Below are 57,671 nucleotides of genomic sequence, written 5' to 3'. Positions count from 1 at the left end.
ATTCAGTCTGAAGAAGCCCGGAAAACGATGAAAAACAATCCCGACATTGCTAACATGTTGGAAAAACTTCATCAACCTCATACAAATCTCCATACCTCAGCAAGGGCAATAAACAGACTTTTGCAAAACGGAGAAGCCCAAAAAGCAAAAGATGTTTTTAACAGACAAACATCCGTTTACGCGCGCCAAACATTAACAAATCTTGACTCGGTAATTCAATGGAATTTTGAACGAATGCAGGCAATGGCCAAAGCTGACAGCATCTATTCCACTGCTACGATTCCGGCAATAGACCAACTAAGCGAACTGTTTGACGAGTTAATCAAAGAAACCGAAACTGTAATAACGACCAACAATGAAGAAATACTGATTAAAGAGCTGGCTACACGGACAACCAACCTTGTAATCAGCATTTTAATAATCCTTTTTACCATATTTGCGGGAATTTTCTTTACCCGGTTCATACTCAGGTCAATTCGCAAAGAAGTTCAGAATGCACAAATTATAGCCTCAGGAGATCTCAACAACACCATTACAGTTCTTCACAAGGATGAACTGGGCGATTTGGCCCGGGCACTGGAAAGCATGCGCCAAAAACTAAATGAAATTATTGGTGGTATTTCCACGGGAGCCGAAACCATAAGCCAGGCAGGCAGTCACCTCAGTACAGGTTCTCAATCCATTGCTCAGGGAGCTAACGAACAGGCTTCTTCCATCGAAGAAATTTCATCTACCATGCAGCAAACGAATGCCAATGTTCAGCAGACCCACCAAAATGCTGAAAAAACAAGAGGTGTTTTGTCCAAATTGTCTGATCAGATAGGACTGAGTACATCAAAAGGAACTGCCACTCAGGAAGCCATGGAAGAGATTACGCAAAAAATTTCCGTAATCAATGATATCGCGCATCAAACCAACATTCTTGCGCTGAATGCCGCTGTGGAGGCCGCCAGGGCAGGACAGGAAGGAAAAGGCTTTGCTGTGGTTGCCGGAGAAATCAGAAAACTGGCAGAACGAAGCAGGGATGCCTCCAATGAAATCAACAAGCTTTCGACCAAAGGACTGAACACATCTCACGAAACCAGCGAGTTGCTTTCGGAGCTGGTACCATTAATCAAAGATACCATCAACAGAATGGATGAAGTAGTTGCCGCGAGTGCCGAACAAAGCAGTGGCGTAGAACAGATAAATTCCGCCATCAACGAACTAAACCAGATAACTCAGGAAAACGCAGCGAGTGCTGAAGAGATGTCTGCCAGTGCTGAAGAACTTGACAGTCAATCCTCAAGTCTGAAAGAATTAACAGCATATTTCAAAGCTAATTAAACCTATTTTAATCCGGAGATCCGTTTTATCTCGTTCAATTTATTCAGGGCATCCATAGGGGTCAGATTGTTAATATCCAGATTGACAATCTGATCTCTGATTTGCTGAAGAATGGGATCATCCAGCTGAAAAAAACTAAGCTGAAAACCTTCCCTGTGTTGAGCCAGGTCACCAACAGGTTTAGAGATACCTCCCTGCCGGTTGTTGGTTTCCAGTTCGCCCAGAATTTCATTGGCACGCTTCACCACACTGGGAGGCATCCCTGCCATGCGCGCCACGTGAATACCAAAACTGTGCTCACTGCCACCGGAGACCAGTTTTCGAAGGAAAATCACTTTATTATCGACCTCTTTCACCGACACATTAAAGTTTTTGCAGCGGGGAAAAGATTTTTCCATCTCGTTGAGCTCATGATAATGGGTAGCAAAAAGTGTTTTGGCTCTGGCCCGCGTATTTTCATGAATATACTCAACGATGGACCAGGCAATGGAAATTCCATCGTATGTACTGGTACCTCTTCCCAACTCATCAAACAGTACAAGGCTTCGTGGTGTGAGGTTATTCAAGATACTGGAAGCCTCATTCATCTCCACCATGAAGGTAGATTCTCCCAAAGATATGTTATCGGAAGCCCCGACACGGGTAAAAATCTTATCAACCACCCCTATACTGGCACTTTCGGCTGGGACAAAACTTCCAATCTGAGCCATCAGGACGATAAGGGCAGTCTGCCGGAGCAATGCTGACTTACCAGCCATGTTGGGACCCGTAATAATAATGATTTGTTGTTTGTCATTATCGAGATAAACATCATTGGGGACATACTCCTCACCAGCCGGAAGCTGTTTTTCAATTACCGGATGACGACCGGCCTTAATATCCAGACTATCTTCCTCAGTGATAACCGGCCGGACATAATTATTCTGAGCTGCCATTGACGCAAAGCCGACCAGGCAGTCGATCCGTGCCAGCAAATTTGAATTAAGCTGGATGGCCGGAATGAAATCGGCCAGTGCTACTGTGAGTGCATTAAACAATTCCGTCTCAAGCACAAGCATCCGCTCCTCGGCGCCCAAAATCTTTGCTTCATACTCTTTCAGTTCCTCGGTAATATACCTTTCTGCATTCACCAGTGTCTGTTTCCTGATCCAGTCGTCAGGAACCTTATCTTTATGCGTATTTCTGACCTCAATGTAATATCCGAAAACATTATTGAAGCTGATTTTCAAACTTGTAATGCCGGTACGCTCCGTTTCTCTTTTCAGGAGTTCATTCAAATAATCTTTACCTGAAAAAGCAATATGACGAAGTTCATCCAGTTCTTTGGAGACCCCTTCCCGAATCACATTCCCCTTGTTTAGCTGATTGGGCGGATCGGGCATAATCTCTTTTTCAATCCGCTCTTTGATGGTTGCACAAGGATTGAGTTGATCTCCTATATGATTCAACACTTCATTATCGGCCTGAAGACACAACTCCCGGACAGGTTCAATACTGCTTAAGGCATTGCGCATCTGAATCATCTCACGAGGTGTAATACGCCCTGATGCAACCTTCGACACCAGACGTTCCAGATCACCCACCGGCCGAAGCTGGCTCTCCAGATCCATTTTTAGTTGCGGATCCTTAAAAAAATGTTCTACTACCGACTGTCTGTCTTTGATGGGCTGCACATCTTTAAGCGGAAGGGCGATCCAACGTTTCAGCAGCCGGCTCCCCATGGGAGTAACCGAATGATCAATGATATCTGTAAGGGAGCGTCCCCCTTCATTGACCGAAGAAAAAATCTCCAGGTTCCGGATGGTAAACCGATCGAGCCAGACATATTTATCTTCATCGATGCGCGAAAGGTTGGAAATATGCTTAATCTGATGATGTTGTGTCAGATCCAGGTAATGCAAAACAGCTCCGGCCGCAATGGTTCCGAGCTTCAACCGTTCCACTCCAAACCCTTTCAGAGATTTGGTTTCAAAATGTTTCAACAAACGATCGCGACCGGACTCTTCTGTGAAGACCCAGTCATCAAGCCCGAAAGTATAATAGCCTGATCCGAAAAGTTCGGTAAACTGACCTTTTCTTTGCTTCTCAAACAGGACTTCCTTCGGTTTAAAACCCGACACCAGTTTCTGAACATGATCGAATGGTCCTTCAGCGGTCAGAAACTCACCTGTAGAGATATCCAGAAATGCCACTCCTGCAGCTTTGTTCTCCAGGTGTACGGCAGCCAGGAAATTATTCTCGCGATGCTCCAGGATATTATCATTAATGGCAACACCGGGGGTTACCAATTCGGTCACCCCTCTTTTTACTATCTTTTTTGTCAGTTTCGGATCTTCCAGCTGATCACAAACAGCCACCCGCTGTCCGGCTCTGACAAGCTTGGGCAGATAAGTATCAAGCGCATGATGCGGAAAACCTGCCAGTTCGATGGACGAAGCAGAACCATTGGCGCGCTTGGTTAGCGTAATCCCCAATATTTCTGCTGCCGTTACCGCATCATCAGAAAAAGTTTCATAAAAGTCACCCACACGAAACAACAGGATGGCATCGGGATATTTTCCCTTAATGCTGTAGTACTGCTTCATAAGTGGGGTCTGAACAATATTTTTTTTATCTGTAGCCAAGAAACTATGATTTTCGGAGTTTTACCTAAATTGTATATATCTCACAAAGATAAAAAGAGAATCAGAACCAAGGCGAATGCAAAATAGTTTTTTGTCTGCCCGTGATTTGTAATTCTTTAATTTTGAAATCCCCGATTCAATTAATATTTTTATATTCGCATTCAAAATAAGAAAAGGTAATCAAAATTACATGTTATGAAATATCTTCTGAAAAACCTGGGAATTCTGATGATTATTGCCGCAGTAGTGGTTCTGGCAATTTATGCGGTGAATAATTACATCGACAACATCTATTTGATTGTATCTCTTCTGTTGATTATCGCAGGCATTGCTGCCCACATCATTTTCAACAAAAAGGTTGAGGAGTGAATTGATTGAAGAAAAGATTTATGAAGCCCGGTTCGGAAATTCCAAACCGGGCTTTTTGCAAAAAAATCATTCAAATTTTTACAATCGCTCCCTCTTTCTGCTGACACACCACGGGAAACTTATCTTTTAGAAAACAAAACTGAAGATCAGCATTCTTTCCCTTCTTTTTCAAAATATTGTAATGTCTGCCTTCGGTGGTAATTCCCGGGAAATGCGCCATATTACTTTCATATAAATTGAGCGCAGCAATTGCCGCATCCGAAAGATGGAAGTTTTGATTCATTTGCTTCAACAGAGAAATCAGATACCCGGCGCACAAAACATCCTCAACGGAATAGAGACCGTCTGTTCCGGAGGCAATCAAAACCAACTCCTTTGTACTCCCCAGCACATCAGCGGTAGCTTTTGCATTCAGAAACGATGCCACATAAAGCTCCGAAGCCGTATCTGCTTTACGGATGGTTCTGGTTCCATTGGTAGTTGTCATTACCAATGTAGCACTATCTATCTTCCCGGGGATCAACTCCACGGGACTATTTCCCATATCAAATCCCTCAATAGGGTCTGCATTTCTTTCACCAGCCAGAATGACCAATTCTTCGGGGTGATTGTTTCGATAGGAAAACGCCTCCTCTTTTGAAAGAACCGGAATCACCTTTTTTGCTCCGTACGAGAGTGCCGTTACCATGACCGAGGTGGCACGAAGCACATCAATAATCACCGCTGTTTTGCCGGTTACACGTGTATCAGACAATTCGGTTACTGAATTGATTACATCAAGCGTCTGCATATTTTTTACTTGTCAAAACTTTCTGAAAGATGCATATTCCGGGTCAGCCACCTGAAACGTAACAAAAGAAACATCGAGATGGAAAAGAGACCAAGCAAATAGCCATACCAGATACCACTCGGACCAACGTTAAGCGTAAATGCGAAAAAATATCCCACGGGAAGGGCAAGCACAAAATAGGCCACTATCAACATTCCAAAGGGAAGGTTCACATCTTCAAGGCCCCTCAAGGCCCCCAGCATAGTAACCTGTAGGCCATCGAAAAGCTGAAACGCCGCAGCGACAATCATCAGCCCGGCAGCAATGGCAATCACTTCACCACTATCAATAAAAAGACCGGGAATGAAGTTGCGACCAAATATAAAAAGAATTGCTCCGCTTCCCATTAAAGCCATCACCAAATGCAGGGAAGCAAAGACCGTTGCCCGCAAGGCATTAAAACGCTTCTGCCCAACAAACTGACTCACTTTAACAGTGGTCGCTGCAGAAATTCCCTGAGCCACCATAAAGGTAAAGCTGGCAAAACTCAGCACAATCTGGTGAGCTGCCAGAGCCGCAGCCCCCAGCCATCCCATCATAATACTACCGAGACTGAATGACAAAACCTCAATAAAATGCTGACCTCCGATAGGAAGGCCGAGCCGCATCAGATACAGACTTTTATTCCACGAAAATTTGGTTTCACCAATATGACGCCGATAATATCTGAAAAAATCGAATTTAAAATAGACCCACATAAAGAGCAGTGGCATCACAATGCGGGCGGTAAGGGTTGCATACCCGGCCCCCATCACTCCATAAGCCGGAAAACCCAACTTTCCGAATATCCAGATATAATTCAGGAAAATATTCAGAAGGTTGGCCGACACAGTAATAACCATGGCAATGCGGGTATTCCCCAGCCCTTCAGCAAATTGCTTAAAAGTAAAAAACAGCACAAAAGGAATCATCGAAACCACAAGGACACGGTAATAGGGCAAGGCCACCTCCACCACATCAGCCGGCTGTCCCATAAACGGCATCAGATATCCAACCAGCCAAAGCAACAATGTAAGTACAAATCCGGCAGCCTGAAATGCATACAAGCCCTGCTTAAACCATGAAGCCGCCAGTTGTTTGTTTCCCCCGCCATAGGCTTTTCCCACCAGCGGCGTCAGTCCGTTGACCATACCCAAACCAAAGACCATTCCCACCACAAAAACTGTGTTGGCAAAGGAGACAGCAGCCAGTGGCACCGTACCCAGCTGCCCCACCATCAGGTTGTCGGCAAGCACCACCACCATCTGCCCGGCCTGAGCAAGCATTACCGGCATGGCCAAAATAAGATTTGGCCCGTAGTGCCGGGAATAGGTTTCTTTAATTATATTGTTTTGATTCATGATTTCAAAAATGACCTGCAAAGATATTCGTTTTTGACCCAACCAGCGAATTCTGAGCCCTGACAATAAATAAATTTAAAATGCCAGGTAAAAACCGGAAACAATATTCTTAAAACCAGGAGTATATTTATGTCTCAATTCCTCAATGTCTATCCTTTCAATATTTGGAGCACTCACAGCAGCCCTGATCCATTCTGAAATCACTCTCTTCACAGGCTTTCCCGGATTGGGGCTTACCTCCAGCCGTTGACTCTCAAACAACCCTGAACGAGCAGCTTTGAACCGAAATACATTATAATCCTCCAAAGGTAGAATAACGGAAAACCGCCCCTGCTTTGAAAGTAATTTAAGAACACCCGAAACCAGATCCTCGTGACTTAAGCCCCCATTATGACGCGCAACAGCCTTACGTTGATTCGGGTTCTTCATACTTCCGCTAAAAAACGGGGGATTGCTGACAATCAGATCATAAGAAGAGGGGTTGCTTTCAGCAAAATCCTGAAGAGATGTATGATGAAGGTACAGTCGATCACTCCAGGGTGATGCTTCAAAATTAGCGTCGGCGTCGAGGCAGGCCGCATCGTCAATTTCCACGGCATCAATCATTGCATTTTGGGTACGCTGGGCCAACATCAATGCAACCAGCCCTGTTCCTGTACCTACATCCAGTATTTTTACAGGCTGATGATCAACGGGAGTCCAGGCACCAAGCAACACGCCATCGGTACCTACCTTCATGGCAGCATTTTCCTGTAATACTGTAAACTGTTGAAATCTAAACATACTCTCAATACATCAGAATTTCTCGTAAACTCCCAGACCAAAAAGGGCGTAATCATAAAACACCGGATCTTCAGGCCGAAACTGAGCCAACTTTTCGGTAAGTTCCAAAACCGCTTTAAAATCCTGTTGTTTTCTGCTCAGCAACCCAAGCTGCTGCGCAACCCTTCCCACATGAACGTCCAGTGGAATCAGAAGATCAGCCATGGAAATATCCTTCCATAATCCGAAATCAACGGGCGAGTCTCTCCTCACCATCCACCTCAGATACATATTTAAGCGCTTGGCAGAGGCATTCTTCAGAATATTCGCAACATGCTTATTGGTTCGGTCGGGAGGATCGAGAGACATAAAAACCTTTCTGAAATATATAATTGCCTTGTCTATTCCTCCCTGGCCATATCCATCAATAAACACCTGCTGAAGGCCACCTTTCTCACGATAAATATGCGCAAGGGTTTTCAGAAAGTAATTGGCATCAATATTCTTAAATGTCCGGTAAACAAAGTCATCACTTACCTTAAGCTCATCATCGGTGGCATTCATTAAAAAATCATAAGGCGCCATATCCATCCGTTCCATCAGTTGCCTGCAGGCTTTGAGAATCATTCGCCGTTGCCCCCAGGCCAGCGTAGCCGTCAAAAAACCGGAAATTTCGATATCCTCTTTTTGGGTAAACAAATGAGGAATTTGGACAGGATCTTCGTCAATAAACCAACGAGCCTCATAATAAGAAGCCTTTTCATTCAGAAAATCAACAATTTCACCAGAATTGGTCATAAAGAAAAACCCGTAAATAAAAAAGAAGAATTAATCGACAATCACACCATCCACGATATGAACTGTGCGGTCGGCTTTATCAGCCAGGTGTTGATCGTGTGTAACAATAACGAAAGTCTGATTAAACTGTTTACGTAAATCCACAAACAGATCCATCAATTCATCCTGATTTCTGGAATCCAGGTTTCCGGAGGGCTCATCAGCAAATACCACTAAAGGATCGTTTACGAGTGCCCGGGCAACGGCCACACGCTGTTTTTCCCCTCCGCTGAGCTCCGCCGGTTTATGTTCCAAACGGTCGGATAGCCCGAGGTAATTCAGCAGTTTCAGAGCACGTTCTTTAGAATCCTTCTCGGACTTCCGGGCAATTAATCCCGGCAACATACAGTTTTCGATGGCTGTAAACTCAGGAAGAAGCTGATGAAACTGAAAAACAAAACCAATATGCTCATTCCGGAACCTGGCAAGCTGATTTCCTCTCAAAGTACTTACATTGGTGTCATTGATAAAGACATCTCCCCCGGTGGGTTTATCCAGGGAGCCTAAAATCTGGAGTAAAGTAGTTTTTCCTGCGCCGCTTGAGCCCAAAATGGTAACAATTTCCCCACGGTCAATTTTTAAATCAATGCCTTTTAAAACCTTAAGGTCGCCATATTGCTTTTGAATATTCCTGCCTTCTACCATAATTAGTGTTGGTCTATAAATTAAGCAAAAATTGTTTCTGGTCATGTGTTTGTCACGAAAGTGCCAGTTACAAGGTTTGAGAAGCCCGAAAACACCCAGTTTACTTGAGTAAATGAGGGATTTTGGGGCGAGCGTAACGCAGTAAATGGTACTTTATGGACAAACACTAATTACGAAACAAATAAAACCCAAATATAAACAATATAAAAGAGTAAAAGGAGCGCCCCCTTCCATCGGGAAATAACCCCGTTGCGCAAAGGAAGCATAAAAAGAAGCAACAAAACAGCTACCACAGTCATCCAGATCATATCGGACGATATTACTCTGGGAGAAACCTGAAGCGGCTTCAGAATGGCTGTGACACCCAATATAGAGAATACATTAAAAATATTGGAGCCAATAATGTTCCCAATGGAAATATCCATCTCCTTCTTCAAAGCCGCCGCAAGAGAGGTTGCCAACTCAGGAACACTGGTACCGAAAGCAACAATGGAAATACCCACAACCCGCTCACTCACACCCCAGCCAATGGCCAGGTCACTGGCTCCTTTTACCAGCCAATCAGCGCCAAAATATAGTCCCAAAACTGCAACAATCACAAATCCAACAGCCGGGAGAATCTTCATCGTGGGGTCCGGAAAAACCTCCACAGATTTTGCAGAGTGCTTTCTGGAAGACCAAACGGACAAGACAATATATCCGGCAATAAGAAACACAAAAATAAGTCCCTCATAAAATTCAAGAACCTCATTGATCAAAAATAAAAACAACAAGGCATACGAAAGGATCATTACCAGCCAATCGTTAAGAATGGACGGTTTCCTTACTGCCAGTGGGAATATAATAGCCACTGCCCCCAATATAAGACCAATATTGGCAATATTGGAACCCACCACATTACCAATGGAAATATCGGGCGATTCGGTAAAAACAGCCTTAACACTTACAAAAAGCTCAGGAGCTGAAGTACCGAACGCAACAACAGTGAGTCCTGCAACCAACGGACTAACATGAAAATGACGGGACAACTCCACCCCTCCACGAACAAGCCAGTTTCCGCAAAGAAACAACAACACAAAACCAACAAGCACTAATAAATAGGAGTTAACATCCATAAAAAGAAGGTAATTAATATTTGATTAATAGTTTCTGTCCATAAAGTACCACTTGCGTCCCGGAATGGTCGGGGCAGGCTGTTACGCTTGCCGCCAAAATACTCATTTACGATTATTGATGGATCAAAATTCCATACTCGTTTCACTCTTTATTTTTTTCAGACTCATTGTTTTCTTCCGGTATATCATCGACAGAGCCGGATTCATCTCTTTTCCCCTCATCTGTCACTCCATAAACATCACGGGCAGTCTCATCAATTCCCCCGACAAGATCTTCCGTCTCTTCATGAACGCGCGATTCCATATCTTTTCGTCCCTCTTCAAAGTCCTCCTTTACCTCATCGCCGGCACGCCGGATATCACTTCTGATCTCCTCTCCCTGTTCATGAATATACTTTTTTGCCTCCTCAAGGTCTTCCTTCAGATCATTGGTGCTTTCATTAAACTCACGCTTCAGATCTTCAGTAGCCTTGCGAAATTCATTCATTCCCTTTCCCAGCATTTTTGCAAACTCGGGAATTTTATTGGCCCCGAAAAGCAAAAGTATCACCAGGAATACAATGATTATCTCACCCATGGAAATTCCAAAAAGAAATACTGCCATATCATTAATGTTTGGCTCAAAGATATAAAAAAAAATCCCCGGTATGGATACTCCAAACCGGGGATAAAATAACTATCATTCAAAGAATTTTAACAAACTCTCATCAAATGCTTATTTCTTCTTTTTTGCTTTGTTGGCAATACGCTTCTCGATAAAATTAAAGGCAATGGGCGAAGCAATAAAGAGCGATGAGTAGGTACCTACAACAACCCCAACAATCAAAGCAAAAACAAATCCCTGAATCACCTCACTACCGAAAATAAATATTACCAGCAATACAACCAGCGTGGTCAATGATGTATTCAAAGTACGACTGATGGTAGAGTTCATCGCAAGGTTAAATACCTCTTTCAAATCACGCTTTGGATACAATCCGCGGTATTCACGAATACGGTCAAATACCACCACGGTATCGTTAATGGAATAACCGATTACCGTAAGGATCGCTGCAATAAAAGACTGGTCAATCTCCATAGAGAAAGGCATAATTGAGTATAGCAGTGAGAACACACCCAACACAATCAATACGTCGTGGGCAACAGCACCCAAAGCACCCAGACCAAATTCCCAGTTCCGGAAACGAATCAGGATGTAAAGGAATATTACAGCAAACGAGAAGAAAATAGCATATCCCGCTTTATTTCTGATGTCTGCGGCGATGGTCGGTCCCACCTTCTGAGAACTCATGCGATGCTCAGCAAGGAATGTGTCGCGATCCACATCAGCTCCGACATATTGCTTCAAACCTTCATAAAGCTTGGTTTCAGCCTCCTGGTCTGCCGACTCTGAATCACTATCAACCAAATAGTTAGTGGTGATTCTTATCTGATTGTCTCCTCCAAAAGTTTTGGCTTCTACGGTTGCGCCTTCAAAAGTTTCTGTCAATACCGATTGAACCTCTGTTGCTGGAACAGGATCATCAAATCGAACTACAAAAGAACGGCCTCCTGTGAAATCGATGCCCTGTTGAAGACCTCTCACACCCAGAGATGCAATGCCCACCAGAATAATGACAGCAGAAATAATTATAAAGAACTTACGCTTCTCTATAAAGAGAATATGAGCACCTTTAAAAAGGTTTTTAGTCCATTCGCTACCAAATTTAATATCCACTTTCGATTTCAGCAGGCTCTCATAAACCAGACGGGTAATAAAAAATGCTGAGAAGAATGAGGTGGCAATACCAATCATCAATGTGGTAGCAAAACCTTTAATAGGTCCGGTACCAAACATAAACAGAATCAGACCGGTCAGGAATGTTGTTACGTTGGCATCAATAATGGCGGAAAAAGCATTCCGGTAACCATCAGAGATGGCCAGCTTCAGTCCTTTTCCTGCTTTCAACTCCTCCCGTATTCGCTCATATATCAGCACGTTGGCATCCACCGACATACCGATGGTAAGCACAATACCCGCAATACCGGGAAGTGTCAGAACTGCATTAAAGGCAGCCAGAACTCCCATGATAAAGAACATGTTGGCAACCAAAGCAAGGTCAGCAACCAATCCGGCTTTAAAGCCGTAGTATAAAATCATGTAAATAAGCACGGCAATAAAAGCCCAGATGAAAGACTTAAATCCGGCATCCACAGCCTCAGCACCAAGAGAAGGACCTACAACGGTATCTTCAACGATTCGTGCCGGGGCAGGCATTTTTCCTGATTCCAGCACATTTGCAAGGTCTTTAGCCTCCTGGGGAGTGAAATCACCGGTAATAGAGCTGCGACCTCCTGTAATTTCATTTTGAACTGTAGGAAATGAGTAAACATAACCATCAAGAACAATCGCAATGGACTTATCAATATTGGCTTTGGTCAGGCGGGCCCATGTTTTGGCTCCCTCACCGTTCATTGACATTTCAATTTCATAAGCGCCACTCTGGCTGGTAACAGCTCGTGCACCGGTAACCACGTCTCCTTCAAGCGGGGCACGACCATCATGACTGCTTACTTTAATGGCAACCAACTGGAAAAGCTCATCATTTTCGTCAAACTGCTGATTGGTCCAGTATTGAGCATCGCTGCCGGGAATAGGCTTCACAGTCCACATAAACTCCACATCGCGTGGCAGAAGAGACTGAACCTCCTCCATGGCAAGATAAGTATTCACCTTTCCTGTGTCGCGTGATGTAGCCAATCCCACAACCGGAGAAGAAGGACGTCCGGATGGTGCAAGCGCAGAAAACAGAGATTCAACACGCTGCTCATCCCCGGTATCCAAAGAATCTCCTTCAATTTCATCCAAAAGAGCTACATCTTCAGCACTTTCTTCTGCCTGAACTTCCGGAACAACATCAGCGGTGTCAACATCACTCTTCTTCAGAGCATTTACTTCCGCAATCATCTGATTGGCAGCCATCAACGCTTCAAAAATTTGATTTTGATTGTAAACTTCCCAAAATTCCAGATTGGCAGTTCCCTGAAGCAGGTCACGCACACGTTCCGGATCAGTAATACCGGGGAGTTCAACCAAAATACGACCAGCTTGTTCCAGTCGCTGAATATTTGGCTGGGCCACACCAAAACGGTCAATCCGGGTACGAAGAATATTAAATGCATTATCTATAGCACCTCTTGATTCCTCACGGATAACTTCAATTACTTCTGCATTTGTTGAGTTGTAATCAATTTTTTCTCTCAATTCAACAGTATTGAATATGGCAGCGAGACGACCTTCGGGAGCCACTTCCTCAAATGCTTCAGAAAAGAGCGAAATAAAATCACGAGTGGACTCTTTTTCACGCTCACGAGCCAGTCTTATGGCTTCGTTAAACTTTGCATCCTGGTTGTAATTGGAAAGAGCCCGGACAATATCGGCCACCCGAACCTCAAGGATCATGTTCATTCCCCCCTTAAGGTCGAGACCAAAATTGATCTCACGTTCTTTACACTCCTGGTAGGTATATTCTCTTAATCCAAAAAGAAAATTATACACTACTTCACTCTTCATAGAGTCGAGATACTGAAATCTGTACTCACTCACCAATTCAGGGTTGTCACCGGCTTTTTGCTGAGCAATTTCCTCAGCTTTATTTTCCACGCGACGTGCCTGAAAGGTAAAGATCAACTGATACAAACTAACCAGTGCCAACAATATGGCAAATAGTCTGATCGCTCCTTTGTTCTGCATTTGTAGCTATTTTTATAAATTCAAATTCATGTACGTTTTACTAAACGCGCAAATATATTGATTTTTTTTAAAACCTTTAGGCTTTATTAGATTAATGCATCAGATAGTTATTTTATTCCCGGGAAGTTAAATCCATGCATCAGAACTGATGAAGGGATATTTTGTTGAGCAATCGTCGCGCCCCCAGAAACACAAGCACCCCTGCCAAAAGCAACATCAGCAATGCAGGCAGAACAAAGCAAAAATAATCCACCTCATAACGCACTACAAAAGCCTGAGACCAGTCGGAAAGCATTGATCCGGAGACAGGAAAAGCCATCAGCACTCCCAATAACACAAAAAGGAAAAAACCCGAAAACAGAATCCTGATGTTATGAAAATCAGGAAATCCTGTTATTTTTCGCAAGTACAACTCCTGCTGACGCGTTGCTAACAGAAAAGAAACCAACCCTGTCATCCCAAGAGTAGCGATGATTATTACCAATACTGCAAACGCCCATGCCAATGACATATACCGGTAATCCTCGCTGTAAAAATCCCTGTTCTTTTGCCGGAAGGAGACTGCTTTAAATGGGATTCCTGTCTTCGACTGCCCCCAGAGATCATTCAACAACTGATGTGTTTGGGGCCATTGTCCTTTTTTAAATCGGATAAGCAGAGAAGTCAGTTTCTCTTCCGGTCCGGCATAAATATACACAGCAGGACGCAGTGAATGTTTCCAGCCTGAGAAGTGAATATCCGGAACTACCCCTTGAATGCCAAACTCCATGCGATCTCCTGCTTCTCTGGCTACGGTATATATTTTTCTCCCAATAACATCATTGCCCAGCATTTGGGCGGCCTGGCGGTTGACCACTATATCTCCCGAACCAAAGAGATGCTCAGTTCCTTTTTCTGCTTTTACACCAATTGTATGGAAGAAAGATGAATCCACCGGATAAACTTCAAAGAGAAAGAGCTGGCTGCTGTCTTCCGTATTACTAAAAGACATGATTGTCACAGGCTCTCCTGGCTTGAAATATAATCTGCTGACATCCTCTGTAATATCCAGATTCTCTATCTCCCGATACATTGTCTCGGATTTGGACCCCAGATGTCCGGCACGCTCCAGTATTCCAACCTGATCAATATCAAAACCGGGATCCTTTTTATTCACATAACTAAGTTGGCGATACATCCCAACTGCTGCGGTAGAGACAAAAACGGCGACAAACACCTGAGTCATTACCAGTAACCCGCGAACCCACAAACCCGGATAAGCCGAAAATCTTCTGTAACCCGATTGAAGATGAAAGGCCTTTATCCGCGAGAAAACAAAGGCCGGGTAAATACCGGACAATAGTCCTACTGCCAACGTAACAGTTAACACCAACGGAAAATCCAGGGACTGCCGGTAGCTCCTGTCAAAAAATTCTACAAGAAAAAGTTTATTAAAGACCGGAAGAAGCAATTCAACCAGGACCAAACCGAAAAACAAAGCCACCAAACTAAAAAGAACTGCTTCACTAATAAATTGTCCTGCCAAATGAAAACGTCTGGCCCCAAAAAGGCGTCGAACTCCGGCTTCCCTTGCCCTATCAAGTGCGCGTGCAGTTGTAAGGTTCATAAAATTAAAGGCAGTAACCAACAAAATAAAAAATGCTACTCCCAGAAAAATAAAAACATAGGCTTTATTGGTGGTTTTTCCAATCTCAAAATCCTGACTCGAAAACAGATAAATATGATGCAACGGCTGAAAACTGAAATGTAAATTGGTCTTTCGTTCCCCCGAAAATATGGCCATGTCCTCTTCTTCCATCTCGGCTTTTATCTCATCTGCAAAAGCACCCTCCAGTTTATGAACATCTGCACCAGGCTCCATTTTAACATAAACATAGCAAACCAGGGAAAACCAGCTTTCTATCATCCTGGAGAAGCTGTCTCCGTAATAATTTCTTAACTGTTGCTCCATTACCGAAAAGGGAAGAACAAAATCATATTGCAAATGACTGTTTTGGGGAACATCCTCAAAAACTCCTTTTACAATGTATGTATCATCCTGGTCAAAACGGAGCTCCTGCCCTATCGGATTTCTGTCACCAAAAAGACGGGAGGCTGCCGCACGGGAGATAATAACACAAGAGGAATCTGGAAAAGTCTTTTGCGGGCCGCCAAGAAGAAATGATGTGGAAAACACATCGAAAAAAGCAGAGTCTGCATAAAGAATCTCTGATTCATATGATGATGCAAAGTCACTCCGAACCGGCACTTCTCCAACATCCACTATCCGGGTTGCCGATTCCACCTCCGGATATTGCTTAAGCCTCGACGCAAGAACCATGGGCGACAAGGCTGCATCCACCTGTTCGTTTTCCATGTTGCCGGAAGTAACCACCCGGTACATGTCCTGATAGCGATCGAAATGCTTATCGAAGGAAAACTGAAAAAAAACATACTCCAGAACAAATATACTCATGGCAATACCCACCGATAGCCCAAGAAGTGTCAGCAGTGAAAAACCCCGATGTAAAAAAAGTGTACGAAGCGATATTTTTATATAGTTCAGAATTCTCATAATCTAATTTATGATTTTGTCTTTCTCAGCCCCTGTCAGACGAAGTTGTCACCACATGTCCGTCAAAAAGCTGAATAATTCTCTGCCCATGACGGGCTGCCTCTCTGGAATGAGTGGCCAAAGCAATGGTATGCCCCTCCTCATTAAGCTGTCTGAGCAACTCCATGAATTCTTCCTTCTCGCCTGAACTCAATCGACCGGTTGGTTCATCACCATACAAAATATCAGGTGAACAGCTCAAAGCACGGGCAAGTGCAACCTTCTGTTGTACAAAATCGCCAAACTTGCCGGGGTATTGCTTTCGCAGATGTGTCAGTCGGAATCTGTCCAAAAGTTCTTCTACTTTGCGCCGTCTCTCTTTTCTGCTGTCAGGCATATACAACAGCGGAAGCTCAATATTCTCATAAACGTTAAGCTCATCAATCAGGTGAATCTCTTCGAAAAGAAAAGCGATGTGATCACGACGAATGCGATTTCGCTTTCGTTCAGACAGCCCTGTAATCTCCTGTTCCCGAAACCAGATCTCACCCGAAGAGGGAATATCCACCAGTCCCAACAATCCCAGCAGGGTTGTTTTTCCACTGCCCGAAGGTCCGGCAAATACCACGTATTCTCCCTCTTCAATATCAATGTTGATATTGCGGAGAACATATTTTTCATTATTCCCCCGACGAAATAACTTTTGAAGATTTCTGGTATGAATCATAAAATTAAAATATGTTCGGTTTTGAACACTACATGTCCGTTCGCGTACACCCCTAAATCTAATCAGGCGGTGCTGCGTCTGCAATTAAAACACTAACACATAGCTTTTTAACTGTTAAAACAAGAAAGCCGAATGACCATTCTGCCTACACAATATTAATAAATAATTCTTTAGTGTAACTTGCAATCGGTCAGGGAATAAAAATTTGGTCACAAGCTTTTATCTCAATTTTGTCTGAAATATTTTAATCACAAACCAGACCAAAAAAATCAAAACGCTGTTACAGGGCAACTTAACAGCAACAGAACTTATCTTCGCTAAAGTATTGGCCTTTTAATTGTACGAAAACGAACATTTTTTATTCTGATTTGCACATTTTTTAATACATTTGGGAAGCTGAGCCTTACCTTAACCTAAGCCTTTATCTTAACCTGAACCTGATAATTAATAATCATTCTTAATAAACGTCCTTTACCATGGCATCCAAGACAGGAAAAATACTTGCAGTTGATGACAACACAGACATTCTGTTTGCACTGAAATTGCTGCTTCGTCCCCACGTGGAACAAATCGTCACGGAAACCAATCCGTCAAACATCCCCAATCACATGAAAGAGACAGACTTTGATGTGATTTTACTGGATATGAATTTCACGCAGGATGCCATCAGCGGAAAAGAAGGTTTTTACTGGCTGGACAAAGTTCTTGAAATCGATCCCCAGGCGGTGGTACTGTTCATTACCGCCTACGGAGATGTTGAAAAATCGGTACAGGCCATAAAGGCAGGAGCTACCGATTTTATCATCAAACCCTGGCAAAACGAAAAATTACTGGCCACCATCTCCTCAGCCATAAAACTCAATCGTTCCAAACGCGAAGCAAGCGATCTCAAGGAGAAGCAGAAGGAGATAAACACCATTATGGATCAGCCCTTTGCTGATTTCATTGGGGTTTCTCCCGGGATGCAGCAGGTTTTCAAGACCATTCAAAAGGTAGCAGGCACTGATGCAAATGTCCTCATACTTGGAGAAAACGGCACAGGAAAAGAACTGGTTGCCCGTGCCCTTCACCGCCACTCCCTGCGAAAGGAGGAGCCCTTTGTAAGTGTTGACCTGGGGGCATTGAGTGAAACACTTTTTGAAAGTGAACTTTTCGGACACGTGAAAGGGGCATTTACAGATGCCAAAACTGACCGCCCGGGCCGGTTTGAACTGGCTTCCGGAGGGACAATCTTTCTGGATGAGATAGGAAACCTTTCGGTACCAATGCAGGCCAAGCTACTGACTGTTCTGGAACGGAGAGAAGTAACCCGCGTAGGAGCCAACAAGCCAAAACCTATCGATATCAGACTCATCAGCGCTACCAATATGCCTTTAAAGCAAATGGCTGCGGAGGATGGTTTTCGACAGGATTTAATATACCGGATCAACACCGTGGAGATTGAAATTCCCCCACTCAGGGAACGTCCCGAAGACATCCCTCTGCTGGCCGACCATTTTCTGAAAATTTACTCACGTAAATACAACAAAAAAATCAACAAATTATCCAATCAGGTCATCAAAAAATTCAACACTTACCCCTGGCCGGGAAATGTTCGTGAATTCCAACATGTACTCGAGAGAGCTGTTATCATGAGCGACTCACCAAATCTGGATGAGGGAAGCTTCCATCTCTCCAGCCACGGCAGTTCGGGAGAAGCCTTTGATTTTGACAGCTACAATCTGGAGGAAATAGAACAAAAAGTGATTGAGAAAGTGATGCGGATGCACAGTGGAAACATCTCCAAAGCTGCATCAGACCTGGGACTTACCCGCACATCCCTTTATCGAAGAATGGAAAAATATGGCCTTTAATTCTTTTCGAACCAACTACATCATCCGGAGTCTGCTACTCACTGCTTCCATCTTTGGACTCAGTTACCTCTGGTACAATACAGAACTGACCATGACTTTAATTCTGGCAGGACTTCTGGTATTGTTTCAGATTATTGCAATGATTTTCTATGTGGACCGAACCAACCGTGTACTCAACAATTTTCTGGAATCGATCCGGTATTCCGATTTTACACGAACTTTTCAGGTTGAAAGTACCGATTCTTCATTCGACAAGCTAAAAAAGTCATTCAATGAAGTAATTGAAGACTTTCAGTCTGTACGGGCCGAAAAAGAAGAAAATTTCTTCTACCTGCAAACGGTCATTCAGCACATTGGCATTGCCCTGATTGCTTTTCAGAGAGACGGTACAGTTGAACTCATTAATAACGCAACGAAAAAACTGTTTCAGGTTCGCACTCTGCACAACATACAGGGGCTGAAGGAATTCAGCCCCGAAATTGTTCAAAAACTCTTAACCATCAAACACGGGGAAAACGACCTGATCCGGGTAAGAGAAAAAGATGATTTGTTGCAACTGGCCATATATGCCACGGAATTTCGCATTCACAACCGCACCATTCTACTGGTCTCAATTAAGAACATACAACAGGAATTGGATGAAAAGGAGATGGAGTCATGGCAAAAACTTATCCGGGTGCTGACACACGAAATAATGAACTCCATTACCCCGATATCATCCCTGTCTTCGACGGTCAAACTACTCATCCGGGACATTGCCACATCGCTGGAGAACCAGCAGGTGGATCCCGAGGACACGGAATCCCTGAAGGAAGTGGAACAAGCTCTGCAAACTATCCACAAGCGTACCGACGGGCTTCTCCACTTTGTAAACACCTACCGGAATCTCACAAAAATCCCCACTCCCAGCTTTTCCATTTTTAAAGTCAAGGACCTTCTCGATAACATCAGAGATCTTCATGAAAATGAAATTCATAATAAAGGGATCACCTGCAACATCATTGTTGAACCGGAGTCACTCGAACTTTCTGCTGACCAGCACCTCATCGAGCAGGTGCTCATAAACCTGGTTACCAATGCAGTTCATGCCCTTGAGGAAACTTCCAATCCACAACTGGAAATCAAAGCTTTTCTAAACCGCCGGGGACGAATAACAATCCAGGTTACCGACAACGGCAAGGGCATTTTACCCGATGTGCTGGATAAAATTTTCATTCCATTCTTTACCACCAAACCACAGGGTTCCGGCATCGGTCTCAGCCTATCACGGCAAATAATGCGACTTCACGGAGGGGGAATCAATGCCTATTCGGAGCCAGGAAAGGAGACGAAATTCTCGTTGACGTTTTAACTGGTGACCTGATGAGGGGTGAGCTTAACATTCATCCCTCAACCCTCACCAACTAATGCGGTGTCATCAAAATTTCTTTTCGTCTTGTTTAATCTCATGCAGTCGGTTAAACATCACGGCCAGATGTGCATAAAGCGAAGTATTCTGGACAACTACATTATCAGGAGTTTTAATGCGGACAGGCGTGAAATTCCAAATGGCACGAATCCCACCTTCCACCATCAGATTAGCTACCTGCTGTGCACTCTCGGTGGGTACAGTGAGAATCCCAATCTCAACACCCTCTTCGCGCATCAGCTTAAAATCGTCAATGTGATGAATGGGCACATCGACAATCTCACGGCCCACTACCGAAGGATCAATATCAAAAGCCTTCACAACATTTAAGCCGTATTGCTTCAAACCATGGTCGTGTAACAATGCACGCCCCAAACTACCAGCTCCGAAAAGAAAAGCCTGATCAACGATCCGGAACCCGAGAAAATCCTCAAGGGCATCAATAAGAGGTTCTACTTCATACCCCACACGGGTTTTTCCGGAAATACCTGTATAAGCAAGATCTTTGGTAACTTGGGTGGGATCCACTCCCATATCTCCGGCAATATTGGTAGATGAAATATAACGATCTCCCTGCCGGGAGGCAATTTTAAGATAAGCCAAATAGCAGGGCATGCGTCTAAGCGCCGGTTCGGGTACCAGAAAGCTCTTCTTTTTACTGTTTCCTTCTTCCATGGTTGTTTTTCAATGAATGAAATTCGTTCTTACAAAATTAATGAAGTTTTTTATTGCTGAAAGAAATCAGTAATAAAAAACACCCGACCACCTTAAACAAAAAAAGGACCCGTAAGGTCCTTCAGAATAGGTGGGCGATAAAGGATTCGAACCTTTGACCCCTTGGGTGTAAACCAAGTGCTCTGAACCAACTGAGCTAATCGCCCTTTTGAGAAAAAATTGGTCGTTGGTGGGCGGTGAGGGAGTCGAACCCCCGACCCCTTGGGTGTAAACCAAGTGCTCTGAACCAACTGAGCTAACCGCCCGTCTTTTTCTCAAAAGCGATGCAAATATAGAAGAGTTTTTCTCAACCTCCAAACAAAAAATTCATTTTTCCAATGCTTCAGCGACCACAAAAGTGCTCCCACCAATGAAAATCAAATCATTATATGCTGCATTTTTTTTTGCAGCATCGATGGCCAAACGAACATTTCTGAATGATTCTCCTCTCAAACCAACCTTTCCGGCATCCTCTTCTAACAGTTTTTCATCCAACGCCCGTGGAATGGATGCCCTTGTAAAATAATAACGGGCATTCACCGGCAGTAATTTCAACACACCGGAGATATCTTTATCATTAACCATCCCCCAGACAATATGAATATTTTCTTTCCCCTGAAGCATCAACTGCTGCATCACCTCAGAAATTCCATCCACATTGTGGCCCGTATCACATATTACAGTGGGGTGCTCTGACAATTTTTGCCAACGCCCCAGTAAACCAGTGTTTTTCACAACATTTTCAATCCCTTTAGAAATAGATTCCGGTGTCAGTTCATACCATGATTTATTGAGAATATTTAATGCAGCCAGGACTGTTCTGAAATTTTCCTGTTGATAATGGCCCAATAAAGGCAAACGATAGGTTCCTCCTCCCAATGACGCTTCGGCAATCAGCTCCTGAAATTCAGCTGAGGTTACTCCCGGTTTTAGCGTTGCAAGTTCTCCTGAAAAATAAAGAGATGCCCTTTGTTTCTTGGCTTTATCCCGAAAAACATCCTCAATTTCCTCCTGATGACGCCCGACCACCACCGGAACACCCGTCTTAATAATTCCTGCCTTTTCACCCGCAATTGCCCTCAGGGTATCGCCCAGAAACATTGTATGATCCAGCCCGATATTTGTAATTACCGACAAATCGGGAGTTATGATATTGGTGGAATCCAAACGCCCTCCCAGGCCCACTTCCACAACTGCTACATCTACCTCCTTGCGGGCAAAATAATCGAAAGCCATAGCCACCGTCATCTCAAAAAAAGAAGGAGCAATTCGTTCTATCACCCCACGGTGCTGTTCCACAAACTGTGTTACTTCAGTTTCAGAAATCATTCTTCCGTCAATCTTTATACGCTCTCTGAAATCGAGTAAATGTGGCGAAGTATATAACCCGGTCCGGTACCCTGCAGCCTGAAGAACAGATGCCAGCATATGTGAGACACTCCCTTTTCCGTTGGTTCCGGCCACATGAATTGTGCGAAACCGTCGATGCGGATGACCAAAATATTTATCCAGTGCTAAAGTATTCGCCAGATCGGCTTTGTAAGCAGCTTTACCCGCCCTTTGATACATGGGCAGCTGGCTGAATAAAAAATCCAAAGTTTCCTGATAGTTCATCAACATGTAATTATTTTCAAGATCCCGAAAATATCAAAAACACAACATAACAATGCCCCTCCACCACATATTAATCCAAAAACCAATGTTGTCATGCTGGTCATAGATTCCGGTAACTTCCCGCAAAAATCGCAATATTTCCGGATAGAAAGAAGATTATTCTAACAATTAACAAGAAGTAACAAAAAAGTCTGCAGGCATAAAACCAACAGACTTTTGTCTTATAAAATCACTATTTAATTTAATTTCTATTCTTTAAAATAATTCACATCCAGCACATTCAGACGTCGCTTATGAACATCTAACCTCTGAAGAAAATCATTATAGTTTTTATTTTCTACAGGAGTCCAAAGAATTTCAGACAAAGCCACGGCTCTCGGGAAAACCATATATTCTGCATGCCCGGGAGTTTTAATATATTCTGACCACAGATTTCCCTGTGCGCCAATTATGAACTTTGCTTCCTCAGATGTTAACGTGTCCGGCACAGGATGGTAAGAATAAACCTTCTCAAGGGGCAAGAAATGCCCGATAGCCAAAGGCTCTCCTTCCGGATCTGTCTGGTAATAATCGAAATACAAATGCGACACAGGTGTCATGATCACGTTATGCCCCATTTTAGCAGCCTGAATTCCTCCTTTCTCCCCCTGCCAGGACATCACTGTTGCTCCGGGAGCCAGCCCGCCTTCCATAATCTCATCCCAACCGATGATGCTTCGGCCATGCCTGTTCAGAAACTCCTCGATCCTGTGTACAAAGTAACTTTGAAGCTCCTGCTCATTTTTTAAGTTTTCGTCAGCAATCCTTGCCTGACAAAATTCACACTCTTCCCAACGTGTCTTAGGACATTCATCGCCACCTATATGGATATATTCGCTTGGAAATAGTTCCATCACCTCAAGTAACACATCCTCCAGAAATTGAAAAGTTTCCTCTTTTCCGGCACAAAACACCTCCGGGAACACCCCCCATCGGGTAACGGTTTTATAGGGTCCGCCAGTGCAGCCCAAATGAGGATATACTGCCAGTGCTGCCTGCGCATGCCCAGGCATTTCTATTTCCGGAATCACTGTCACGAATCGTTCTTCGGCATATTTTACAACTTCTTTTACCTCCTCCTGTGTATAATAGCCACCATAAGGTTGTCCATCATAGACAAAAGGCTCTTCCAGACCATGCCCGACAAGCGTTTCTTCCCGTTGACTGGCGATTTCCTGCAGCATCGGATATTTCTTTATTTCCAAACGCCATCCCTGATCATCAGTCAAGTGCCAATGAAATACATTCATCTTATGAAAGGCAAGCAAATCGATATATTTTTTAATAAAACTTACAGGAAAAAAATGCCGACTCACATCCAGGTGTAACCCTCTGTACGGAAAAGCCGGTTCATCAAATATTTCCACTGCCGGAACTTTCCACTCCATATCGGGAAACAAAACATCCGATTCAATCTCAGGGGGTAACAACTGTCGCAACGTTTGAACCCCGTAAAAAAGCCCTGTAACTCCGGGAGCTGAAACAGACACCTTTGACTCTGTCACCAATAAAGAATAACAACCGGGAGCACCTGTAATTGATTTGTCTATTTCCAAAAAGATGGAATTGTCCTCCGAATTGTCCTCCACATTAACCTCGGGCCGAAAACCTGTAGCAGAACTTAACAATTTCGACAAATAATGTGCAACACCTATTTGCTGTTCATCATCACCACTCACAACAATAACTGTCTTTTCATTAAACTGAAAATCCCCTCCAAGTGATTTCATTTTCACAGGTTTGGGAATCACAGCCAGTTCTCTGGAAGCTTCATTCTCTTTACCACAACCTGTCAATGATGCAACAATCAACATCCATATTGACAACTTAAAAGCTTTCTTTCTCATTAGTATAAAATTTGATTATAAAGATCTAATAAAACGCGTCCCGAACATTCGAGACTCGTATCATTTAAGATTTTGCAACTACCTGATAAGTGTCCACTTAAAGCCTGAGAGCAAATAAAACCACTTAGCTCAGGCATAACAACATTATTCGAACTTTCTTTTGTTACGAACCGGGTTATACTACCCCTCACCAGAATCTATTAAAAAGGCATTTCCGGTTATAGAATTCCGGAAATGCCTCACAAACGCTACTTCATACTATCCATGAGAAAATACTACTCCAAATCCACATCCCACCAAAGAGGGGTTGCTCCATTATCAGGCCCGTTAAGAAGTACTTCTATATTGGAATAAGAAGGATTCAAATCTCTTTCGGAAGGAGGAAAATTCAACCGTCGCACAAAGTGTTCTGAAGGAATTACTCCCCCACTGTGATTAACTATCACAGGAAAAATCTTGGGATATCCGGTTCTTCTCACCTCAGTCCAACCCTCAACTCCTTCAGGAAATATGGCCAACCACTTTTGAATACTTATCTTTTGCTGCTTAACCTCATCCGATGCTTCCTCCACCCATCGTGGAGATACATTGTTTAAATATTCATTGCCCTCTTCGACACTGTTTTCCGGATGGATGGGATCGACGTAAGGTGCAGCCACATTATCCTGATTAAGATAATCACCTGCAGACACGCCCCACTGGGCCATTGATGCTTCAACCCCTTTAACATAAAGATCACCAGCTGTGCCCCCAACATTCCATCCTCTCAGGGCGCCTTCGGCCAACAGGAAATAAACTTCGGCAGAAGTCATCAATATGGCGGGTGATTCAGTAGAGATGTTCAATTGTGAATGTTCCACATAAGTCCCCTTATCTTCTATTTCGATTCCCTGACGGATGCCTTTAAACTCATATCCCTGACTGATTAAATCCTCATCTACAGCAGGTTTGAAATATGCAGGTAAACGGGGATCATTATACCCTCTCATTATAGATTCGATGGGGGCCCCCATCAACACATCATTCCAGGAACTACTCAGAACAGCCAAAGGATGAGTATATCCTTTTCCGCTTACAGCAGCAACACCGTCCAACATCAGTCCATATGGGGCATTCACAGCAGCCTCTGCTTCCTGACGGGCCTTCTCCGGAGAAACATTCGCTATATGAATAGCCAGCCTCAGGCGCAATGAGTTGGCGAATTGAATCCACCTTTGGTAATCGCCTCCAAAAAATTGATCAAAGTTCTGAAAAGGAGTGGCTCCGGGATTATCCTGAATAAAAGTTTCCAGAGTAGTCACAGCATCACTCAGATCATCAAAAAAGGCATTGTACGCTTCTTTCTGAGAATCATAAGTGCCACCAGTTTGAGACTTTCCATACTCGGAATAAATGATTGGCCCGTAGAGGTTGGAAATTCGATGCATGGCGGTAACTTTTAACACCTTTGCAACGGCACCAAAATGAGCATATTCATCCACCGCCTTTTTTTCCACTTCCAGTGCGGCAGTCATAAAATGGGCATAAGTGTATTCCCATGCGGCAAAATTCCAGCCATCAACCAGAGAGTATGTCAGGTTATTCACATTGGCATTAAAGGGCGTAGGAGACATCATATACCCTGAGTAAATATCAGCATTCAGGTTTTGGGCAATTTGGTAAGTCCAATCTTTGCCATCTCCCCAGTTGTAGTTCATGTATATCATTTGCTGCATTTGAGGGAAATAGGCTCCGATCATATTGTAATCACCTTCCAGTTGTTCCTCTGTAATCCCTGTCGGATTGGTATTCAACTCATCAAAATGGTCGGTACATTTCAAAAACAAAAGGGGAACAATTGTCAACAACAGAATTGTTTTAAAAATATATTTTTTCATAATCAACATCTCTTAAAAAGTTAATTTTACATTCAAACCATAGCTTCGGGTACCAGGCATTCCGAATACATCCACTCCCTGAAGGTTATTGCCAACAGACAACTGCGCTTCAGGGTCGTAAGGGGCATCTTTGTAGATAAAGAGCAAATTCCGTCCGATTAGAGAAACCTTTGCATTTTTCACAAAAGAGTCTGCACCAAACACCTCTTCACCGATAGAATATCCAAGAATAACCTCTCTAAGCCGCACATTTGTTGCATCATAAACATAGTACTCAGAAATACCGTTTCTTCCGCCCACCCTGTTGTAAAACTCTCTGACATTGTTGATTTTACGGCCTTCCAACTCCACATATCCGCGGTCGCGGGCCTCTGCTGTTTCCTGGGTTACACCAAACTGATCAAGATCAGCCTGAGTTAAGGAGATTGCATCTCCACCGAATCTTCCATCAATCAGGAACTGAAAATTAAAATTCTTTACAGTAATGCTGTTGTTCCATCCCAGAGAGAAATCGGGAGATGCATTGGCTATTTTAACAAATTCTTCCTGACGTGTTGGCAAATTATCCTCGTCATAAATAATTTCGCCGGATTCGTTTCTGGCAAATGCCACACCATAAATATCACCGAAAGAACCACCTTCCACCAATTTCATCCAGTAAGAATTGGAAGTCTGATCTCCGAAGCGAAATTCCTTCAGATCAGGATGCAACTCTTTCACTGTGTTTTTATTGGTTGCAAAATTGATGGTACTTTTCCAGAACAAATCGTTCTCAGCCAAAGGAGTAATTCCAACAACAGCTTCAAAACCCTCATTTTGAATGTTTCCGGCATTCACATAATAGGATGAAAAACCGGAACCGGCAGGAGCAGGAAGTGTAAACAGTTGGTTCTCCGTATTGGTCTTATAGTAAGTCAGGTCAAGAGATAATTTATTGGCAAACATCCGCCACTCAGTTCCCAGTTCCACAGATTTGGAGAGTTCGGGCTTCAGATTATCAAAGGGTGCTTCAGAATTAAAAATAAGATTTCCTCCGGCCGCCAAAGAATTTGTCGGATTACTGATATACACAGGAATATCGTTACCCACACTACTCCATGATCCCCTGACTTTACCAAAGTCAATAAAACCCGGCATATTCATCATATCGGAAAGCACCGCTGTTACCCCGACAGAAGGATAAAAGAAACCTGAATTTTCACTATCGGTGTTTGCAAGAGCTGAAGACCAGTCATTTCGGCCGGTTACATCCAGAAACAACAGGTCTTTAAAACCAACCTGAGCGGTTCCGAAAACAGACTGCATTTGCCGGTGAAGATCCATCTCCTCAATATATCCAATATCCATATTGGCAACTGTAAACACATTGGGAAGGTGCAAATTATTGGGTCTGGAATCCAGCCGTTCACTTCGCACTTTTGTATCATTCACACTGGCTCCCAACGAAGCGGTAAGCGAAACATCCCCAAAAACATTGTTGTAGTTTAGCAAAACATCACCATAGTTCAGTATCTCTTCACGATTCATTACGATGTACCGCCCATTGCTACCGGAAAGTGCTGTATGTGTGGATGCATAAATTCTCTTATTGTACCTGTCATTGGTATAATCCACATTCCCTCTGAGTTGCACATTCAGATTACTGTTAATGTCGAGCCTGGCAGTCAATGAAGACAAAACCCTGTTCCTCCGATCCTTACTGGGCATACGATTATTAATCCAGTAAGGGTTTTGCTCCATTGCCTCTAATTCCTTGTGCCAATTCTGAACATTCAGGTTTCGATCAATAGAATATACCTCAAAATCATCTTTATAGGGTTGCATATCCATACCTCGGGGGAACCGATATAAGCCAACCAAAGGATTGAGATAATAACCACCGGCTACAGGCTTATTGGTTATTGACTGGTTTAACAGATTTACATTGGCATCAAGAGATAACTTGTCATTAAAAAACTTTCCTGATTCTCTGAAGTTCAGGTTATGTTTTTTAAGTTTATTCCCATCAATAATCCCTTTTGCTGAAGTATTGGCATAAGAAAAATAGGTCTGCATTTTTTCGCTTCCCGAAGAAAGAGACATACTATTAATGGTTGTCACCCCTGTTTTAAAGAAATCATCCACATAGTCGGTTGAACCATTGATCTTATCACCCCAGCTGTAACCACCGGAACTGTGCCCATACTTATCCTGAAATTCAGGAAGAGAAACAGCAGACTCCACTGTGGTATTGGAGCTAACATTCACGGTTGTTCTTCCGGCCAGTCCTTTTTTGGTAGTAATAACAATAACCCCGTTGGCCGCCTGTGTCCCATAAAGGGCAGCAGCTGAAGCTCCTTTGAGAATATTAATGCTCTTGATATCCTCGGGGTTGAGGTTCGAAATACCATCTCCACTATCGCGGCCGCCGGCATCATTAGTACCTCCAATAGAAGTACTGGGTTGTTCCGAAACGCTGTTCAGCATTGGCATACCATCAATTACATAAAGTGGCTGGTTGTTACCTCCGGCAGAACGGTTACCACGAATCAGCATCTTGGAAGATCCACCCAGACCGGAACTACTTTTGGTAATAACGACCCCTGCACTTTTTCCTGTTAACGAATTTACCAGGTTGACATCCTTAGCATCCGTAAGTTCGTCTCCGCTCATGGATTGGGTGGAATAGGTCAGCCCCTTGCTTCGTTTCTCAATTCCCAAAGCAGTAACAACAACCTCCTGAACATTGATAACTGAAGGTTCAAGCTCGACATTGATAATTTCCTGCCCGTTAACAGGCACCTCTGTGGTTATAAATCCAATAAAGGAAAAAACCAAAGTAGCATCCTCCGGAAGCATAATCTGATAATTCCCATCAACATCAGTAATTGTGCCGTTCATCGTTCCCTTTTGTACCACAGAAACACCGGGAATAGGTTCTCCTCCCGTAGAAGATTCAGTAACTGTCCCCCGGACAGTGATCTGCTGAGCTGCAACCTCTCCCACAATAGATGTAAGAAATAGAAGGATCAGCATTTGTTTAAAAAAATCCGTTTTTTTCATAGATTAAGAATTTTTAATTCAACAAATTATTTGGTAAAAACTGTGTAATAGAAGAGAGCCAGCATTAGCAAAATTCCAATGATTAACCCTCCACGTATTTTCTTGAAGCGTTTCATCTTTTTTTCTTCGTCTTCAGACTGTATCATCTTTTTAATGATTCGGTTTTAATTCATAAGCACAACGTGAAACAAATGTATCTGGAACCGACCATCTTCTACACTCTGCCTGTTCCTAAAAATGAGCCATTTGATGCAACAATAACACTATTGTTGCAAAAGATTCTCTACGTTGCATTTTGTAAAAAACGAACCTCTGGTCAAACCGCCCATAAAAGGAAGCATGCTTACAGACAGATAAAAAGGATTGCAATAAAGATGTGATAATGAAACAGCGCCCTGAATAGATTTGAGAAGCTATCTAGCCTACCTTACACATAAGCCAGGCAAGGTGTAAACAGACTGATAGCCTGAGAGCAATAGCCCTGGGAAACGCCCTGGGGTTTGAGGTATCCCTCCCCCCTCACATTATTGGTCGCAATGCGACCAATAATGTGAGGGAATAATCTGAAGAGTTACCAGATAAAACGAACATGGTATTTTAAGTATAAACCACCCGGTTATGAGAAATTATGAATCTCTGTTCGTTTGGATTTTCTATACAAAGAAGGAGAAAGAGAAAACTCCTGTCGAAATATCTTAATAAAATGAGATACATTGCTAAATCCTACCTTAAAGGCTATTTCGGATACCTGCAGATCAGTATCCGAAAGCAACAAAGCGGCTTCTTTCAACCGGAAAGACCGAATAAACTCAGTGGTGCTTTTACCCACAATAGCCTTCAATTTTCTGTGAAGATTGCTTCGACTCATACCCACAGCATCACACAAGTCCTCAACGGAAAAATATTCATTGTCAAGGTTGGCTTTAATAACAAACACCACTTTTTTCAGAAATTGTTCCTCAATTAAGTCTATTTTCTTATCGACCGAATGATTCTCATACAAATAGGACGAGAGGTATTCTTTCATTTTTTCACGATTAAGAATAAGCCCTCTCACATAGGCCTTCAACAACTCCATGTCAAAAGGCTTGGACAAGTATAAATCAGCTCCGTACTCCAACCCTTCAATCTTGTCACCCGACTCTCCCCTGGCCGACAACAATATAACCGGGATATGGCTCAAATTATCATTGGTTTTAATTTTCCTGCACAATTCAATGCCATCCATATTCGGCATGACGACATCACTTAATACCAAATCGGCTTGATGAAGAGCAAGCCAATCAAGTGCCTGAGTACCATCCTTCACCCCTGACACCCGATATAAACTACTAAGTTCATCAGTTAAAAAGGCTAAAACGTCCTGATTGTCCTCTACTAATAGAATATGCTTTTCCCCGGTACCACTCTTCTGTCCCGGATTTTTATCAGATTTCTTTACTTCAGATTCATTAGAGGTATAGAACCCCTGAACCGTTGAATTAAAAACAACAGGAGAAACATACTCATGCTCATATCTGGAGGCGACAGGAAAGACCTTAAAAAAGACTTCGAAAGAAGTACCTTTTCCTTCTTTACTGGTAACTTTAATGTCTCCATTATGAAGGTCCACTAATTGTTTTACCAGTGCAAGACCTATTCCGGTTCCCTGTTGATAATTATTTACGGCCTTTCCAAACTGCTCATATCTGTTAAATAATCTATCCAAATTCTCCTTTGATATTCCTGTCCCATCATCTACAATTTTAAAACCTACCTTTAAGGGACGATTATCAACAATAGAAGAAGACATTTTTGCTCCAACCATCTTTTCACCTGAATTCTGACCGGCATCCGGTTCTTCCAGTAAAGTAAAAGTCACATGCCCACCCTTTTCACAATATTTCAAAGCATTAGACAACAAATTGTTAATAATCTTTCCAACCACATTTTTATCAAACTTCAACCAGGAGTATGACAAGTGACCATTAAATTTTAAAATTATCTGTTTCTCCTGGGCCAATCCCTTAAATTGACCAACAGTCTGTCCACAAAATTTAGAGAAATTCTCCTCCGAAAGGTTAAGTTGTAAATGACCTGATTCAATTTTACTTACTTCCAGAATCTGATCAATTAACTGAGTAAGATAACCGGCATTGTGGGCTACACCCGATAATGACTCCGTTATCTCCGGTGAAAGGCCGTCTTGGCTGAGAATCTTCCTTACAGGCAATAAAATCAATGTTAAAGGTGTGCGAAATTCATGAGAGATATTTGTAAAAAATTGCGAACGCATTTCACTCAATTCTTCCATCCTCAGCCGTTCTTTTTTCTCAAAGGAGAGATTCTTCTTCATCTCTATAAGGAAGATGGAATATTTCATATAAGCAAAGACTAAAATCCCAAAAATTCCGAGAAATCCGAAGAAGGCAAAACGCGTTTTATACCAGGGAGGCAAAATCTCAATATTAAGCGTTGCCGGTTCGTCACTCCAAACCCCACTGTTATTCATCCCCTTTACCTGAAGAGTGTATGCTCCGGGTGGTAATTTGTTAAACCTGGCCCAACGCTCCTCCGAAGGGATACTCCAATCTTCAGAAAGCCCTAGCAGGCGGTAGGAATACCTGGTCTTTTCAGGCATAAAATAATTCAGGCCGGAAAAAAACAAGGCAAAAGAATTATTCTCTGATGTCAACTCAATATTCTCTGCATATTGAATAGTATTCTCAAGAATATTAGATTCATCATCCGGAAAAATCTCCTGATTATCTACAAAAAGGTTTTCAAAGATCACTTTTGGGGGCAGATTATTTAACAATAGGTTAGTCGGCTTAAAACAATTGAGGCCTTTGGGACTTCCTGTCATTATATAACCATTCTGTAACGACATTGCAACCTGCATCACACTGCTATTAAGACCATCCCGCGCATCAAGCATTAACAACTCCCCATCCGCTACACGATAACGATTCAGTCCATTATAGGTTGCAATCCAATAATCTTGTTGACAGTCCTGAAAAACATCATAAACTTTATCGTGACTCAGCCCCTTTGCCGTATTAAAAATGGTCAAACTATCATTTTCCCCTACTTTGACGACCCCACCGCCATTGGTAGATAACCAGGTAGAGCCATCTTTACTGTGATATATATCGGTAATCGTATTTCGGCCGACGCCACTATTATTCAGTGAATCATACAGAAATACTGAGAAATCGTTAAGGTCTTTAGAAATTCTAACGACACCGTTGCTGGTCCCTACCCACAAACGCTGTTTATTATCTTTTGCAAGACTCAGAATATATGGATTCAGAAAAGAATCAAGTTCGGCATTAATAGTGTTCAGAGATGAAACAACGCCCGTTTGCTTATTAATTCTGAAAAGCCCTCTTCCCAGGGTACCTGCCCATATTTGATGTTCTCCGGCTCCTTCAATTGACCAAACATGACTGGCATTGTCGAACCTTTCATTTTGAGTCAAATGGAAAGTTTGAAAACTATCATGCTCTTTGCCCGGGGTAAAAACGCTTATTCCGTTTCCATAGGTCCCCAACCATATATCCCCTTCCGAATCCTCATATACTCTCCTGACAACATCTATATATTTAAGCTTCGTATGATTATTGAAATTCTCAAACCGCTCAATTACTCTCCCATCCATTTCCATCATAAACAAACCACCTCCGTCTGTACCAACCCAAATACAGCCCCTGGTGTCCTGAAATACATCTATGACATTCTCATTCAGAGCAGAATGATCAACTCCTCCGTTCTCACCCGTCAACAAAAACTGATTGAACAACGGATTATACTTAAACAACCCCTTTCCGACTGTCCCAACCCAGGTAATTCCGGATTCCTCCAGATATAAAGCTCTTACACCTTCATTTTCGAAAAGATTAAATTTATTGGAATATTCCCCGCCTCCGGAAGGCTTTAAAGAAGTTCCATCCAACTCTACAACACCAGCTCCATCCGTCGCAATCAGAAACTGTCCGTTCAAGTCCTTCTCTATGTCCAAAACAATGGTTACAGGCTGATTTGAAGCATCAAACACAGGGATATTCTCATAACGTTTGGACTTTATATTGAAATGATACAATCCCATATTATTGGTTCCCAATAGTAAATTCTCCGGGCCTGCCTGCTCGATGCAATTAATTTCCATTCCAGGAAAGGAATACACCTCCAAACTATCGGTCAACGAATTGTATCTACCTATTCCATTGCCATAAGTTCCTACAAATACTGAATCTTCTGACAAAACGTATCCACAATAAATCTGAGACTTCAATCTCGTTTCGGATGACATATTCTTTACCACAGGCCTAAGCAACTCCTTCTTATAAGAATACCAGTACAAGCCGCCTCCCATCATTCCTACATAAAACCCATCCTTTCCCCCGGCAAAGACTGTCCCAATATGCTTAGCAGGATTTGATGAATGCTCACAGAATACCTCTTCAAAGAGATCTCTCTTGTCATCATAAAAACAGAGTCCATCTTTTGTTCCAACCCACAATGTTCCCTTACTATCCAAAAAAAGAGAAGTGATAAAATTATTTGGCAGGGAATTTGGCTTTCCTGAATTATGGTAATAAGGAACGGCTTCATACCCGTTGTATCGATTTAACCCATAGTAGGTTCCTATCCAAACATAGCCAGAACTATCTTTGATTATCTCCGAGACAGACCCGTTACTCAAAGCATCCTCTGCGTCAATTACTTCATACCGGACATCAGTGGGGAACTGTTTTTTGCCACTAACAACCTGGGCAATCGAGATAATAAAGAAGAACAGAATTATTTGGGATTTCATGATTCACGGGCTAATTTGAAGTGATTGTTAATTTACAAATATAAAAACAAAAATCACTTAAATCAGCTTCATCCCCGAACATGAATGATGATTAATATCAACCAGGTTTTAGCATTCACTCATCAAGTCACAACACCGATGCCAGAAAATACACAAGCGGAAGGGTAAGCAAACTCAGCAGGGTAGTCAGAAGTACATTTTCTGCTGCCCGGTCATCTGCCGCACCAAATGCCTTGGCCATAATCACAATCATACTCATGCATGGCATGGCAGCTTCCAAAACAATAATAGTTTTAGCCATCTGTCCCAGCTCAACTCCCAGATGACGAACAGCAAAATTGATAATCAAAAGAAGAACAACGGGTATCAGCACCAGTTTATTCAGACTGAGCAAATAAATATCGGCACGTTTCATGGTTCCTTTCAGACTAATTCCCGCCAATGTGGATCCAATATACAAAAGTGCCAAAGGACTGGTGGCTTTGCCAATACGGCTAAGGGGAATATGCAACAGATCAGGCAGCTTAATCTGAATCAAAAATAACACCAGTCCCACCAAAAAAGCCACGGTATTGGGATTCAGCAAATTTTTGAAACGCTCTTTTAAAGATACATTGCTCTGGCCTTTTAAGCGAAATATACCATAAGTCCACTGCATAAAACTGGAAACCATGTAGAAAATAGCAGCGTACAGCAATGCTTCCTCATCGGGATAAAGAGCAGCCACCAGAGGAAACCCGAGAAACACGATGTTCCCAAACATGGTATGTAATTCATGAACCACAGCTGTCCGCTGCGGAAGTCTGAATATCCTGACCGATATTTTTCCAGCCACATACATCAACCCCATAGAGAGCACAGAAAAGAATGTTGCCCACCCTCCGTTCACCAGCACCTCATGTGACATCTCCATACTCGAAACGGTAGTCAGGATGAGCAGTGGAAGAGTAATTTTAAACACAAGCTTCGATATAGACAACCGCACATCGTCGTTGATTACTTTTAACCAACTACCAACAGCTCCTGTCAACACAATGATTCCGGCAATAATAATTTGTTCTGCAATTATTTGGGTTTGCATCCTGTTTCGTTTTAAGGATGCAAAAATAAGGAAAATAGATGCACTCAGCAGAAAAAATCCGTTTGCATAATTCAAAAATATTGCGAAAACAACGAAACACAGACAAGCATGACTGGATTTTAAGTAAGAACAACTATAATAAATGTTCCAGCACAAACAATCAAAGCATTCAATCCACACCAAAAATATTTTTTCTGAAAAGCATTTCCTTTTCCTTTCAATTGCCAACCGATTCCCCAAAATTTTCTATATATTTAAAGAAACTACAAATCTTTAAAACCCTATTGTTATGGCTGCAAAAAAGAAAACCTCCGGAAAAATATTCGTGCTGGACACCAATGTTTTGCTTCACGATCATAAATGTCTTTACAATTTTGAAGAAAACGACATCATTATCCCCATTGTGGTACTCGAGGAACTTGATAAGTTCAAAAAAGGAAATGACCAGATTAACTTTCAGGCACGTGAATTTGTAAGGGAAATGGATCGGTTGTCGGGCGAACAGCTCTTTACCAAAGGCATTACTCTGGGCAAGGGACATGGCCGCCTGTTTATCGAAACCGGGAAACCCATCCCTGCTCAGATGCAGGATTCATTCTCTGAGAATACTCCCGACCACCGGATTCTGGCCATTACCCTGCACGTAAAGGAGAAAAATCCTGAGCGGCAGACCATCCTCATCACCAAAGACATCAACCTGAGAATGAAAGCCAAATCGTTAGGTTTGGTTTCAGAAGATTACGAATCTGACAAAGTCAAAAATATTGAAATCCTGCACCATGGCGTCGAAACATTCGATGGATTTGACAAAAACATCATTGAAGCACTTTACCAGAATGGCCAGGTTTCGCGTGCTGATTTTCCAATGACCGATGAACAACTTCCTTCCAATCAGTATGTGATATTAAAAAATGCCAGTCAGAGCGTGCTTGCCTGGTTTGACCCGATAAGCCAGACCATCCGGAGAATCGAGAAACATTCCGCCTTTGGTATAGAGCCCCGGAATGCAGAGCAAACCTTCTCTCTTCATGCATTGCTTAACCCGGAAGTAAAGCTGGTATCACTTACCGGAAAAGCAGGAACAGGAAAAACATTACTGGCACTTGCAGCGGCACTCCATCAGCATAAGCAATACAAACAAACCTTGCTGGCAAGACCAATTATGCCACTGGCCAATCGCGACCTGGGCTTTTTGCCGGGAGATATTAACGAAAAAATCGGCCCCTATATGCAGCCGCTGTTTGACAACCTGGGAGTTATTAAAAACCGGTTTACCGCTCAAAGCAAAGAACTGAGCATCATCGATGAAATGCAGAAACGTGAAGAACTTGTCATCACCCCGCTCGCCTACATCAGGGGGCGAAGTCTTTCAGACGCTTTTTTTATCATTGATGAAGCCCAAAATCTGACTCCGCATGAAGTGAAAACCATCATAACACGTGCAGGCGAAGGAACAAAAATGGTCTTTACCGGCGATATTCATCAGATTGACTCTCCGTATCTGGATATGCAAAGTAACGGACTGGCCTACCTAACCGATAAAATGAAAGGCCAGGATATTTTTGCCCATGTAAACCTGGTGAAGGGCGAACGAAGCTTTTTGGCTGAGCTGGCCTCCGATTTATTGTAATATTAGTTTGCAAAGGCAGAAGGTGGAACTTTAGCCTAATGGAGGCTTACTCTATGTAATATGTAGATTTTTTTACATGTTCCAAAATCTCCCATCAGTATCAGTGTAAAGCAATCTAACCTACCTTATGCATAGGACCGGTAAAGTGCAAACAGGCTGAAAGCCTGAGAGCAATAGCCCAGGGCAAAACCCTGGGTTTAGAGGTATCCCCCACACCCCCTCTCTAATTGGTCGCAATGCGATCAATTAGAGAGACCACTGATTAAAAAACCTTCTTATCTTTGCAAATTCAATTACATTAAATTTTATCTGCCCGGGGCAGTCATCAAAACATTTAACTATCCGCGAAATGATAGACCAGTCACAGTTTACGAGAAGAACAGTGGCCTTCTACACATTGGGATGTAAGCTTAATTTCAGCGAAACATCCACCATTGCACGTCACTTGCAGGAGGAGGGATTTGTCCGTGTCGATTTTAATGAGGGGGCAGATATTTATGTGATCAACACTTGCTCGGTTACCGAAACAGCCGAAAAAAAGTGCCGTTACACCATCAATAAAGCATTACGGATTAATCCGAAGGCATTTATTGTGGTAACGGGCTGTTTTGCTCAGCTAAAACCCGAAAACATAGTAAATATGAAAGGGGTTGACCTGGTGCTAGGCAGCAACGAGAAACTGGATATGTCGTTCTATCACGGTTCTCTCGAAAAGCTCGAAAAAGCAGAAGTCCATACCGGAAATATAGCCAGGGACAAGCGTTTCATGCCTTCCTGGTCTTCAGGAGACCGCACACGTACTTTCCTGAAAGTTCAGGACGGCTGTGATTATTTCTGCACCTACTGCACCATTCCGCTGGCAAGGGGACGATCACGCAATGCCTCCATTGCCGAAACAGTGCAGCAAGCACGGGAAGCCGGAAATGCCGGAGCTCGGGAGATCATCCTTACCGGAGTAAACATCGGCGACTTTGGTCAAAGCACGGGGGAAAGCTTTTACAATCTTATTAAAGAACTGGAGAAAGTGGAAAATGTGGAGCGTTTTCGCATCTCTTCCATTGAGCCCAACCTGTTGACTAAAGAGATTATCCGTTTCGTGTCGGAATCAGAAAAATTCATGCCTCACTTTCACATTCCGCTACAATCGGGGAGTGATGACGTTCTGAAACTAATGAAACGAAGATACGACACAGCTCTTTTCCGAAACCGGGTGGAAAACATACGTAAACTGGTTCCGCATGCCTTCATCGGAGTGGATGTCATCACAGGTGTAAGAGGTGAAACAACCGAAGCTTTTGAGGAGACCCGCACCTTTCTCAGTAGTCTGGATATTTCACAACTTCACGTTTTCACTTATTCAGAACGGCCAAACACACAAGCCCTTAAAATTGAGCACTCCGTTCCGCATGAAGAAAGAAAACGCAGAAGTGCCCTGTTGCATGAGATTTCGGCCCATAAAACCAGGAAATTCTACCAGCAATTTGAGCACACCACCGCAAAAGTCCTTTTTGAAGAGCATTCAACCGATGGAGTAATGCATGGTTTCACAGAAAACTATCTTCGGGTTGAACATGCTTTTAATGAAAACCTGGCCAACAAGATTGTTGATGTGGGACTTAAAAAAGTCTCTACTCAGACCGGAAATATGACCATTGAGGTCCCCAAAAACACTTCCGGGAGAAACGGATTCCGTTATTCTCCGGAAAATATGCAACTTTAACATCCCATAAACTTTGGAAACTATGCCTGACTTCAAACAAATATGTGAATCCACTGTACAAATAGCCCGTGAAACAGGGGAATTTGTGAAAGAGTACCGACAAAACAACAAACCTTCGGTAAAGTCTAAAGGACGGAACGATTTTGTAACCCAGATTGACAAGGCATCGGAAGAGAGGCTTGTAAAAGCTTTAGGAGAGCTTCTTCCGGAATCCGGATTCATAGCAGAAGAGAACACCTCCAACAAAAAAGGAGAAATTTACAACTGGATTATTGATCCCATCGACGGCACCACCAATTTCATTCACGGACTCTATCCCTTTGCCATCAGCATTGCTCTTCAGGAGAATGATGAGATTGTATTGGGAGTGGTTTATGAGATGGGACTGGATGAATGTTTCTATGCCTGGAAAGACGGTCCTGCCCTGTTGAACGGCGAGCCCATACATGTTTCAGACAACGCCACCGTTGCCGACAGCCTTATTGCCACCGGGTTCCCATACACCAACTACAGTTTAATCGGCAACTTCATGGATACGCTCGATTATTTCATGAAAAACAGTCACGGTCTGCGCCGTCTGGGGTCAGCAGCTGCCGACCTGGCTTATGTTGCCTGTGGCCGGTTTGATGCCTTTTACGAATACAACCTGAAGCCATGGGATGTGGCTGCAGGAGCATTTATCGTACAACAGGCAGGAGGAAAAGTAAGCGACTTCAGGGGTGGAAATAACTATCTTTTCGGTCAGGAAATCGTTTGCGGAAACGACCAAATGTTTTCTGAGATGCAGGAGGTGATTGATAAATACATGAACAAATAAAAATGAACAAACTCGCCTATTACATCTGGCATCCTCTGATATGGCTGATATCCTGGCTCCCTTTTCCGGCATTGTACGTGATATCGGATTTTCTTTTTTATCCTGTTTCAATTTTCGGCTACCGTAAAAAGATAATCCTGGCAAATCTGGCCAAAGCATTTCCTGACAAATCAAATGAGTGGCACAAAGATGTTCTCAGAAAATTTTATCACCATTTTTGTGATCTCTTTGTGGAAACCATAAAGCTTCAGCACATACCTGACAAAGAGATATTCAAACGCATTACCTTTAGCAATACCGAAATAATTGACCATGCCACAGAGGATGGTAAAGATGTCATTGCCATTTTGGGACACTACGGAAACTGGGAGTGGGTTCCCGCCATTAACATGCACATTAAAGCAGGAAGCTACAGTGTTTACAGACCTCTAAAAAACCGATGGTTCGACCGCTACATGCTTGATTTACGTACAAGATTTGGGTCAAAAAACGTTACCATGAAGAAGACCCTGCGTCTGGTGGCCGGACTCAGAAAAGAGAACAAACGCTTTATCCTTGGATTGATAGCAGACCAGAGTCCTGCCAAAAGCGAAATACAATACTGGACCAATTTTCTCACTCAAAAAACCCCCATCCTAACCGGACCGGAAAAAATTGCAAAAATGGTAAACGGTCCTGTGGTCTATCTAAAGGTTTCAAAACCCAAACGGGGTCATTATCACATCAGCATCATTCCCTTTGAAAAAGAGCCCGCTCAAACTGATGAAAACGAAATAACAGACTGGCACGTCAGACAGCTGGAAAAGAGCATCATTGAACGTCCGGATCTATGGCTCTGGTCACACAAAAGATGGAAGTACCAAAGTGAATTCTCAAAAATGAAGACCACTCATGCCTGAATCAAGCGTTGCAGTAGTAATTCTGAATTGGAATACCCGATCCATGCTGGAACGGTTTCTTCCCGATGTATTGAAAAACTCAAACCATCCGGGTGTCACGGTTGTGGTGGCAGACAATGGCTCCACCGACGGTTCGCAGGAGCTTGTTAAGGCGAAATTCCCCGCTGTTTCACTTATCCGACTCGATAAAAACTATGGTTTTGCAGGAGGATACAACCGGGCTTTACAGCAGATTGATTCCACCTATTCGGTTTTACTCAATTCTGATGTCATTCCGGCATCGGACTGGCTCATGCCGCTTGTGCGTCACATGGAATCCACTCCTGACTGTGCAGCGTGTGTCCCAAAAATCAAGGATCTGAAAAATCCTGAGATGTTCGAATATGCAGGTGCTGCAGGTGGTTTCATCGACAAATGGGGATATCCTTTTTGCAGGGGACGCATCTTTAATCACATAGAAAAAGATCATCAGCAATACAATGAGGCCGGCGATATCTTCTGGGGAAGCGGTGCTGCACTTTTGGTCAGAACCCGTGAATTTAACCGCTCAGGAGGGCTGGATGAACATTTTTTTGCCCATATGGAGGAGATTGATTGGTGCTGGAGAATGAAAAATCGCGGAAAAAGCATTTATTACATACCTCAAAGTGAAGTATTCCATCTGGGTGGTGGCACTCTCAATGCCATGTCGCCCCACAAAACATATCTCAACTTCCGCAACAACTTATTCATGCTTTATCGAAACCTTCCGTCCAACAAACTCCGAAAAACAATTCTTACACGTTTGCTTCTTGACGGAGTGGCCGCCATTAAGCTACTCATATCTGACGGTTTTGGACACACCCGGGCGGTTTACCGTGCGCATCGCGACTATTTCAAACGAATCCCGGATCTGCGCAGGGAGCGCAATAACCTGCTTAAAAATGTTACCACAACCACCCATGCGGAGATATACACTCAAAGCATCATCATGGATTTCTTCCTGCGCGGAATGAAACGTTTCTCTGATTTAGACTTCAAAAATTAAAGAACATCTGCAATCTGTTCAAGCCTGTTGGCGCGACTCCCTTTGATCAGAAAAAAGGCATCTCTGACTTTTTGTGATTCCAGATGAGCCTTTAGTGCAGCAGTATTTTCGAACCAGCAAAAACGTTTGTCGTCCGGAACAATCTCTTTAAATTCCTCTCCGGTCAGGTAACAGGCATCAAACTCCAGCGACTCTACTAACTGAAGCAACTGAAGATGCTCTGAGCGACTGTCGGCCCCCATCTCTTTCATGCTTCCCAACACTAAAATCTTTCGGGAATGTAGGATGGCTTTGAAGTTTTCAAGCGCTACACGCATACTTGAAGGATTGGCATTGTAGGCATCCAAAAGCACCTGATTCTTACCTGAATTAAAATACTGTGACCGGTTGTTTTGAGGAACATAGTTTTCAATGGCCTGAACAACCAGCTCCTCTTCCACACCGAAATAATGGGCTACAGAGGCAGCAGCCAGTACATTGTCAAGATTATACAATCCTGTCAGACAAGTCTGAACTGGCTTATTTTCAACCTGAGAAGTGGTCAGTGAAAAATGCAGCAGCGGATCAGCAGATACATCAGAAGCCTTTACAACAGCATCCTCTCCTGTTCCATATCCAATCCAGGGATACTCTCCAATCATCTCCATAAGGTGGGGATTGTCCACATTGATAAAAATCTCTCCCCCGTTTTCCTTAAGAAAGCTGTAAAGCTCTCCTTTGCCTTTTTTAACTCCTTCAAAAGACCCGAATCCTTCCAGATGGGCCTTCCCAACATTGGTAATCAATCCATGGTCGGGTCTGGCAATTGCACACAAACCGGCAATTTCGCCCACATGATTGGCTCCCATCTCCACAACAGCTATTTGGGTACCTGGAGGAGTACTCAGTAAGGTAAGGGGAACCCCGATGTGATTGTTAAAATTCCCCTGAGTAAACCAAACATTATACTTTTTCGCCAGAACGGCAGCCACCAGCTCCTTAGTGGTCGTTTTTCCATTGGTCCCTGTAATGCCAATAACAGGAATATTCAACTTCCTGCGATGATGTAAGGCAAGATTTTGAAGCGTCTTCAATACATCAGGAACCAAACAACAACCGTCGGTGTCGCTAAGCGATGCGTCATCAACTACGGCCAGCACACTGCCCTTCTTAAGCGCCTCTTTTGCAAATTTATTTCCGTCAAACCGCTCACCTTTTAAGGCAAAAAAGATGCTCCCCGGGATGATGTGCCGGGTATCGGTGGAAACTTTACCCGACTGAAGAAAGATCTCGTAGATTTCTGCTATACTCAAATTCATCAGTATATAATTTATCTAACTTATTGGTCTGATGGAACCCGCATGTAAGAACATTATACATATTCTATTGGGGTTCACCGACCATGCTCGTTTCATTGAAAACCAATACTAAAAAGGGCCGGGAAAAACCCGGCCCCTGTTATGATATTCTATCTGAAAATCCAGAAAAGTTTTATTTCACTTTATAAGGAGTACCTACACGTGTCATTGCACAACGGAAACCAATATCATCTCTGGATTCACGCTCATCAAGGAAACGACGTGTTCCGGGGCTCAGCCAGTAGGCACGGTCGCGCCATGAACCACCTTTATATACCCTTGTTCGGTCAGAAATGGTACTGCTCATAATACCGGGACTGTCAGCATACATATTTTCTGTGCTTTTTTCACTGGTTGACCAGTTTCCTCCCATAGATATGTTTGACTGATTATCTCCATCTTTATAGTTGATATTATCAGCTGTACGGTAGTTGTTGCGATCCAGAATATCCTCATCGGTTTCTGCCCGGTATCTGATTTCACCATACTCATCTTTCTCAACGACATAACCTTCCTCATCAAGAATCTTTGTTTCAAAAACGTTTCCGCGGAAGGGGCTGAACTCATGAGTATCCTCATTAGATAAAGGACGGTAAACATCGGCCACCCATTCATTAACGTTTCCGGCCATACAGTATAGGCCAAAGTCGTTGGGATAATACGAATTCACAGGGACAGTAATATCACCGGCATCGTTTAAATCTCCGGCCATACCCATATAGTCACCAGGACCACGAACAAAGTTAGCCATCATACGACCTCTCTCCTTTTTAGATGGATTGCGAAGTGTATGTCCGTCCCAGGGATAGATTCTGCGGTCGGTCAGACGCTCCTGATAAGAGTTTCCGACAAGACCATAAGCAGCATATTCCCACTCGGCTTCGGTTGGGAGACGGTAACGCGGAAGCATAATACCATCACTTGGACGTACCCGGCGGGTATCTCTTTCAGGATTCAAATCCTCCATGGGGTTTTTACCGGCCACACCTTCATATTGTCCCAAAAGATAGGCTTCTGTATCAAAGTTGTTGGCTCCTGATTGTTGCAAATCAAGTTCAATAATACCCATCTCAACCAGAATATGCTCGTTTACCCTGTCGGTACGCCACGCAGCATAATCTGATGCCTGCAACCAGCTTACACCTACTACAGGATATTCGCTGTATGCAGGATGACGAAGATAATTCTCCACCATGGGCTCATTGTAGGCCAATGGACGACGCCACACAAGCGTATCGGGCAAAGCTTTGCGATAAACTTCCGGCATATCAATAAATACGCGGTTCAGCCAAAAAAGGTACTCGCGATAATCCACATTGCGAACCTCGGTTTCATCCATATAAAAGGAACGAACAGTAACACGACGAGGACTGTTGTCCCATCGCTTCATCACATCTTCCTCAACACTTCCCATAATGAATGTACCACCTTCAACAAACACAAGGCCGGGACCAGTCTCCTGTTCGTAATTGGCCTGATACTCAAACCCACCCGATTCAGGATCGTTATATTCCCATCCTGTTGTGGAGGAGGCAGATTTTTTGGCACCACCGCCACAAGATGCTAAAACCATCAATCCCAGCATTAGAGCGGGAGTAAAAAGTCTGGATTTCAATCTCATAACTTGTTTTTCTTGGAATTCTTTTCTAATATCAAGTAACAAAGATAAACATTCAGTGCATTCTGCAAGAATTTTTATCCCAATTAAATTTGGCTCATCACCTTTTACGGTTGTAAATTAAGCATCTGCACCATTGTGCATCAAAAATCAACCATCAAATAACGTACAATATATCAATCATAACGAACATTGCACAAATTCATTGTTTTTATACTCATAAAATTAAAAAAGGTTATACCGTTGAGGCAACTTTATTTCTTTTTTTTCGAAAAAAAGAATTTACCATAAAACATTTTTAATCTTTCGCAGTAAAAAGAAGACAGGTAACCTTTATACTGCCTTATACACAAAACAGGTAAGGTGTAAACAGGTTGAAAGCCTGAGAGCAATCGCCTTTCAAAGTAATGGTTTTTCCGGACAATAATTAAAACCATTCAATTATTTTTGTGTTCTGATTTTATAGTTAATTTTCCATTTCTATGCCACCACAAACAGTCGGCAAAAGAAATTTATCAATGTAAAGAACTGAATAATATGGCCGGATGCCGCAATATACTAATCCCTCTGATCATCCTGACTGTCTTTTTTACAGGCAGTTTTGCTGATGCACAGGAGCGAAACACCATCACTTTTACTGACCAGCTTTCCTGGAATGACGCAGCTGAATACCCGGTTTTGCCATTTCATGGAAGCGGATATTATAAAGAAGAATCCGGGGTTCCGGTTTACACAATCTCCTTCCCTTTGCCGGAAGATTTCTCAGTCGGAAGATCCACCGTTGACAGCGTTGAATTTACCCCCGGGGGTTGGACTACAGTTTCAAACAGCAGTTACCTCACAGACATCATCAAAAGTGACCTGACAAACAGCCTCTCCTACAAAGTTGTTACCATCAGAAAAAAAGCTTTTCTGGAAGTGGAAATAATCCCTTACAAACAATCGGGTGAGCAAAAAAAAGACTGGAAGAAACTTCTCCAATATTCCCTGAAACTTTCCTATTCGCAAAAAAGCAGTGTTGCATTAAAAGCTGCATCAGATCGATATGTTTCCAATTCAGTTTTATCATCGGGTAAATGGGTAAAAGTCGGAACCAATAAACGGGGAATACATAAGATTTCGTATGAAACACTGCAAAACTGGGGATTTTCCACCCCCTCTAATGTTCAGGTATATGGCAACGGAGGAGCAATGGTGCCTATGAACAACAGCGAAGAACGTCCGGACGACCTACCCCCGGTGGGAACCTATCACTCCGACAATGCCCTGTTTTTCTACAGTCAGGGAACCTGGGAATGGAGTTATGATTCAGCTTCAGAGATGTTCACTTTTAAAAAGCATAAGTTTTCGCCAATGGCATTTTTTTTCCTGTCGGATGCTTCAGGCGCGGTCAAAACTCCTGAAAATCATCAATCTCCGGCAGGAACGGTTACAGCCACAACAGAATCATACGATGCGCTCTATTTCCATGAACTGGAAAATGAGAACATTCTGAATTCAGGAAACCAATGGCTGGGCGAAAAATTCAATACCTCCATCGCTATGTCAAGAAACTTTGAGGTGGAGATCCCCAACCTGAAAACCAACGAAGAGGCTCTTTTTTACACACAGGTTGCAGGCCGTTCCAACACCAGTCAGGCTTTCGATATTCAAATCGGGGAAACCGCAGAAAAAATGCTTTTCGTTAATACCGTCTCTCTAAGCGACTATCTGGGATATTATTTCCGACTGGCCACAACCAAACTTACATTTATTCCGGAAAGTTCTGATTTTAATATCAGTTATACTTATAATAATGCCACCACCACATCCATTGGATGGCTCGATTATTTCTTAATCAACGGACGGGGACATCTTTCAATGGAAAACGGTTCTTTTGTTTTTCGGGATCAATCCGTTGTGATCCCCGGAGGAATTGTCAATTATCAGATTTCCAATGCCACAGGTTCAGATATCATCTGGGATGTCAGCAATCCGCTGAATCCCCTGCAAATGGAAACAGAAATTGACAATGGCACTCTTTTGTTTACTGCCCGGGCCGACGATGTCAGGGAGTATGTAGCCTTCAATCCTTCTGAGGATCTGCCTCAACCGGAGTTTATCGAAAATATTGGAAATCAAAACCTGCACGCCACCACTCCTTCCGAAATGGTCATTGTTGCCCCTCCGGAATTTCTGGGACAGGCTGACAGACTGGCTAATCTGCATCAGCAACATTCAGGCTTAACAGTAACCGTTGCGAACAGAGATCAGATATACAATGAGTTCTCCTGGGGACATCCGGATCCGGGAGCCATCAGAGCATTCATGAAGATGCTTTACGATCGTGCCGATGACAACGAGACCGTTTCTCCCAAATTGTTGCTTCTTTTTGGCGACGGAACATACGACAACCGACACATTGACAATACACCTGCAGCCCCACTGCCCACCTATCAGTCCGATAATTCCATTTATCAGACCTCTACATTTGTCACCGATGACTTTTTCGGTTTTCTGGATGATGACGAAGGAGACAACCTGAGAAACGACCGTCTGGACATCGGCATCGGTCGCTTTCCGGCAACTACTGCAGAACAAGCAATCACTGCTGTTGACAAATCTGAAGCTTACCTGGTGAATCAGGAAAGCGGAAAATGGAAAACCAAATTAACTTTTGTGGGCGATGACGGAGACTCCAACATTCACGTAAGAGATGCCGACAGACTAACCCAGAAAATTGCAGCCAATCACAGTCATTTTGACCTGAATAAAATCTACTTCGACGCCTTCCCAATGACCACCGGTGCTGTGGGGAAAGAGTTCCCTGAGGCCAAATCCCGAACAATGCAGGCCATCACAGAAGGCACCTTGATTTTTAACTATACCGGTCATGGAGGCGAAAACAGCCTGGCACATGAGAAATTAATTACCAGCACCGATATCAGAAGCTGGAACAACAAAAAGAGGCTCCCGTTATTCATAACTGCCACCTGTGAGTTTAGCCGGTTCGACAATCACAACCACACATCGGCAGGAGAAGAGGTATTTCTCCATCCCAATGGTGGAGGCATAGCACTTTTATCCACCACACGCATTGTCTATTCAAGTCTTAACTTCACACTCAACAATGCCTTTTACAACCACGCTTTCGAAAAGGACGAAAACGGTCTGCCGCTGCGATTCGGGGAAATGATGCGTCGGACAAAGCTGGAATCAGGTGCCAACACCAACAAACTTAACTTTACCCTGCTGGGAGATCCGGCCCTGCGCCTCATTTATCCGGCCAACGAAATTACTACCTCCTCACTCAACAACATCGAGGTTTTTGATCAGCCGGACACACTGCGCGCCTTGTCAAAGAACCGAATAAACGGCATTATCAAAGACCCTTTGGGGGAACACATGAGTGATTTTTCCGGAGATGTATCGGTAACCGTTTACGACAAGGCGGTAAATGTCCGTACGCTTGGCAACGGAGGCAATGAACCATTCGAATTCAAGGAGTTTTCAAACATCCTTTTCAAAGGCCAGGCAACAGTTACCAACGGAAGTTTCACCCTGGAATTTGTAGTCCCCAAAGACATCAGGTATAATTTTGATAATGGCAGAATCAGCTATTATGCCATCGCAGATGACGGCACTGAAGCAGCCGGAGCTTTTTCTGATGTGGTAATCGGGGGTATCAGTGAAAATTCCGAAGAGGACAATGAAGGACCTGACATTTACCTTTACCTGAATCATCCGAAATTTGTATCCGGGCAAACTACAGGATCAAAACCGGTTCTTTATGCCGACATTTTTGATGAATCGGGCATTAATACCTCGGGCATTGGCATTGGGCACAACATCACACTCATTCTGGACGAAGACACCAACAACCCACTGGTACTGAATGATGCTTTCACTGCCGATACTGACCAGTATCAACAGGGAACCCTTCAGTTTCAGTTACCTCAGATGGAAAACGGCCTGCATAGTCTGACATTAAAAGTTTGGGATAATTACAATAATTCTTCCACAGCAACGTTAAATTTCAATGTTAACCTAAGCCATGGAATGAATATTCGCAATTTCTCAGTCTGGCCAAATCCGGTAGCTCCCGGACAGGATGTTTACATTAATATGCAAACGGAAATCCCCAATGCACTGATAAAAGCCACCATCCAATTCATAGACAGTAGCGGCAAGGTTACAGGAACAGTGGAAGATGAAATCATATCAACAGGAAATACAATAGGGCCATACAAATTACCAATGGAAAAATCGGGTTGGAATTATTCGCAGATTTGTTTTGTACGCGTAATTTTAGCCCCGCAGAACGGAAAAGAAACACAGGTAGTGGCCAAACTCTTGCCTACCCCGTAAATAATTAAGGAAAAACCTACATGATGAACAAGAAATTTTTCAGCAAAACACTATTGGCAATCCTGCTCTTTGGCATTGCTCAATTCACCACAGCCCAGGATAATGATGTCAACCTAAGCGGTCAGCAGAATATTATCAGTACGGCAGTTTCATTCCTGGACATAGCCCCCGAATCAAGAGGAGGTGCCATGGGAAATACCGGTGTGGCCATTTCGCCAGATGTAAATTCCCAACACTGGAACCCCGCAAAGTATGCTTTTATTGACAAAGAATCCGGTGTTGCTCTCTCCTATACCCCCTGGCTCCGGAAACTGGTCAACGACATCAACCTTTACTATCTGACCGGATTTTTAAGGCTGGATGATATGCAGACCATCAGCGGATCCATTCGCTATTTTTCGCTGGGAGATATCACTTTCATGTCGGAGGATGCACAACCCCAGGGCAACGCCTCCCCTCATGAATTTGCCATTGATGCAGCCTACAGCCGTGTTTTATCAGACCATTTTTCAGGCTCAGTGGCTTTTCGGTACATACGTTCCGACCTGCAAATGAATTTCAGTAACTCTTCGGGAAGTGAAACCTATCAGGCAGGAAACTCTTTTGCTGCTGACCTGGCATTTTACTATCAAAACGAAATTAATCTGGGTGGCAATGATGCCAATTTGAGCGCAGGTATCAATATTTCAAACATCGGTAGTAAAATCTCCTACGACGGAAATATTGAACAGTTCATTCCTACCAATCTGAGACTGGGAACTGCATTGAAGACAAACCTGGACGAATACAATGAACTCACCGTGGCGCTGGATCTTAACAAACTACTGGTCCCTACCCCTGATTATCAGGAAGTAGAAGAGAACAACTCGGTTTTTCAGAGCGATAACGTCTCTGTCATCTCCGGAATCTTCCAATCTTTCAGTGATGCTCCGGGAGGTATGGAAGAAGAACTTCAGGAAATCAATGTAAGTGTGGGAGCTGAATACCTCTACAATAAGCAGTTTGCTGTTCGCGCAGGTTATTTCCACGAACATGAAAACAAAGGAAACCGGAAATATTTCACTGCCGGTGTGGGACTGAAATTCAACATGCTTTCCATCGATGCTTCGTACATCATTCCGGTGGTTCAGAACAACCCGCTGGCCAACACCGTCCGCTTTACGCTTGGACTGGACCTGGATCAGATGATCGGGCAGTAAGTGAAAAGCCCCCTAAATCCCCCCAAGGGGGACTTTTGAGGTGGTTTTGGATGTATGCGGTGATGTTTGAAAGGTGAAAGATAAGGTATGAGTGGTGAGGAGAGGTGAGCTACGAGCTAACAGCCAAGAGCTACAAGTGGAGATTGAGAAATGATAACTTAATTTTTTTCGGTTTTCCTATTGATGTTGAACCAGCCCCGGCGGGGCGACAGTTTGGTAGCAATAGCGTTAAATTTAATGGAAAAGCCCCGGCAGGGGTGACACCTTAATTTGAAAAGATTTTCTACCTTTTATCTTCTGCCTTCTGCCTCGAATAAAACCGGGACTGAACGAAGCTTTTCGTTGCAGTCCTTTTTTTTGTATTTTTGCAATCTAAAAATTAAGATATGTCAATACGTATTGGAATGGGATATGATGTACACCAACTGGCCGAAGGCTATAAACTCTGGATTGGAGGCATCGAGATCCCTTATGAAAAAGGTTCTGTGGGCCACTCCGACGGAGATGTGCTGATTCATGCCATCTGTGATGCTCTATTGGGGGCTCTGAATCTTCGGGACATCGGTTACCACTTCCCTGATACTGATTCGGAACTGAAGGGAATAGACAGTAAAATCCTGCTCCAAAAAACGATGGAAATCATTCGCAATGAAGGTTATGATCTGGGAAATCTGGATTCCACCATCTGCCTGCAGCAACCCAAAATAAACCCCGTCATCCCCGAAATGCAGAATACACTGGCCCGCGTAATGAATGTGGACCGGTCAAAAGTATCGATTAAGGCAACAACCACAGAGAAGCTGGGATTCGTAGGAGAAGGAAAAGGGATCTCAGCCTATGCAACTGTTTTGTTAGTTGTTAGCTCGTAGCTCTTAGCTGTTAGCGCTTAGCTCTTGGCCATCTGTTCATCATCCATAAATTTTCACACATGAAGACCATTGACTCCATAAATCATTTTCAACAAGTTATAAAAGAAGAAACAGCCGTGCTTGTTTATTTCTCACATGAGCAATGCAATGTATGCAAGGTATTAAAACCTAAAGTACAAAATCTTCTGGAGGAGAAATTTCCCCAAATGGCAATGTATTACAGCGATACAGTCAACCAATCAGAAGTTGCCGCACAAAACCGGGTATTTGCAGTGCCTACCGTACTGGTGTTTTTTGATGGCCGCGAGACCTACCGGTTTAGCCGCAACATCGGACTTGGAGAGTTGGAGCAGTCCATCCAGCGTCCCTACTCAATGATTTTTGAATAGACGGGAAAGCAATGCTTCATCGGCAATATTAGGCAATGTGACCCTCAAACGGGGTTCTTTTTCCATAGCTCTGCGGGCTGCAAAAACAGCACCCCCGTTTCGGGCCCAGCTCCGTCTGGTAATACCGTTATTCACATCCCAAAAGAGCATGCTATTCAGGCGTTCGGAAGCTTCCGGAGAACCATCCAGCACCATACCGAAACCTCCGTTTATCACTTCTCCCCAGCCGACACCGCCTCCATTGTGCAAACTTACCCAGGTAGCCCCCCGGAAAGCATCCCCGATGACATTCTGAACAGCCATATCGGCTGTGAACCCGGAACCGTCATAAATATTGGAGGTTTCACGAAACGGACTATCGGTTCCGGAGACGTCATGATGATCGCGGCCAAGCACCACCGGGGCTTTCAAACGACCTTCTGCCACCGCCCTGTTAAAAGCTTCGGCAATGCGTATGCGCCCCTCTGCATCGGCATACAATATCCTCGCCTGAGAGCCAACCACAAGACGATTTGACTCAGCCTCACGTATCCAGTGAAGGTTGTCTCCTATTTGTTGGGCAATCTCAGGAGGAGCCTCATTTCTCATTTCTGACAACACCTCCGCAGCGATCCTGTCCGTCTCGGAAAGATCATCTGCCATACCTGAAGTGCATACCCATCTGAACGGACCAAACCCGAAATCAAAACACAAAGGTCCCATGATGTCCTGCACATAAGAAGGATAGCGAAAGCCGCCCTTCGGGTCAAGCACATCCGCTCCTGCCCGGCTGCTTTCAAGCAAAAATGCATTCCCATAATCAAAGAAGTACATGCCCCGGGACGACAACTTATTGATGGCCTCCACCTGACGCCGGAGTGAAGTCCTCACTTTCTCTTTAAACAAATCAGGTTCTTCCACCATCATCCGATTCGCTTCATCAAAAGTCAAATCCACAGGATAATACCCCCCGGCCCACGGGTTATGCAACGAGGTCTGGTCAGATCCGATATCCACTTTAATGTCTTCTTTTGCAAATCGTTCCCAGACTTCCACAATATTGCCCTGAAAGGCAATTGAAACTGTTTCTCTGTTCTGCACGGCTTTTGTTACCCTTCCGACCAGTGCATCCATATTGTCAATAACCTCATCTACCCAGCCCTGCTGGTAACGGGTCTCCACTGCCTTTGAATTCACCTCTGCTGTAACACTTACACAGCCGGCAATATTGGCCGCTTTTGGCTGAGCCCCAGACATTCCTCCCAGTCCGGCAGTGACGAACAAAGCACCTTGTCCAGCCCCCTTACTGCCCGGCCGCCTGAGTGCATTCATAATGGTAATGGTTGTTCCATGCACAATACCCTGTGGCCCAATGTACATAAAAGATCCGGCAGTCATCTGACCATACTGGGATACCCCGAGTGCATTAAATTTCTCATAATCGTCCGGCGAAGAGTAATTGGGAATAACCATCCCATTGGTCACCACCACCCGGGGTGCATTTTTGGAGGAAGGAAACAACCCGGCCGGATGACCTGAATAAAGCACCAGCGTCTGCTCATCCGTCATGGTCGCCAGGTACTGCATCGCAAGCAGGTACTGCGCCCAATTCTGAAAAACAGCACCATTGCCTCCGTAGGTAATCAATTCATGGGGATGCTGTGCCACCCGGGGATCCAGATTGTTCTGAATCATCAGCATTATGGAGGCTGCCTGCCCCGACTGATGCGGATAATCATTTATGGGACGAGCTTTCATTTCATACTGAGGACGAAAACGATACATATAAATTCGGCCGTAGGCATAAAGCTCATTCAGAAACTCAGGAGCCAGCTCTTCATGAAATTCCGGAGGAAAATAGCGTAAAGCATTCTTAAGTGCCAAAACTTTTTCATCCTCCGACAGAATATCTTTACGTTTGGGAGCATGATTTACAGAAGAGTCGTATGGCTGCAGTTGCGGCAACTGAGCGGGAATTCCCGCCAGAATGGCTTGTTGAAAGGCATTTTGCATAGTAAAAACAATTCAAAAGTGTTCTGAATCGTGAATTTACCCACTCCCAACCAAAAATGCCATGACAAATCACAGTTCTTCTCCGCGTTTATTTCTCTCAAGCAATAATTGTCTTCCAATATCGGCGATGTTATACAACAAAATAAACTGTTGTCTTTCCAAGGGAGGAAGATCTTCCTTCAGAAGTTCCTGAATTTGCTGAACCACTGCTGAAATCTCTTCTGTTTTCTTGTTCAGGGAAGAATTGCTTTCAAAAATCTCAAGCACCATTTGTCCCATGATCAAAAGCCTGGAATTTACTGACTGACCAAGTTCCCGATGTGCACCAAAAGCAGAAACAAAGGAGAGCAGGGCATGATTCAGATGCGTAAGTTTAAAAGCTTTCTGACGGAATTTACGGTATTTCCGGGGTTCAGCCTGCATATCCTGCCAGGCGAGTGCCACGGAGTTATCAGCCTGGTGCGCCTCCCTGCGGGCAATCCGGTACTCCAGATTATCATCTGAAGTCCCTTTTTCATACTCAGATAATATCGCTCTAAGGTATATGATGTTTTTTTGAAGTGCTCCGGTAAGCAGGCCAGGTAATCTTTTGTATTGCCATTGCGGCCACAAAAAACGAACCGTTCCCAAAGCCAGAAAAGCCCCGATAATGGTATCAATAAGGCGGGGAAGCATAACAGGTACACCCCTGCTTGAAATAAGATTGAAAGCGCACAGCACAAAAATGGTAATAAAAACCACTGACACAGAATACTGACGTTTAAGCCAGGCAAAAAAGAAAAAAGCAGAAGTCAGCATCAGCAAAACCTGCCCCGGCAACGTTAGTAGCTTTACGATCAGCACTCCGGCAACAATACCTGTAATTGTTCCCAGCACCCGTTGAAAAAGTCTCTTCCGGGTGGCACTGTAACTTGGCTGCAGAACAAACAGAATGGTTAAAACAATCCACTCTCCTTTATCTATCTCAAAATATTCGCTGATAAAAAATCCGATCCAAAAACACAATGCCAGACGAATGGCATATCGAAAACGGGGATGCTGGAATGACAACTGAGACCTGAACCTTTGCCAAAAAGACCGTTCGTCACGCGACAACTTAGGCAAAACTGCCTGTTCAGGCTGTTCGGTCAATCGCTGAAATGAAATGCCCGCCCGGGTGAGATTTCCCGTCAATAACCGCACAGGGTGGGTTTGCTCAAGATTCAGCTGTTCCACTTTCACATTTAAGGCATCCACAATCCATTTCAGAGAGGGTGGCGATGAAAAACGGAGTCCTGTCAGTAAACTATCGGCAAACTTTCTGGCTGCATGCGACAATTCGTGAAGCGTGTGACCGGCAAGTTCCACCACTTCAATGCTGGAAACCTCATTACTCAACAGATCGTATCTTTCATGCGTACTGGCAGCTCTTTCATGCAATCCCTGAAGAATCATAAAGTAATGAAACCTCAATGCCAGTTGCGAATCTGAATCGTTGGCATCCCTGTAGCTGTTCAACACTTCCTTGATACGCTCCAGGGTATTGACCATCTCCACATTTAGCAATGCCAGGCGCCCCCTGATTTGCTTTTGCTGAACCTTATCGCTTGGAAAAAGGGAAGATTTCTCATCCAGATAGCCCGAAAGGGCCATAAATCCGCGTGCCAACTGCTCATCCAGCAATCTGTATGGGCGGTAATACAACAATATCAACGAAATGACTCCATAGAAAAGGGCACCTCCCGGCAACAAAAGCGGCTGCCAATACCAGGCAGGAGAGATCTCCGCCCCTATCATAGCATAAATACCTATAAGAATGGCACCGAAAGTCACACCTCTGTAACGTTCACCGGTTCCACCCACCAAAATAAAGAGAATGGTGGAAAGTCCCAGACCAATACCCAGCAAGAGAGGCCAGGGACGCAACAGTTCAACCGATAAACTGGAAATTCCGAAACTAAGAACTTTCAGTATCAGTGATTTTATCCGGCCCCGTGGATGATCATCGGTCTCGGATAGCGCACCCGCCAGCACCCCAAGTGCAAGTGTAACAGCAAAGAACGAAAGCCCGGCAATTTCAAGCGGAATGGCAACAGCTGCCATCACAATGGTGGCTTTGGCAGCCATCAACAGATCGGAGTGTTTCCAGAAATTTCGTTTCCAACGTAGATACAAACTGTGATTCTTTAATCGGGAAAGTATTCTTACAACCATATTTCATCTGCGACTGGCACAGTTATTTTTGTAATCGGTGATTTTTCAAAAAACTTACAAAACAGGGTATCTGCAGTGTAAAGAGTTTTAACCTGCCTTATACATAAGACAGGTTTGATGTAAACAGGCTGAAAGCCAGAGAGCAACAGCCCGGGGTTTTGAGCTATTCCTCCTGCCCCCCCTAATTAGTGCCTGTCTATAAACTAAGTAAAGTTTCTCAAGTTCGCTGTGTCTGTTCAGAAAGTGCCAGTTGCAAGGCTTGCGAAGTCCGAAAATACGGAGTTTACTTATCGTAAATGAGTAATTTTCGGACGAGCTTAACGCAGCAAATGGTACTTTATGGACGGACACTAATTATTGGTGGCGATGCGATCAATAATGCAAGCCGGTTAAAGCACTGCAAGCATATAAATTACTGTAAGCACAACCGCAATCAATACCAACAGCGCAAAAAACCGTGTCGTCAACCCCACCCCCCTGAGCAAAGGCAAACGACCGGTAGCCCGATCAAAGGCTCCCAATCGGGATGGTTGTATTGCAGGCTCATCAAAAACACCCATCTCTTTGATTATTTGAGAAGCACGTTCTGCATCTTCCTGCTTAACCTGAAGTTTCATGCCGCTCACAGCATTCACAATATAAGTCTGCGAAACCAGTTCGTCCTGCACAAAGCATTCAATCCCCTCTGACTCCAGTTTACTCCTGACCAACCCCATACGGTCGGCAAAACTGAAAGTGGCAATGGTAATCAGCGAATTTTCCATAATCTGGCGTTTTAGTGTCTGTCCATAAAGTCCCGTTAACTGCGTTATACCATTCACGGAAACTACTCATTTACTAAGGTAAACTCCGTATTTCCGGGAATGGCAAGCCCCCGAAGAAAAATCGGGGCAGGCTTTGTAAACAGAACCTTCCGAACAGACACAGAACTTGTAAAAAATATTCCCGACTTAATAGACGGGCTCTATTTAATGTCTGTCCATAAACTTAGCGTTTTTCACGTGTTTGAAATAGAAAGTTCAAATTCAAGGCGTGTGACAAATCTAAACCGCAGTCCCGAAGTAGCTTTTGTAAGGTTTTTGAACAAAAAACCAACAAAAGCACAATCGGGATGAGGATTTATATTTTGAGCAACAACGTAGAAGTTAGACTTTATATACAAACACTATTTAGGTTCAATGTTATTGTGCCATTACACATCATTAAATTTTATAGAGCCCCGGTTCTCCTGATCGGGTGCATAGCTGTATATGTCACGTAATAAATCGGCATATTTATTATAAATCACCCTGCGTCTCAGCTTCAAGGTTGGAGACAATTCGCCGGTTCCAGGCCCCCAGGGTTCACAAACCAGCCGGAATCGCTTGATTTGTTCGGTCTTTCCCAGCGACTTGTTATACTGATTGACCTCCTTCTGAAACAACTTCTGAATTTTGGGATGTGTCACCAATTCCTGATTGTCCCTGAACTGAATACGATGATCATTGGCCCACACGTGAAGATACTCAAAATTCGGCGAAATAAGTGCACTGGCAAATTTTTCATTCTCTCCGACTACCATGAGCTGCTCAATAAAGAAGGACTCTTTCAGCAGATTTTCTATCGCCTGTGGCGCAATATATTTACCGCTCGAGGTTTTAAACATCTCCTTTTTGCGATCGGTAATCTTCAGGAAGCGGCCTTTCTCGAAAGTTCCGATGTCACCTGTATGAAGCCATCCATCTTTCTCCAGCACCTCCTCTGTATTTTTTGTGTCTTTGTAATATCCTTTCATAACGCTCGGCCCCTTCACAAGAATTTCTCCATCCTCATCAATCTTCACTTCAATATTCTTCAGCGTTGGGCCCACCGTGCCAATGAGCAGCGAGTTGGGCTCACTGAGATGGTTCGCTGCAATCACGGGAGATGTTTCAGTCATTCCGTATCCCTCCATAAGAGGCATGCCTGCAGCAAAAAACAAGCGACTGAGACGCGGCTGAAGCGCTGCACCTCCGGAAATCACAAATTTCAAACTACCTCCAAAGATCTTTTGCCATTTTGAAAACACCAGTTTCCGGGCAAGCCACAACCTCAGTCCATACCAAAAGTGATGTTTCCCGTCCACCCTGTACTTTTCACCAAGCTTTAGCGACTGGAAAAAGACCATCCTTTTAAATCCTCTTAACTCCTCTCCTTTGGAAACAATCCTGTCGTAGATGCGCTCAATAACCCGTGGAACAGTGGCAAAAGCAGAAGCTTTAATCTCTGCCATATTCTGTGCAATCGTTCCCAGATTTTCAGCATAATAGATACTGCAGGCTTTCTTCTGAAAAAGATAATTCACCATGCGCTCGTACACATGGCAAAGGGGAAGAAAACTGAGAATCCGGTCCGATTCATCCAGCGGATAAAGATTCTCCACCCCTTCGATGTTGCTCAAAATATTCCTGTGTGTGAGCATTACCCCTTTGGGCAGGCCTGTAGTTCCCGATGTATAAATGATGGTCAGCAGGTCATCCGACGTGATGGATGCCGAAACCTT

The 57,671-nt window shown here is 43.6% G+C and carries 37 protein-coding genes and 2 tRNA genes (2 of these 39 cut by a window edge); 13 read left to right on the top strand and 26 right to left on the bottom strand.

Features of this window, described 5'->3' with window-relative positions:
• Positions 1 to 1,326 carry the 3' portion of a methyl-accepting chemotaxis protein gene (locus tag BY457_RS06620; RefSeq protein WP_106152549.1) on the top strand. 582 nt of this gene lie to the left of the window's left edge, so 1,326 of the gene's 1,908 nt are visible here — the last part of the coding sequence; its start codon lies beyond the left edge, outside the window; it ends in the stop codon at positions 1,324 to 1,326.
• Between the two features lie 2 nt (positions 1,327 to 1,328).
• On the opposite strand, the gene mutS is transcribed toward BY457_RS06620, so the two are convergent.
• Positions 1,329 to 3,950, bottom strand: coding sequence for a DNA mismatch repair protein MutS (mutS, locus tag BY457_RS06615; protein WP_219885142.1), 2,622 nt, complete (start codon positions 3,948 to 3,950; stop codon positions 1,329 to 1,331).
• A gap of 195 nt (positions 3,951 to 4,145) precedes the next feature.
• Here mutS and BY457_RS18995 point away from each other — a divergent pair, with 195 nt between their 5' ends.
• Positions 4,146 to 4,319, top strand: coding sequence for a hypothetical protein (locus BY457_RS18995; protein ID WP_181256410.1), 174 nt, complete (start codon positions 4,146 to 4,148; stop codon positions 4,317 to 4,319).
• 70 nt (positions 4,320 to 4,389) lie between these two features.
• Here BY457_RS18995 and BY457_RS06610 read toward each other — a convergent pair whose 3' ends face one another.
• From BY457_RS06610 to BY457_RS06565, 10 genes are all read right to left on the bottom strand, one after another.
• On the bottom strand, positions 4,390 to 5,109 hold the full coding sequence (locus BY457_RS06610) for a 2-phosphosulfolactate phosphatase (RefSeq protein ID WP_106152548.1): 720 nt from the start codon (positions 5,107 to 5,109) through the stop codon (positions 4,390 to 4,392).
• Between the two features lie 5 nt (positions 5,110 to 5,114).
• Positions 5,115 to 6,509 carry an MATE family efflux transporter gene (locus BY457_RS06605; RefSeq protein WP_258176644.1) on the bottom strand — a complete coding sequence of 465 codons (1,395 nt, stop codon included), beginning with the start codon at positions 6,507 to 6,509 and terminating at the stop codon, positions 5,115 to 5,117.
• A 54-nt stretch (positions 6,510 to 6,563) separates the two neighbouring features.
• A complete protein-coding gene (locus BY457_RS06600) occupies positions 6,564 to 7,271 on the bottom strand; it encodes a tRNA1(Val) (adenine(37)-N6)-methyltransferase (protein WP_106152547.1) in 708 nt (235 codons plus the stop codon).
• A 12-nt stretch (positions 7,272 to 7,283) separates the two neighbouring features.
• Positions 7,284 to 8,048 (bottom strand): TIGR02757 family protein, encoded by a 765-nt coding sequence (locus tag BY457_RS06595; RefSeq protein WP_106152546.1) that lies wholly within the window; start codon positions 8,046 to 8,048, stop codon positions 7,284 to 7,286.
• Between the two features lie 30 nt (positions 8,049 to 8,078).
• The gene (locus tag BY457_RS06590) at positions 8,079 to 8,732 is read right to left on the bottom strand and encodes an ABC transporter ATP-binding protein (RefSeq protein WP_106152545.1); all 654 of its coding nucleotides are present in this window, start codon (positions 8,730 to 8,732) and stop codon (positions 8,079 to 8,081) included.
• A 170-nt stretch (positions 8,733 to 8,902) separates the two neighbouring features.
• The gene (locus tag BY457_RS06585; protein ID WP_106152544.1) at positions 8,903 to 9,847 is read right to left on the bottom strand and encodes a calcium/sodium antiporter; all 945 of its coding nucleotides are present in this window, start codon (positions 9,845 to 9,847) and stop codon (positions 8,903 to 8,905) included.
• A 142-nt stretch (positions 9,848 to 9,989) separates the two neighbouring features.
• Positions 9,990 to 10,451 carry a Sec-independent protein translocase subunit TatA/TatB gene (gene tatA / locus BY457_RS06580; RefSeq protein ID WP_106152543.1) on the bottom strand — a complete coding sequence of 154 codons (462 nt, stop codon included), beginning with the start codon at positions 10,449 to 10,451 and terminating at the stop codon, positions 9,990 to 9,992.
• 111 nt (positions 10,452 to 10,562) lie between these two features.
• Positions 10,563 to 13,580: a protein translocase subunit SecDF gene (secDF, locus tag BY457_RS06575; protein WP_106152542.1), complete on the bottom strand. Its 3,018-nt coding sequence runs from the start codon at positions 13,578 to 13,580 to the stop codon at positions 10,563 to 10,565.
• A gap of 139 nt (positions 13,581 to 13,719) precedes the next feature.
• Entirely contained in the window at positions 13,720 to 16,134 is a 2,415-nt protein-coding gene (locus tag BY457_RS06570; RefSeq protein WP_106152541.1) for an ABC transporter permease, read from the bottom strand.
• Between the two features lie 25 nt (positions 16,135 to 16,159).
• Complete coding sequence (locus BY457_RS06565) at positions 16,160 to 16,840, bottom strand: ABC transporter ATP-binding protein (protein ID WP_106152540.1); 681 nt, start codon at positions 16,838 to 16,840, stop codon at positions 16,160 to 16,162.
• A gap of 476 nt (positions 16,841 to 17,316) precedes the next feature.
• Between BY457_RS06565 and BY457_RS06560 the strand changes: the two genes are divergently transcribed.
• Both BY457_RS06560 and BY457_RS06555 read left to right on the top strand, forming a co-directional pair.
• Complete coding sequence (locus BY457_RS06560) at positions 17,317 to 18,693, top strand: sigma-54-dependent transcriptional regulator (RefSeq protein WP_106152539.1); 1,377 nt, start codon at positions 17,317 to 17,319, stop codon at positions 18,691 to 18,693.
• Complete coding sequence (locus BY457_RS06555) at positions 18,611 to 20,044, top strand: sensor histidine kinase (RefSeq protein ID WP_258176643.1); 1,434 nt, start codon at positions 18,611 to 18,613, stop codon at positions 20,042 to 20,044. The genes BY457_RS06560 and BY457_RS06555 overlap by 83 nt, the downstream gene beginning before the upstream one ends.
• 66 nt (positions 20,045 to 20,110) lie before the next feature.
• Here BY457_RS06555 and BY457_RS06550 read toward each other — a convergent pair whose 3' ends face one another.
• The 9 genes from BY457_RS06550 to BY457_RS06505 form a co-directional block, all read right to left on the bottom strand.
• Positions 20,111 to 20,776, bottom strand: a complete 666-nt coding sequence (locus BY457_RS06550) for a redox-sensing transcriptional repressor Rex (RefSeq protein WP_106152537.1) — start codon at positions 20,774 to 20,776, stop codon at positions 20,111 to 20,113.
• 131 nt (positions 20,777 to 20,907) lie between these two features.
• A tRNA-Val gene (locus BY457_RS06545) sits at positions 20,908 to 20,982 on the bottom strand.
• Between the two features lie 21 nt (positions 20,983 to 21,003).
• Positions 21,004 to 21,081, bottom strand: a tRNA-Val gene (locus BY457_RS06540).
• A gap of 61 nt (positions 21,082 to 21,142) precedes the next feature.
• Positions 21,143 to 22,429, bottom strand: a complete 1,287-nt coding sequence (locus BY457_RS06535; protein WP_106152686.1) for a bifunctional folylpolyglutamate synthase/dihydrofolate synthase — start codon at positions 22,427 to 22,429, stop codon at positions 21,143 to 21,145.
• A gap of 248 nt (positions 22,430 to 22,677) precedes the next feature.
• Positions 22,678 to 24,315, bottom strand: a complete 1,638-nt coding sequence (locus tag BY457_RS06530) for a beta-N-acetylhexosaminidase (RefSeq protein ID WP_106152536.1) — start codon at positions 24,313 to 24,315, stop codon at positions 22,678 to 22,680.
• Positions 24,316 to 24,590: 275 nt separating this feature from the next.
• Positions 24,591 to 26,192 carry a RagB/SusD family nutrient uptake outer membrane protein gene (locus BY457_RS06525; protein ID WP_106152685.1) on the bottom strand — a complete coding sequence of 534 codons (1,602 nt, stop codon included), beginning with the start codon at positions 26,190 to 26,192 and terminating at the stop codon, positions 24,591 to 24,593.
• Positions 26,193 to 26,204: 12 nt separating this feature from the next.
• Positions 26,205 to 29,234 (bottom strand): SusC/RagA family TonB-linked outer membrane protein, encoded by a 3,030-nt coding sequence (locus BY457_RS06520; protein WP_106152535.1) that lies wholly within the window; start codon positions 29,232 to 29,234, stop codon positions 26,205 to 26,207.
• Positions 29,235 to 29,850: 616 nt separating this feature from the next.
• Positions 29,851 to 34,032, bottom strand: coding sequence for a hybrid sensor histidine kinase/response regulator transcription factor (locus BY457_RS06510; RefSeq protein WP_106152533.1), 4,182 nt, complete (start codon positions 34,030 to 34,032; stop codon positions 29,851 to 29,853).
• A gap of 127 nt (positions 34,033 to 34,159) precedes the next feature.
• The gene (locus tag BY457_RS06505; protein ID WP_106152532.1) at positions 34,160 to 35,113 is read right to left on the bottom strand and encodes an AEC family transporter; all 954 of its coding nucleotides are present in this window, start codon (positions 35,111 to 35,113) and stop codon (positions 34,160 to 34,162) included.
• Between the two features lie 289 nt (positions 35,114 to 35,402).
• On the opposite strand from BY457_RS06505, the gene BY457_RS06500 reads away from it, so the two are divergent.
• The 5 genes from BY457_RS06500 (at position 35,403) to BY457_RS06480 (ending at position 41,206) form a co-directional block, all read left to right on the top strand.
• Positions 35,403 to 36,743, top strand: coding sequence for a PhoH family protein (locus BY457_RS06500; RefSeq protein ID WP_106152531.1), 1,341 nt, complete (start codon positions 35,403 to 35,405; stop codon positions 36,741 to 36,743).
• Positions 36,744 to 37,092: 349 nt separating this feature from the next.
• A complete protein-coding gene (gene mtaB / locus BY457_RS06495) occupies positions 37,093 to 38,463 on the top strand; it encodes a tRNA (N(6)-L-threonylcarbamoyladenosine(37)-C(2))-methylthiotransferase MtaB (protein WP_106152530.1) in 1,371 nt (456 codons plus the stop codon).
• Positions 38,464 to 38,485: 22 nt separating this feature from the next.
• A complete protein-coding gene (locus tag BY457_RS06490) occupies positions 38,486 to 39,280 on the top strand; it encodes an inositol monophosphatase family protein (RefSeq protein WP_106152529.1) in 795 nt (264 codons plus the stop codon).
• 2 nt (positions 39,281 to 39,282) lie between these two features.
• On the top strand, positions 39,283 to 40,179 hold the full coding sequence (locus BY457_RS06485) for a lysophospholipid acyltransferase family protein (protein WP_106152528.1): 897 nt from the start codon (positions 39,283 to 39,285) through the stop codon (positions 40,177 to 40,179).
• Complete coding sequence (locus BY457_RS06480) at positions 40,172 to 41,206, top strand: glycosyltransferase family 2 protein (protein ID WP_106152527.1); 1,035 nt, start codon at positions 40,172 to 40,174, stop codon at positions 41,204 to 41,206. The genes BY457_RS06485 and BY457_RS06480 overlap by 8 nt, the downstream gene beginning before the upstream one ends.
• Here BY457_RS06480 and BY457_RS06475 read toward each other — a convergent pair.
• A complete protein-coding gene (locus tag BY457_RS06475) occupies positions 41,203 to 42,504 on the bottom strand; it encodes a UDP-N-acetylmuramoyl-tripeptide--D-alanyl-D-alanine ligase (RefSeq protein WP_106152526.1) in 1,302 nt (433 codons plus the stop codon). The two genes, BY457_RS06480 and BY457_RS06475, sit on opposite strands and share 4 nt — an antisense overlap.
• Positions 42,505 to 42,676: 172 nt before the next feature.
• Positions 42,677 to 44,164 carry a gliding motility lipoprotein GldJ gene (gene gldJ / locus BY457_RS06470; protein WP_106152525.1) on the bottom strand — a complete coding sequence of 496 codons (1,488 nt, stop codon included), beginning with the start codon at positions 44,162 to 44,164 and terminating at the stop codon, positions 42,677 to 42,679.
• Between the two features lie 534 nt (positions 44,165 to 44,698).
• On the opposite strand from gldJ, the gene porU reads away from it, so the two are divergent.
• From porU to BY457_RS06445, 4 genes are all read left to right on the top strand, one after another.
• On the top strand, positions 44,699 to 48,508 hold the full coding sequence (gene porU, locus BY457_RS06465) for a type IX secretion system sortase PorU (RefSeq protein WP_106152524.1): 3,810 nt from the start codon (positions 44,699 to 44,701) through the stop codon (positions 48,506 to 48,508).
• A 23-nt stretch (positions 48,509 to 48,531) separates the two neighbouring features.
• Positions 48,532 to 49,707, top strand: a complete 1,176-nt coding sequence (porV, locus tag BY457_RS06455; RefSeq protein ID WP_258176642.1) for a type IX secretion system outer membrane channel protein PorV — start codon at positions 48,532 to 48,534, stop codon at positions 49,705 to 49,707.
• A 386-nt stretch (positions 49,708 to 50,093) separates the two neighbouring features.
• A complete protein-coding gene (gene ispF / locus BY457_RS06450; RefSeq protein WP_106152522.1) occupies positions 50,094 to 50,576 on the top strand; it encodes a 2-C-methyl-D-erythritol 2,4-cyclodiphosphate synthase in 483 nt (160 codons plus the stop codon).
• Between the two features lie 59 nt (positions 50,577 to 50,635).
• Positions 50,636 to 50,965, top strand: a complete 330-nt coding sequence (locus BY457_RS06445; protein ID WP_106152521.1) for a thioredoxin family protein — start codon at positions 50,636 to 50,638, stop codon at positions 50,963 to 50,965.
• Here the strand turns inward: BY457_RS06445 and BY457_RS06440 are convergent.
• From BY457_RS06440 to BY457_RS06420, 4 genes are all read right to left on the bottom strand, one after another.
• Positions 50,948 to 52,957 (bottom strand): urocanate hydratase, encoded by a 2,010-nt coding sequence (locus tag BY457_RS06440; RefSeq protein ID WP_106152520.1) that lies wholly within the window; start codon positions 52,955 to 52,957, stop codon positions 50,948 to 50,950. The genes BY457_RS06445 and BY457_RS06440 overlap by 18 nt on opposite strands.
• Before the next feature lie 69 nt (positions 52,958 to 53,026).
• Positions 53,027 to 55,111: a YccS family putative transporter gene (gene yccS / locus BY457_RS06435; RefSeq protein ID WP_258176641.1), complete on the bottom strand. Its 2,085-nt coding sequence runs from the start codon at positions 55,109 to 55,111 to the stop codon at positions 53,027 to 53,029.
• Positions 55,112 to 55,539: 428 nt separating this feature from the next.
• Entirely contained in the window at positions 55,540 to 55,914 is a 375-nt protein-coding gene (locus tag BY457_RS06430) for a putative signal transducing protein (RefSeq protein WP_106152518.1), read from the bottom strand.
• Positions 55,915 to 56,342: 428 nt separating this feature from the next.
• Positions 56,343 to 57,671, bottom strand: partial view of an AMP-dependent synthetase/ligase gene (locus BY457_RS06420; protein WP_106152516.1) — the 3' portion only. 492 nt of this gene lie beyond the right edge of the window; 1,329 of the gene's 1,821 nt are visible here — the last part of the coding sequence; its start codon lies beyond the right edge, outside the window; it ends in the stop codon at positions 56,343 to 56,345.

It is taken from the genome of Marinilabilia salmonicolor, assembly GCF_003003035.1.
Lineage (GTDB): Bacteria > Bacteroidota > Bacteroidia > Bacteroidales > Marinilabiliaceae > Marinilabilia > Marinilabilia salmonicolor_A.
The sequence above is the reverse complement of the archived record's forward strand: the minus strand, read 5'-3'. Positions and strand labels throughout refer to the sequence as shown.

What these genes read in the sequence shown, in the direction of transcription:
- BY457_RS06565 (WP_106152540.1), bottom strand. Translation starts at nt 16,840, where the DNA reads ATGATTCATACCAGAAATCTTCAAAAGTTATTTCGTCGGGGGAATAAT.
- BY457_RS06510 (WP_106152533.1), bottom strand. Translation starts at nt 34,032, where the DNA reads ATGAAATCCCAAATAATTCTGTTCTTCTTTATTATCTCGATTGCCCAG.
- BY457_RS06610 (WP_106152548.1), bottom strand. Translation starts at nt 5,109, where the DNA reads ATGCAGACGCTTGATGTAATCAATTCAGTAACCGAATTGTCTGATACA.
- BY457_RS18995 (WP_181256410.1), top strand. Translation starts at nt 4,146, where the DNA reads ATGAAATATCTTCTGAAAAACCTGGGAATTCTGATGATTATTGCCGCA.
- secDF (WP_106152542.1), bottom strand. Translation starts at nt 13,580, where the DNA reads ATGCAGAACAAAGGAGCGATCAGACTATTTGCCATATTGTTGGCACTG.
- porU (WP_106152524.1), top strand. Translation starts at nt 44,699, where the DNA reads ATGGCCGGATGCCGCAATATACTAATCCCTCTGATCATCCTGACTGTC.
- BY457_RS06490 (WP_106152529.1), top strand. Translation starts at nt 38,486, where the DNA reads ATGCCTGACTTCAAACAAATATGTGAATCCACTGTACAAATAGCCCGT.
- mtaB (WP_106152530.1), top strand. Translation starts at nt 37,093, where the DNA reads ATGATAGACCAGTCACAGTTTACGAGAAGAACAGTGGCCTTCTACACA.
- BY457_RS06485 (WP_106152528.1), top strand. Translation starts at nt 39,283, where the DNA reads ATGAACAAACTCGCCTATTACATCTGGCATCCTCTGATATGGCTGATA.
- BY457_RS06475 (WP_106152526.1), bottom strand. Translation starts at nt 42,504, where the DNA reads ATGAATTTGAGTATAGCAGAAATCTACGAGATCTTTCTTCAGTCGGGT.
- BY457_RS06550 (WP_106152537.1), bottom strand. Translation starts at nt 20,776, where the DNA reads ATGGAAGAAGGAAACAGTAAAAAGAAGAGCTTTCTGGTACCCGAACCG.
- ispF (WP_106152522.1), top strand. Translation starts at nt 50,094, where the DNA reads ATGTCAATACGTATTGGAATGGGATATGATGTACACCAACTGGCCGAA.
- BY457_RS06500 (WP_106152531.1), top strand. Translation starts at nt 35,403, where the DNA reads ATGGCTGCAAAAAAGAAAACCTCCGGAAAAATATTCGTGCTGGACACC.
- porV (WP_258176642.1), top strand. Translation starts at nt 48,532, where the DNA reads ATGAACAAGAAATTTTTCAGCAAAACACTATTGGCAATCCTGCTCTTT.
- BY457_RS06520 (WP_106152535.1), bottom strand. Translation starts at nt 29,234, where the DNA reads ATGAAAAAAACGGATTTTTTTAAACAAATGCTGATCCTTCTATTTCTT.
- BY457_RS06445 (WP_106152521.1), top strand. Translation starts at nt 50,636, where the DNA reads ATGAAGACCATTGACTCCATAAATCATTTTCAACAAGTTATAAAAGAA.
- BY457_RS06600 (WP_106152547.1), bottom strand. Translation starts at nt 7,271, where the DNA reads ATGTTTAGATTTCAACAGTTTACAGTATTACAGGAAAATGCTGCCATG.
- BY457_RS06590 (WP_106152545.1), bottom strand. Translation starts at nt 8,732, where the DNA reads ATGGTAGAAGGCAGGAATATTCAAAAGCAATATGGCGACCTTAAGGTT.
- BY457_RS06570 (WP_106152541.1), bottom strand. Translation starts at nt 16,134, where the DNA reads ATGAGAATTCTGAACTATATAAAAATATCGCTTCGTACACTTTTTTTA.
- BY457_RS06595 (WP_106152546.1), bottom strand. Translation starts at nt 8,048, where the DNA reads ATGACCAATTCTGGTGAAATTGTTGATTTTCTGAATGAAAAGGCTTCT.
- BY457_RS06505 (WP_106152532.1), bottom strand. Translation starts at nt 35,113, where the DNA reads ATGCAAACCCAAATAATTGCAGAACAAATTATTATTGCCGGAATCATT.
- tatA (WP_106152543.1), bottom strand. Translation starts at nt 10,451, where the DNA reads ATGGCAGTATTTCTTTTTGGAATTTCCATGGGTGAGATAATCATTGTA.
- gldJ (WP_106152525.1), bottom strand. Translation starts at nt 44,164, where the DNA reads ATGAGATTGAAATCCAGACTTTTTACTCCCGCTCTAATGCTGGGATTG.
- BY457_RS06480 (WP_106152527.1), top strand. Translation starts at nt 40,172, where the DNA reads ATGCCTGAATCAAGCGTTGCAGTAGTAATTCTGAATTGGAATACCCGA.
- BY457_RS06440 (WP_106152520.1), bottom strand. Translation starts at nt 52,957, where the DNA reads ATGCAAAATGCCTTTCAACAAGCCATTCTGGCGGGAATTCCCGCTCAG.
- BY457_RS06430 (WP_106152518.1), bottom strand. Translation starts at nt 55,914, where the DNA reads ATGGAAAATTCGCTGATTACCATTGCCACTTTCAGTTTTGCCGACCGT.
- BY457_RS06560 (WP_106152539.1), top strand. Translation starts at nt 17,317, where the DNA reads ATGGCATCCAAGACAGGAAAAATACTTGCAGTTGATGACAACACAGAC.
- BY457_RS06535 (WP_106152686.1), bottom strand. Translation starts at nt 22,429, where the DNA reads ATGAACTATCAGGAAACTTTGGATTTTTTATTCAGCCAGCTGCCCATG.
- BY457_RS06585 (WP_106152544.1), bottom strand. Translation starts at nt 9,847, where the DNA reads ATGGATGTTAACTCCTATTTATTAGTGCTTGTTGGTTTTGTGTTGTTG.
- BY457_RS06525 (WP_106152685.1), bottom strand. Translation starts at nt 26,192, where the DNA reads ATGAAAAAATATATTTTTAAAACAATTCTGTTGTTGACAATTGTTCCC.
- BY457_RS06530 (WP_106152536.1), bottom strand. Translation starts at nt 24,315, where the DNA reads ATGAGAAAGAAAGCTTTTAAGTTGTCAATATGGATGTTGATTGTTGCA.